Origin of the sequence: Tardiphaga sp. 285_C5_N1_2, from assembly GCF_052076065.1 — a bacterium.
Classification (GTDB): Bacteria; Pseudomonadota; Alphaproteobacteria; order Rhizobiales; family Xanthobacteraceae; genus Tardiphaga; species Tardiphaga robiniae.
Window position 1 is genome coordinate 2494038 of sequence record NZ_CP197241.1, and the last position, 56773, is coordinate 2550810.

Here is a 56773-nt window from a genome sequence, read left to right on the forward strand (position 1 = left end):
ACCGCCGGTGGTCAAACGACTGCTCTATTCAATGGTGGGCAGAGTTATATCTGGGCCAACGGGGGGACAGGTGTCGTCAAGTTCGGGCCAAGCATATCGGCGAGCGATGTCATCCTTCAATCCGAAGGTTCGGATCTCGTAATTCTCGTCAGGGGGACGGACGACCGCCTCCAGATCTATGGCGGCCTAACAGCCAATGACTGGGGAACGTCGAGTGCGATTCAACAACTCCAGTTCAGCGACGGAAGCACGATGGATATCGGGCAGCCTGCGGCAGGCGTTGGATCGCCGATCACGTTCACCTGGGTTGGCACCAGCACTTCGGTTTATAACGGCAGCATCTATGGGGACGACGTCTTCGAGATGGTCCCAGGGTCAGGCTGGGGCTTCGACACGGGCGGCAAGACCACTGTTCTGTATGGCGGGGGACAGAGCTATATCTGGGCGAATGGCGGCACCGGCATCATCAAGTTCGGTCCAGGAATATCGGCCGACGATGTAATACTTCAATCGGCCGGGTCAGATCTCATGATCCTCATAAGAGGCACCGAAGACCGAATTCAGATCTATGGCGGCCTGGCGCTCAATGAATGGGGAACGTCGAGCGCGATCCAGCAATTCCAGTTCAGCGATGGCAGCACGATCGATATCGGGCAGCCTGCGGCAGGCGTTGGATCGTCCATTACGTTCACGTGGTTGGAGCCGGGCAGCGGAAGCATTTACGGGAATAATGTTTTTGAGCTGCCTCCCGGGACGAACCTCACATTTAACAATGAGAACGATGGCCAAAACACAGTTGTATTCGGCGGAGGTCAAAACAATATCGATCCAAACGGAGCCACAGGTATCATTCAGTTTGGAGCCGGAATATCTGCCGGTGATATCATCCTTCAATCTGAAGGTTCGGATCTTATAATTCTCGTGCGGGGGACCGAAGACAGCATCCGTATAAGCGGTGATCTGACGGTTAACGAATGGGGAACGTCGAGCGCGATCCAGCAGCTCAAGTTCAGCGATGGCAGCACGATGAATATCGGGCAGCCCGCGCCAGGGCTCGGATCACCCATCACCTTTACTTGGGTTGGAACCAGCACTTCAGTTTATGACGGCAGCATCTATGGGGACGACGTCTTCGAGATGGTCTCAGGGTCAGGCTGGGGCTTCGACACTGTCGGCCAGACCACTGTTCTATACAGCGGGGGGCAGAGCTATATCTGGGCAAATGGCGGCACCGGCGTCATCAAGTTCGCGCCAGGAATATCGGCCGACGATATAATACTTCAAACGGCCGGTTCGAATCTCATAATCCTTGTAAGAGATACTGACGACCAAATTCTGGTCTACGAGGGCTTAACGGCCCATGAAGGGGGAACGTCAAGCGCGATCCAGCAACTCCAGTTCAGCGATGGCAGCACGATGGATATCGGGGAGTTCGAGCCAGGCGTTGCATCGCTAACCGTAACAGAAAATAGTGCTCATACTGAGGTTGCTGGCGTGACGTTGGATGGAACTGCGGAGTCTGAAACGCTGACAGGCGCTTTCGAAGAAGATGCATTCAACGGACTCGGCGGCAACGACACCCTTCGCGGTTTGGGCGGCGGGGACACTTACAAGTTTGGGGTGGGTTCAGGTAACGACTTGATCCTTGAGGCGGGTACCGATTCCGGGATCGATGTGGTGCATCTCTCTGCGCTCGCAGTTTCGGACGTTACATTTGGCCGATCGGGCAGCGATCTCTTCATCAAGATTAATTCGTCAAACGAAGAACTCATGGTCGAGGGCCAATTCGATGGCCATCCGCGGATCGAGCAGGTGCATTTTGCCGATGGAACGGTTTGGGAGGGCAGTCAGATCACTGATGCGGCGGCCTGGATCCACGGGACCACTAGCAACGATACGATTTCGGGTACGGGCTGGAATGACACCATTTCCGGCGGTGCGGGTAACGATGCATTGTCGGGCGGCGCTGGTGACGATCTATTCGTGTTTAGGGCTGGCTTTGGTCAGGACAGCATCTCCGATTTCAGCGTGGGGCACGACAAGCTCGAATTCGGGGACGGATTGTTCGCCGATGCGGAGGCCGCATTCGCTGCGGCAAGTGCCCAAGGGAGTGACACGATTATTACGATAGATGCGTCAACGACCGTTCTGCTGCAAAACGTCGCTTTGGCGAACCTGCACGTGGACGATTTCCGGGTCGCATAACTAACGCTGGTGGGAAGTAGTGAGTAAAGCAGAAGCGGGTAATCCGCCGACTCGTATCAGCGACGCAGTGAAGGGAGCGGCGGCGGCTTGCCGCCGGGCCTTTCTCGCCATCGGGGTCTTCACGGGCGCGATAAACCTTCTGATGTTGACCGGCTCATTCTTCATGTTGCAGGTCTATGATCGGGTGATTCCAAGCCGCAGCATTCCTACGTTGCTTGGGTTGATCGTGCTTGTGACGATGCTGTATGGTTTTCAAGGGATTTTGGATTTCATCCGCCAGAGGTTGTTGATCCGCACGGCTCGCGGAATCGACGAGCGGCTGAGTTCATACGCCTACCAAGCGATTGTTGAGCTTCCCTTGGGACCGAGCGGCGGCAAGGACGGCCTTCAGCCCGTCCGCGACCTGGATCAGGTTAGGAGCTTTCTGTCGAGTTTGGGACCGACGGCTCTTTTCGATCTGCCGTGGATGCCCCTCTATCTGGGCCTCTGCTTTGTCTTCCATTTCTGGATCGGCATAACGGCTCTCGTCGGGGCGATCCTTCTGGTCGTGCTCACCATCTGCACGGAGGTACTCACGCGGGATCCCGTCAAATCATCGTCCGGATTCGGCTCCGTCCGGATGGCAATGGCGGAGGGAAGTCGGCGCAATGCGGAGGTCCTTCGCTCCATGGGCATGACGAAGAGGATGTCTGCCCGTTGGTCCACCTCCAACGACCGTTATCTGGATGCTCAGCAAAAGGCCTCCGATGTCGGCGGCGGTCTGGGTGCGACTTCGCGAGTGCTGCGAATGCTGCTCCAGTCGATGGTGCTGGCCGTGGGTGCCTATCTCGTCATCAATCAGCAGGCGTCAGGTGGGGTCATCATCGCCAGTTCGATCCTGACGTCGAGGGCCTTGGCGCCGGTCGAGCTTGCCATCGCGCACTGGAAGAATTTTGCGGCCGCGAGGCAGAGCTGGCGCCGCCTGACGGGAGTGATCGACAAGCTTGGAGCGATGGGAGCGCCGATGGCGCTGCCTGCACCGCATACGTCCCTGTCTGTCGAGGGAATTAGCGTGGCGCCACCGGGCGTCCAGCGGCTGGTGGTGCAGAACGCGACCTTTAAGCTAGAGGCAGGTCAGGGGCTTGGCATCATCGGGCCGAGCGCGTCAGGCAAGTCTAGCCTTGCCCGCTCGATGGTCGGCGTTTGGCAGGCCGCGCGCGGCAAGATCAGAATCGACGGGGCCGCCTTAGAGCAGTGGGAGCTTGAGGCTTTGGGGGCCCATATCGGCTATGTGCCTCAGGACGTCGAGCTGTTCGACGGCACGATCGCAGAGAACATTGCAAGGTTTGCGGCTGAGGCAGATCCAGCCGCCGTTATCGATGCCGCAAATCAAGCGGCGATACACGACATGATCCTGCGCCTTCCGGAAGGCTACGACACGAAGATCGGGGAAGGCGGGTCCGCTCTCTCTGCGGGCCAGCGGCAGCGCGTGGCTTTGGCCCGGGCGCTCTACGGTTCGCCGTTCCTGGTTGTGTTAGACGAACCCAATTCGAACCTCGATGCGGAAGGTGACCAAGCGCTTACAAAGGCAATCGCTGGGGTTCGAAAGCGGGGAGGTATCGTCATTGTCGTCGCACATCGCCCGGCTGCGCTCGCGGCAGTCGATCTCGTCCTGATGATGTCGAATGGGCAGGTGCAAAACTTCGGGCCGAAGGATGAAGTCCTGAAACAGGTCCTGGAACCCGCGCGACCGGCTTTACGGGCTGGGCCAGCGGTTGTGGACGCAGGGCGACGCGCATGACCCAGGCTAACGTGAAGCGAAGCGATTGGACACCTGCCGATCGATCGGTCCGCGCCCATGGGATTTGGGGCGGGGCGGTGCTCCTCCTGCTCGTGGTCGGCGTCGGGGGCTGGGCTGCGTTCACAGAGCTTTCCGGCGCCGTGGTGACCTCAGGAGTGCTTGTCGTCGAGTCCGAGGTCAAGAAGGTCCAGCACCCGACTGGCGGCGTCATCGGGGAGATCCGGGTGAAGGACGGCGACCGGGTGCGTGAGGGAGACGTTGTGATCCGGCTCGATGAGACGGTAACGCGCGCCAACCTGGCCATCGTGATCAAGAGCCTCAACGAAATGGTGGTCCGCCAGGCCAGACTGGAGGCAGAGCGCGACGGGGCAGAAAGCGTTGTCTTTCCCCCAGAGCTTGTCGCTCAGCAGGACCAGTATGAGCTCGCGGGTGTGATCGCTGGAGAGCGACGGCTGTTTGAACTGCGCAAGTCGGCGCGTGCGGGACAGACTGCTCAGTTGCGTGAGCGGATCCTACAGTTGCAGGAGGAGATATCTGGTCTTTCCGGGCAGTCAGCTTCCAAGCGTCGCGAGATCGAGTTCGTCAACCGCGAGCTCGTTGGCCTCCGGGATCTCTGGGACAAGAAGCTGGTGCCGATTAACCGGGTCATGATGCTCGAGCGAGAGGCCGTGCGACTAGATGGCGACAGCAACCAGTACGTTGCAAGCGCGGCCCAGGCGAAGGGCAAGAAGGCAGAAACAGAGCTGCAGATCATCCAGATCGATCAAGATCTACGCAGTGAGGTTGCCAAGGAGTTGCGAGAGATTCAGGGAAAGTCAGCGGAGCTCGTCGAACGAAAGGTCGCGGCGGAAGACCAGTTGAAACGCATCGATCTCCGGTCGCCACAGAACGGAAACGTACATCAACTCACAGTGCATACGGTCGGCGGCGTTATCGGACCCAGCGAGCCGCTCATGTTGATTGTTCCCGAGAATGACGCCCTCACCGTGGAAATCCGGATCGCCCCTCAGGACATCGACCAGATCCGCCTAGGGCAGTCGGTGAACCTTAGGTTTTCAGCGTTCAATCAACGAACAACACCGGAAATCGTGGGCTCACTCAGCCGGATTTCCGCCGATATTTCTCAAGATCAAAAGACGGGCGTAAGTTATTATCTTGCCAGGGTATCCCTTTCGTCGGCCGAGCTATCGAAGCTCGCCGGCCTCAAACTGCTGCCAGGCATGCCGGTCGAGGCTTTCGTCCGTACCGAAGATCGAACAGTTCTGTCCTATCTGGTGAAGCCGTTGCACGACCAGATCGCAAAAGCGTTTCGGGAGAGGTAGGGTCGTTCCTCACGAAAGATTTCGGAACAGCGGTCGCCGATGATCACCAACAGCATGACGTTTCAGCCCTTCACCCGACAGATAGGAAATTACACTCGCGTCGGCATCGGGGAAAGACGAAGGTGATGGAGGAAGTCTTCCTGGGTGTGGTCCAGCAGGTTATGCAGCAGGAGACTATGTCGTCTCTCCTGACCATGCCCGCCGCGCGAGTCCTACTACGGCGGCGCGAAGGAATATATCGATTGTCCGGCAAGCGGAGCCTAACCTTCTGCATCTGGACGCATGAAACAGCGGACGCGCTGACTTCATGCGACCAGAAGCCCATCCGCGCGTAAGCGGTCGATACAGGCGCGCTCGATGGGCTTCTCCGAGATGGTTTTGGGAATCTCGTCGAGGATCTGGATAATCTCGGGAACATCTGCCTTCTGTAAAGCCGTCGCGCAATAGGCCTTTAGCGCGGCTTCGTTGAATTCAGGCCCGCGGGGGACCACCGCGGCGACCAGGGTTTTCTCTCCCGCAACGTTTTGCTTCGTGGTGACGCCATAGACGAAGACATCGGAGACCAGGCCGGATTTGATGAGCGCGGCCTCGACGACGGCCGTGTTGACGAAATCCCCGTTGCGCCGGATGCCGCCGCCGACGCGGTAGTGGAAGAAGAACCAGCCGTCCACATCCTCGTGCACGACGTCGCCGGTCCGGAACCAGCCATCTATGGTCTTGGCTTCGCTCGCTGCCCGGTCCTTGAAATAGCTGATGGTGATAGGCTCGCCGTCCAGACGCCGGAAGCGAAGCTCGCCCGGCTGAAGCGCTGCGCATCGCTGGCCTTCGCTGTCGAAGACGGCCGCTTTCAGACCCGGCGGCGGCTTTCCGAGGCTGCCGCGAGGGCCGGCATCCGCCGGATTGGTGAGCGCTCCGCCGCCTTCGGTTGAACCATAGATCTCGCAGATCTTGATCCCGTAGCGGCGTTCATATTCCGGCCAGAGATCGGCCGGCATGCCGGCGCTGATGATCAGGCGCACCGGATTATCCGCATCATCTGCTCGCTCGGGAATGCTGTAGATTTCGGGGATCATGCCGCCGAGCAGACTGAATATCGTGCAGCCGTGGGTGCGGCAGATGTTCCAGAGATGCGACTTGCTGAATTTGCGGCTGATGACGAGAGGGAGGCCGGTCGTCAGTCCGATACGCAGCGTTCCCTGTGCGTTGATATGCGTCAGGGACAGCCCGGTATAGAGCACGTCGCTCGCCTGGAGGTCGATGCCGTGCATTCCGCGCGCGCGGCTCATATAGGCACCGTGCGAGACCGCCACGGCTTTGGGGTTGCCCGTGGTTCCCGATGTGAACATCAGCATCATGATGTCGGCGGCCGTGACCTCGATGGGCGACGGCGAACCGACGTCGAGCAAGGCGGCGTCGTAGGTCAGGCTCACCGGCGCGATTGACGACGGCATTTCACCCTGATCCGTGACCACCACGGCCCAGGACAGACGGGTCTGGCCAAGCCTGGCGATGGCGTGGGCGCATTCGGACGTGCAGATCACCCCGCGGCACTCGGCGTGGGACAGCATGTAGTCGAGCTTCTCACCCATGGTCCGGGGATCGATCGGAACGAAGATCGCGCCGATCATGGCGGCCGCGATCATCGCTTCGACGAATTCTGGATGGTTCGCCATCATGAGGGCGAAGGTATCGCCCTTGCCGAGACCCAGTGCAGTGAGCCTCGCGGCAAGCGAGGCGCCGCTCTGTTGAAGCTCGGCATAGGATCTGCGTTGTGCGAGGAGCTCGCCGTTAGCACCGATATCTACAAAGGTCAGCGCGTGCTTGCCTGGATCGACCGCAATCTGCTCGGCAATGAGATCGGCAATCGATGCTTGGTCGTTCGAGCTTCCCACAGACCTTACCCCTCAAAGCCGTAATACTTGCGAACTATCGCTTCGCGCACTCTGCCGGGCTCGAAGATCTCGATCACGACGCCGTCAGGCGCGCCGACCATGAAATAACCGCCCTCGCCACCGAGGCGCCGAATCGGGTTCGGGACATGTAGGCCGGCAGCGACCATGCGGTCATAGAGATCGTCGATGCCGACGACCTGCATGCCGAGGTGATGGACTGCGTTCTTGCCGTCGCCGCGGGGCTTCTGATCGTAGAGATGCAGGGCGCCGATGCCAACCTTGATGAAAACGTTGCGCGCGCCGGCGACATCGCCGTCCCACATCACCTCGGCATCGAACCAATTCTTGTAGTAGTCCATGGTCGCGTCGATGTCGGATGCGAACAGATGGACATGCTGCAGATGATAGCGCTGCTTGGTGCCATAGGGATATTGCCAGTCGTTTTCAGAGGTCGTCATGGAGGCTCCTGATGTGCCGTTGATGGGAAGTTTCAATTCTTGACGAGAGAACAGCTGCTCTCGGAAAGCGGGATCGTCACATCCTGCGCCGGGATCTTGCGGACGATGTTGTAGAGGTCCCATTCACCCTTGGAGTCCTTGGGTGCCTTGACCTCGGCCAGATACATGTCGCGAAGCACGCGACCATCCGCGCGGATCGTTGCGCCCTGCGTGAAGGCACTCTCGATCGGCGTGGCGCGCATCTTGGCCATCACCTTGGTCGGATCGTCGCTGCCGATGGCTTCCACCGCCTGCAGATAGTGGCGTACGGACTCGTAGACACCGATCTGCATGAAGGTCGGGCGCTTGCCCTTGCGGCGTGCGGCGAACTTGTCCGACCAGGCCCGGGTAGCGTCGTTGAGGTCCCAATAGTATGGCGTGGTGAGGAACGTTCCCTGAGTGACATTGAGCCCCAGCGAGTGAACGTCGGTTAGAAGGAGCATCATGGCTGCCATCCGCTGGCCACCGGCCGTGAGGCCGAACTCTCCGGCCTGCTTGATGGTCGCGACTGTGTCGCCGGCGGCGTTGGCGAGACCGACGATGTTTGCCTTGGAAGCCTGCGCCTGCAGCAGAAAAGATGCAAAATCCGACGTCGCTTGCGGATGAGCGGATGATCCCAGCACCTTGCCGCCCTGGGCCTGGATTACCGCACTTGCATCCTTCTGAAGCTGGTGACCGAATGCATAGTCAGCGGTCACGAAGTACCAGCTTTTTCCACCGCTCTCAACGACGGCTTTTGCCGTCCCACGTGCGAGTGCATAGGTGTCATATGTCCAGGCGACGCTGTTTGGAGAGCAGAACTGATTGGTGAGTGCGGTCGTGCCCGGCGACGAGAACAGGACCATGCGTCCCTGACCCCGGGCAATTTCCTGAACGGCAATCGCAGCCGCTGAATTAGGAATATCAGCGATGACGTCCACGCCATCCTGCTCGTACCATTTGCGTGCGATGCTGGCGGAAAGGTCCGGCCTGAGCTGATGATCGGCGAATATGACTTGCACGGGCTTGCCGCCGATGCGGTCGCCGAATTCTTCTGCAGCCAGTTGCGCGGCGAGAACGGAGCCCGCGCCTGTCGCGTCCGAGACGATGCCCGACATGTCCGTGAGCACGCCGACCTTGACGGCATCGCCTGAAAATTGTGCGTGCGCCTGAGCTCCCATGAGGCACGCGAGTACGACGGAAATGGTAAAGTTCTTGAAATTCATCAGACGCTTCTCCCCAATCAATTTGTTTGGGAGCGTCTGTGTCAGAGCCGGTTCGGGCTGACAAACGAGGTTTTAGCCGTGTGCCTTGAGTGAAACTCAAGCTGTATACTGTCCCACCGACGGTTGCCGCTCCCCCAAGCTCTGCTGATCGACTGCTGCGCCCAGCCAGTCAGCGAATGCAGCGACCGCAGGATCGTCCGAAATGCGCTGCTCATATTCGAGAACGAAATGTCGCCTCGTCGGGCGAACAATCGAATGGGCGCGGACGAGATTGCCGCGCGCGAGGTCGGTGGCGAGAAGGCCGTCGATCGCGATCGTCACACCAAGGCCTGCCTCCGCGGCCTCGATGGCGAGGCTCAGGGTCTCGAAGCTGCTTCCGCCTTGCACGGGGATGCTCGTCAGCTTTGCATGGTCCAGCCAGCGTCGCCAGTCGTCGGGGCGAGGCCTAACATGGAGGAGGGGGGTGCTGGAGAAATCCAGCTCGCCCTGGCTCAGGAGTTCTGGTCTGCACACGGGCACGGTGGAAATCGGCACCAACGATCGGGTGACCATTCCTGCGCGGGGGTGTGAATCCGAGACCGAGATCACTGCATCGTAGCGGCTCGTCAGCAAATCGACCGGATTGGCGCTGGTGTGCAGATCGACTTCCAGGTCCGGATGAGCTGCCTTGAGGCTAGGCCAGATGGGAAGCAGGTATCGCGAGACGAAGAAGCCATAGACGCCGATCGTCAAACGCCGGAACCGTCTCAGTCGCAGTCCTTCGGTCGCTTCGGCAAGGCAGTCCAGGGCTTCTGTGGCTGAAGCGGCAAAAGCCTTCCCGGCAGAGGTCAGTGTGAGGCCGCGGGAGCCGCGCAGGAATAGCGACGTGCCGATGCGCGTTTCGAGGGCGCGGACATGTCTGCTGATCGCACCGACAGTGACGTTCAGCTCTTCGGCCGCGCGTGTGAAGGACTGGTATCGGGCTGCTGCCTCAAACGCCCGGACAGCATGGAGTGGGGGGAGTCGCCGAGAAACCATGAATCAAATCCAGAGCAGTAATGATTGATGGCTGACTGCGACGGCAAGTCAGCCGGAGGTGGTTGCATTCTTGAGCAGCAGTTCGAGTTCGATGAACACGTCGTCGAGCGGTTTCGCGTTGCGTGCCGCGCGGCACATAGCAACTGTTCCTTCGACCGATGCGATGACCAGCGTCGCGAGTCGCCGGGCCTTCGCCGGTGAGACACCCTCCGCTCTCAATGCGACAGAAAGTATCCGTTGCCAGTCTGCGAGAACACCGTGAGCGAGGTCGAGCAGATGTCGCTCGGCGATGTCATTTCGCGCGGAATTCGTTTCCTTCTCTTCGTTCACGAGCGGCTCGACAGCAACCGCGAGGATCGGGCAGCCCGCGGTGAAATCCGATTTCTCCAGCGTCTGGCGCCATAGATCGACGAAGGCCCGCAACCCACCGACCGCGCCGTTCTTAGCGACCAGATGTTGTAACGGTCCGGAAACCTGCGCTCCGGCAAATTCAATGGCCTCTTCGAGGAGCTGTTGTTTGCCGTCCGGGAAGTAATAGCCGATCGAGCCACGGGGTGTTCCCGTGTGGCGCACGACTTCACGCATAGTGGTCGCGTTAATGCCTCTGCGGCTCATCAGGTCGGCGGCACCTGCAACCATTCTGACGCGTGTGTTGGTTGTCATCGGTCTCCCTCAATCACGGTCGTGGACATAGCATATGACACTTGACATAACCAGCGCGGCCGGGATTATGACACGTGACATAAAATAGATCGGACGGAGGAAGACTGGGCATGACTTTCATTCAGGTGATGACGCCCCGCGGGCGCCTAAGTGTCGAACAGCGGCGGAAGTTGGCCACGACGCTGACCGACGCGGTATTGATACCCGAGGTAGGTCGTCCGGCTCCGGAGGCCCGCCGCGGATATCAGGTCCATTTCGTCGAACGCGAACTGGACATGATCGCCCATGGCGGGGAGTTGCTGTGCGACAAGCCGAGCGATGTAATGTTGCTCGACGTGGCCGTGATGGACTGCTGCTGGACGCGGGAAGATCGCTCCTCTGTCATCCGCAACCTCTTTGCAGCGCTGGCCGATGCTTGCGAGATGGACGCGCCGTCGCCCACCTGGTGGGTCAATTTCCGCGTCATTGAAGAAGGATGCTGGGGCTCGCGAGGCGGGGTCCTGTCATTCCTCAATATTCTCGACCAAGGCGCCAGCGTTTTCCCGCCCGAACGTGCAGCGGCCATTCGCACCGCACTTGCCGTCAAATACGACCGCTAGAGGGAGCAGAGTTCATGAGCACCGAGGGTCAAATCCGTACCGAGGTTGATGGTCGCGTTTTCAAGATCACGATCGACAATCCGTCCAAGAAGAACTCCTTCACACCGCAGATGATGGAGCAGCTCTCCGATGCCCTGACGGAGCTTCACAACAACGAAGCCTATTGGGTCGGCGTAATCTGCGCAGAGGGCAATGATTTTACGGCAGGGCTCGATATGCCGAAATTCTTTGGCTCGAACGCCGAGAAGCGCAATGTGAAAGAGGGGAATGTCGATGTCTTCGGCCTCAGCAAGCGCTGTCGGAAACCAATCGTTACGGCTACGCAGGGCATCGTCTACACGATCGGCATCGAGCTGATGCTGTCGGGCGATATCGTGGTGGCGGCCGACGACAGCCGGTTCTGCCAGATGGAGGCCAAGCGTGGTATCGCGCCGCTGGGCGGTGCGCATTTTCGCTTCCTGTCGCGTGCCGGCTGGGGCAATGCGATGTATCATCTGATGCTCTGCGACGAATTCGGCGCCGACCGTGCCCGTGAGATCGGCCTCGTCCAGGAGGTCGTGCCGGCGGGTCAACAGATCGACCGGGCCATGGCGCTCGCCGCCATCATCGCCTGCAATGCGCCGATCGGCATTCAGGTCACCAAGGAAGCCGCGCTGAAATATACCGAACAGGGCGAGGCCGCGGCCATCGCCTATATCCCCGCCATCCGGGACCGGGTGCTGAAGAGTGCTGACGCCCGTGAAGGTATCCAGTCCTTCATAGAACGGCGGCCTGCTGTATTTGAGGGGCGGTAATACGCCTCTCAAAAACGTGAAAGGCCACGAATGGGGGTGGCTGCGTGCGATCGAGCGTTGAATTTAACTCAAGGTGGGCGGCGATAAAATCGTTTGCGATTGAGTTCATGGCAAGTGATCCCTTATCCATGCCAACGACAAACGCCGCTTCAAATCACAAGCAATACGAGCAGCTTGCCGTATTGCTTGCCGACGCCCGCCGCGATGTCCGCCAGATTGGTCCTCTTCCGGAAGACCTGGTTCCGGACACCATCGCGGCTGCTTACACGGTCAACGAAGACGTAGCGCGACGCCTTGGCTGGGAGCCCCTTGGCTGGAAAATTGCGGGCACCACAGCCGATGTCCAGACGAAGATGAAAATCGATCATCCGATTTATGGGCGCACCTACCGGCGGTTCGCATGCTCTTCGCCTGCGCGACTCAGGCATTCGGAGCTTCTCGACCCGATCGTAGAATGCGAATTCTTCGTGACCCTGGCCAAGGATCTGTCCGCCCGCGACGCGCCGTGGACGATGCCCGAGGTGGTGGACGCAATAGCAAACGTTCACGCGGGCATAGAGGTGGCCGAGTGTCGCTACCCAATGAAGGCGCTCCCAGCATTGCCAGCCATCCTGGCGGATGGCAGCGCCTCCGGACGTTACGTAGCCGGGACGCCCATCAAGAACTGGTGTGAAGGATTGGGAAACATCGCCGTGACTCTCGAAATCGACGGTGTCGTCAAGCGGCGCGGGCTTGGATCCGACGTCATGGGCGATCCGCTCGCGCCCATGCTTTGGCTGCTTGAGGAACGTCGGCGTCGCGGCGATGGCCTCAAGGCTGGCGAGACCATCAGCACCGGCTCGATGACTGGCATGCTTCTCGTGCGCGCCGGGCAGCATGCCCGAGCCCGGTTCGGCGACGAAGCCGAAGTCGAGATCACCTTTGATGCCTGATGTCTGTTCGAAAGCTGCGAAGAATATGAACACTATCGCGTCGGATCATCGATCCGGAAGCGCTCCGGCAATCGTTTTCGTCCACGGCAATTCCAGCTCACGCGCGCTCTGGAAGCCGCTTATGGACCAAATGGGCGATCACGAGCTGTTGGCGATCGATCTTCGCGGACATGGGGATAGCGAATGGGTCCGCCCACCGAATTATTCCACTGCGGGGTACGCCTACGATATCGCGCATGCCGTTCAGCAGTTGGCCGCGCGGGATTTCATCCTCGTTGGCCATTCTAACGGTGCACTCGCGTCCGCCTACTTCGCCGCGAGACTCGAGCCGAAGCCCAAGGCATGCGTCTATATCGACATCGCGCCACGCGTTCCGGAACATCAGGTCGCATATTTCAGGGAGCGGGCTAGTAGCGTTGACCGTGTCTGGACCTCGCTCGACAAACTGACGTCTGCCATGAGCGCTGCCGATCCGTCGATCCCGAAGGAGGTGCTATCCGCGTACCTGTCGGCATTCTCTGAGCCGGTCGAGGGAGGCATTCGCCAGAAGCTCGACCCGATGACCTACGGCGCCTGGGAGCCCGAGGACGTCTGGAATGATCTCGCGACCCTGACTATGCCGCTGCATATCGTTCGTGGCGGTAACAGTCGCGTGCTGTCTGCTGAGGTTGCGAGCGCGATGTGCTCACGTATCCCAACTGCACGCTATTACGAAGTTGAGGGGGCCGGGCACTTCATGATGCTCGCCAAGCCAGAAAGCCTCGAGACGATCATTAGAAACCTCATCGTTGAAGCCGGGTTCAGCTCCGGTTAGCGGCGGAGAAATCGACCTGAGCGTTGCTCCCGTCTCCTTATTCGTTGTCGCCAATTCGTTTTCAGGCAAATTGATGTCGCCGCTGTTTACGATGTGCGTTGCGCTCGTGTTGAACACGATCGGGTTCGCAAACTACGCTGCCGTTCTCCCGCAGGTGCGCGATGGCGTGGGGATCTCCGAAGGCCAAGCCGGAATTGCGGGCGGATTGTTCTTCCTGACATATGCACTGGGATCGCCCGTGTTCGCCGCACTTACCGACACGCACAATCCGCGTCGGCTTTACTTCATCGGAGCCGTCTTAGGTGTGGCAGGCGGCCTGCTATTTCCGCTAATTGACGGAAGTTTTACGTCGCTTCTCGCCAGTCGGGGTCTCACGGGCCTGGCTATGGCCGGAACCTACATGCCAGGACTGCGGCTATTGATCGAAACACTGCCGCGGGAGCGACAACAGGGCGCGGCAGGCGTCTATGTCTCGTGCCTTACCCTTGGATTGTCCGCGTCATTCGGTTTGTCCGGAGCTTTGGACGTCGTATCTGGGTGGCCGGCGGCGTTTACCGGCGCTGCGTCGTGTGCGGCGCTTTCGCTCTTCCTAGTGTATGTCAGGATGCCGTCGCCATCGGTGACGCGGGCGACGGAAGGCGTACTCAGCCGATTTTCGGCTGTCCTTCGCCGCAACGGTGTCACAGCGATGCTGGTGGCGGTTGCTGGCAACAGCTGGGAAGGCATGGCGTTCCGGACATGGTGGATAGCGCTGCTGGTTTATACGAGCATGCTTCCCGGAAACGGTGCTTTCAAAGGCATCAATTTCGCGATCGCGACGGCTTTTGTCGGACTTCTCGCCATGCCGTTGAGCGCCTTCGTCGCAAGGCGCTCCGAATCCCAAGCGCGCTATGCAATCATTTCGTGCGCGGCCGCTTCGTCCGCCATCGTGAGCATCATCCTTGCAGCGGTTGTCGGCGCGAACTTCATAGTCGTCTTCCTGATCACCGTCGTTTATGTCTGCACGATCTTCGCCGATGCTGGCGCACTGACGGCTGGTCTGCTTGTGCGGGTACCACTAGCCGAACGCGGAGCTGCTTTAGCGCTCCAATCCATCGCTTCCAATAGCGGTGCGTGTATCGCGGTCGCATTCTGCGGCTTCGTTCTCCAATCGAGCGGCGGTGCATCTTCAGCGTTCGCATGGCAAGTGACGATCCTGACGGTCGGTGCCGGGTCGGCCGTGACGGCCGTAGTTATGCTCTACCTGCATCGGAAATTGTCCGATCAAGAGCCGCAAGGGAAGGAGGTCTCCTGAACAATGAATCCGCTCGCATACCGGGCCTCCGTATGCGTGTCCCTGAAGGGATATCTCCCTCCACTTGCTCTGCAAGCCACAGGTTTGCAGCGCTTCTTTTTTATGGATCCTGCCGCCCATCCCACGTTGACCGGGTCTGTCGACCAGCCATGACCTTGGATTGATCCCTGGCCGACTTGATGGCGTTTTGCAGGGATTGCCCGGCCGAACCCTTGGGATTCCAGACGCACCAAGTTTCCGACCGCATCTTCGCATCGCTCAAGGGCACGAAGACGACGTTCGAGATGTTCGACTTTGTCAGGGTGGATGGAACAAGAGACACGCCTATCCTGTGAGCGACAAACGAGACGACGCTCATCCAATGGCGGACTTCGTGACGTATCTTCGGAGCGAAGCCGACGGCGAGGCAGGCGGCAACAATGGATTGATGGTAGTCCGGCGAGATATCCCGCGCAAAGAAAATGAACTCGTCGCGCTCGAGCTTGGCAAGTGATATCCGTTTGGCAGACGCCAGGCGATGTCCGCTCGGGAGACAGGCAACGAAAGGCTCCGAATGATACCGGAACCCTTCCAGACCTTCCGGAATGCCGCGCCCGAATGTAAATCCAAGGTCGATCTCGTCGCGCCCGAATGCGGCAACCTGCTCGATGGAGTTCAGTTCTCGTAGGTGAATATCCGTCGTCGGCGATGCCGTCTTGAACGCGCCGATGACGTCAGGAAGTCCGCGATAGAGCATTGATCCGACGAAGCCGACGCGAAGACGCCCGCCTTTGCCCTCTGACACGGCTTTCACCAGGGAACGCGCTTCGTCGGCGCGGCGGAGCAGGAAGATGGCTTCCTGCTTCAGGGTTTCGCCGGCAGGCGTCAGGGACACATTCCGGCTGTCGCGCTCAAAGAGCTTGGCGCCGATCTCTGCCTCCAGCTGCTTGATCGCGAGACTGAGTGGAGGCTGGGACAACGAGAGTCGTTTTGCGGCGCGCCCGAAGTGTTTTTCCTCGGCGAGCACAGCGAAATAGCGCAATTTGCGAAGGTCCATCGTCATTTCAATCCATACAGGGACGGTATCGATCGTCGATCAACTTGTATTGGACGATATGAGTACGTTCGGGCAATTTTCGCAATGGTCCGACACCACCAGACGACAACGTTTGGGCCGGAGACGCTCTCGCGAAACCGGTTTGGAAATCAATGATCGGGCATCCGGGGAGGCAGGAATGACTAGAAAGATCATCGTCGCATTGGCTGTCGTCGCGGGCATCGCGGCATGGCCAGCGCTTGCTCAGTATCCGGACCGTCCGGTCAAGCTGATCGTACCGTTCGCCGCAGGCGGCCCGACCGATGCGCTGGCCCGCAACCTCGCTGAGGGACTGCGCATCCATCTGTCGAAGCAAGTGGTCATCGAGAACAAGGCCGGAGCTGGGGCAAATATCGGCGCCGAATTCGTGGCGAACTCGCCAGCCGACGGCTACACGCTGTTGTTCGGGACGTCAGGTCCCTTGGCAATCAACGTCAGTCTTTTCGGCAAGATCAACTATGACCCGGCCAAGAGCTTCGATCCGGTCATCATGATCGGCAAGATTCCGAACGTCCTAGCGGTGAATCCGGAAGTCCCTGTCAAGAGTCTGACCGAGCTGATCGCCTATGCAAAGTCGGGGAAGAAGCTGAGCTATGGCAGTTCCGGTGTCGGTGCATCGACCCATCTCGCTGGCGAACTGCTGAACTCGCGCGCCGGGATTGACCTTCTTCACGTGCCATATCGCGGTGCAGCACCTGCTATGAACGACGTGATCGGTGGCCAAATCCCGCTCATCATCACGGATGCGTTCGTAGCTTCGTCCCAGATCAAGGCGGGCACGATCCGGCCTATAGGCGTGACCACGATGGAGCGGACCGCGCTGCTTCCGGACGTCCCGACGTTCGATGAGCAGGGGCTGAAGGGCTTTGACTCCAGCGTCTTCTTTGGCGTCGTCGTGCCCAAGGGGACGCCGCCGGAGATCGTCGCCACACTCAACCGAGCATTCGTCGCGGCCCTCAATGAGCCAGCGGTGAAGTCGGCGATCGACACGCAGGGCATGATCCTCGCACCCTCCACGAAGACCGAATATCTCGCGGAATTCATGGCCGCAGAAATCCCGCGTTCGCGCGAGCTAATCGAAAAGCTCGGCATTCCCAAACAGTGAAGATTATCACCTGGAGGTGAAGCATGAACTATCAGGATAGAACAATCTCGTCCGAGGCGAGCAATCGTCAGCTTGCGAGCCGCACCGCCACGGCGGAGCGCTCGAAAAAGCTCGCCAACAGTACCGAAGGCGGCAACTTCTTCGCCGAGGATCGCAATATTGCGACGGTGCTTCCCCAGTATATGGATGCCGCGCTGTTGACGCACTTGAAGCCACATCTAACCGAACTTGGAGCTCTGTGTGGTGGCCGCCTTGCCGAGCTGTCCGATGTCGCTGAGCGCAATAAGCCGAAATTGGCATCGCGGGATCGATACGGCCGCGACGACGAGACGGTCGAGTATCACCCGGCCTATAAGGAAATGGAGAACATCGCCTACGGGCAGTTCGGCATTCACGCGATGGCGTATCGGCCGGGCGTGCTCGGTTGGCCGACCGCGATGCCCCCGCTCGCGAAATATGTCTTTCAATACCTATTCTCTCAGGCGGAGTTCGGTCTCCTTTGCCCGGTGAACATGGCCGGAAGCTCCTCCGAGCTTCTGCGTCGTTACGGTTCGCAAGAACTCAAGGATCAGTATCTTCCGGCAATGCTGTCGCAGGACATGTCGGAACTGATGCGCAGCGCGCAGTTCATCACCGAGAAGGCGGGCGGTTCCGATGTGGGAGCGGCGGAACTCAAGGCTGTGCCCGAAGGCGATCACTGGCGTCTGTATGGCGAGAAGTGGTTTTGCTCGAATGTCAGCGCTGACGTAGTCGTGCTTCTGGCGCGTCCGGAAGGCGCCCAGGCTGGCGGGAAGGGGTTGGGTCTGTATTTCATGCCCAAGAGCCTGCCGGACGGATCGCGCAATTCCTATAAGATTGCGCGCATCAAGGACAAACTGGGCAGCAATTCGATGGCGAGCGGAGAGGTCGTCCTCGACGGTGCGGTCGCCTATCTGCTCGGCGACCAGACCCGTGGCCTCAAGCACATGCTCGAGATGGTCAATTCGAGCCGGGTATCGCATCTGGCACGCGCCGCAGGAATGATGCGACGCTGCCTGAACGAAGCGTTGGTCGCGGCGCGTACCCGTGATGCTTTCGGCAAGACCGTTATCGACCACCCGCTGATGCGCCGTCAGTTGATGAAGCTGATGGTGCCGACAGAACAAGCGCTTTCGGCTCTGATGTATGCGGGAATGGTATCGCATGCGGAGGGCGACCCGAAGGCCGAAAAGCTGCTGCGCATCATGACGCCGCTCGCGAAGTATCGCGCTTGCCGCGACAACATTACGGTCGCGACCGGGGCAATGGAGGCGCGTGGCGGAAATGGTTACATCGAAGATTGGCCGAACGCCCGCCTCGTCAGGGATGCGCATCTTGGCGTCCTCTGGGATGGCACCAGCAATATCAATGCGCTCGATGCTTTGCAGCGTTCCCTCAAGAAGGAACGTGCTCATGTCGATCTCCGGAAGGATCTCGACGAACGTCTGAAGGCTGCCTCAGGTATTCCTGGACAGTTCCGGACGCGGATGGAGAAGGCCTTGGACTCGGCCTTCAGCTTCGCCGAGGAAGTCGCGTCTTCGCCGGAAAACGAGCGCTTTTGCCGCGTTGCAGCCGGATTGCTCTATCATGCGACCACTATGGTTCTGCTCGCGGCTGAGGGAGCCCGAGCAGGAGGCGAGGGTGGCGATGCTCGGCGGCTGGTTCTGGCGCGCTTCGCCCTTGAGCACCGCCTCCTTCGCAATCCTTTGACCAGCATCGAGAGCCAGCGCTGGGAAGAGGATGCGATTGACGCACTGCTGCGGGACGAACCGGTTTCGATGGACGCCGCCGCCACGCTCATGTCGCTGTGACTTTGCAAGACGAGTCAATCGGGGAGCGTTGGTGAATGCGCCAACGCTCCTTCGCGTGACAGACGGGCCTTAGGACGACCTGTTGCGCGAGGCTCTCAAAAGATGCTGAACTCGCTGTCAGATGTGCGCCAGGTGAGTGAGAGAGCATGATCGACCCGGAGTCAAAAGCGGCGATTCGTCGCCTCGCGGCTGGCCTGTCAAACGCCATCAAAATCGATGACCTTCCGACCGAGTTTCTGAGTTTCGGACTTCCGGAAGGTCCTCAGGGTCTCGATAGCTACGAAGCGATTGCGGTCGCCGAAGAATCGATCGTGAGTACCTCCGGGCTTATCGGACTCGGCTCTGCTTTCGCCGCCCGGCAAATGGTCGGTCGTTTTTTCATCGATGGATTTGCAGACGAAGATCAGAAGAATCGTTGGCTGCCAGCCATCGCGCGTGGGGAAATTTGGCCAGCCATAGCGATCTCCGAGCCGAACGTAGGCGCTCATCCGAAACACCTAACTACGACGGCTACGTTGGATGGAAACGACTACGTATTGGATGGCCACAAAAGCTTCGTGACTAACGGCATCCGTGCAGACCTCATCCTCGCCCTCGCAATCTGCGAGGAGGTTGATGGCCGCAAATCTTACGGTTTGTTCGCAGTCCCGCGCGAAACTCTCGGCATGAATCTGCGTCCAATGACGGGTCTGGAAGCGCTCGCTCCCTCAAGCCATGCGGATCTGACTTTCGAGCACTGCAGGGTACCAGCTGACTGTCGGATTGGTGGTCCGGCAGATGCCTATGCGCGAATGGCCTTGCCTTTCCGGGACGTGGAGGACGCGGTAGCTATCAGCGGGCTTTGTGGGTTGACAGAGTGGCTCGTCCGACGCGTTGGGTCCGGGAGAGAGCCAAACGAAGAGACCTTGCTTGAGGTCGGGAGGCATGCAGGTCTCGTAGATGTGATGCGCGCTGCTGCGATTGCAGCCACGCACCAGCTTGATGCGAACCGCGTTTCCGCGGCTTTCGGCATTGGAGCGCGAGCGCTTGCGTTCGACATCGTTGCAGAACTGCGCGGTAGGCTGTCGGAAGAGGCGATAGAGGCAGATGATCGATTGCGCCAGGGTTTGAAAGCGTTCGATCTGGTGATGAGCGTCGCCAGGAAACCCCGCGAGGCGCGTCGCGCAGCACTGGGCGCGTCTTTCCTCAAAAAGAGTGATTAATCACCATGACCGGATTATTTGATCCCGCACAGCACAGGCGCTTCGAGAACCGATGGTTTGATGACTTCAAGCTCGGTGAGCGCTTCGTCCTGCCGAGCCGCACGATGACGGATGCGCTCTTCTTGGCGTTTCAAAGTGCCAGCGGAGACAACCATCCGGTCCACTACGACATCGAATATTGCCGTCGGCGGGGAATGCCTCACATGCTGGCGCACGGCTATCAGGTGCTGATCCAAACGGCTGCAGGCGCGGGTAATTTCCCGTTCATGGTCGAGGACAGCCTCATTGGCTTCCTCGACCAGTCGTCACGGTTCCTTCTCCCGGTTTACACCGGTGACACCCTTTATCCAGCCCTTGAAATCGCGGAGCTTCTGCCCAACCGGACGACTGGCGTGATCGGCATCAAATCGACCGTCCACAATCAATCGTCCAAGCTTGTGATGGAAGGGACGCAGCGTTACCTCGTGAGGTGCAAGCCTACGACTTAGACGTGAGCTCGCTGCGCCCCCTTTCCGGAAATCAATCGTTCCAGCTCGGCGCCCGCTTTTCAACGAAAGCGCGAAGACCTTCCTGTGCCGCGTCGGTGACGGCGACATTGACGAAATCCTCGACGGCATTGGCAATACTGCGTCGATAGTCGAGGTCGATCTGGCGCATGAATGCCGCTCGGCCCATGCGAACGACCGTCTCGGATTTGGCAGCAAAGGTTGTCGCCATCTTCGCCGCAGCGGCATCAAGCTCGGTGTCAGGTACGACTCGCGTGACGATGCCGAGATCGCAGGCCTCACGCGCATCCATGACCCGGCCGGTGAACAGGAGTTCGAAGGCACGATGTCGGCCGATGATGCGTGGTAGATGGGCGAAATGGATCGCTGGCAGAACGCCGACGTCGATTTCTGGATAGCCGAAGGTCGCGCTCTCTGCGGCCAGGATCACGTCGCAAGATACCGCCATGGTCATACCGCCGCCGCGCGCGGCGCCGTTAACTGTCGAGATCGAAGGTTTGCCGAGGTTATACTGCGCGTCATAGAGGTTGATGTAGAGCTCTTGCAGAAACTTGCGGATCTCTTCGCCCGGCTTCCCGAGAAGGATGTCGAGATCGAGGCCCGCCGAGAAGCGGCGAGCTATCGCGCTCGACAAAATGACCGCCCGTGCCGCGTCGTCATCGGCCGCACGCTTGAAGGCGGCGACGACGGCGCGGATCAGGTCGAGGCTGAGCGCATTGACTGGGGGACGATCCAACGTGATATGCGCGACTTTGTCGATCACCTCATAGCGGACGATATGCTGAGTCATTGAAATCTATCCTTCAGTCTTCAGCTGCTTGCGGCGATGTCGCTTACAGCGGTTTCAAGCCTATGTCGTGCGCCACTCGGGTCCAGCGCTCGCTTTCGCGGACCACGAAATCCTTCAATTGATCCTTCGGGATCATCAGACGTTCGGCTCCGCGCTGCGTCAAAGCGTCGGCGAAAGCCTGTTGCGATACGGTCTGCTCGAAGGCGGCCTGGAGACGTTCGACGGTTGCAGCAGGCGTTGCCGTCGGCACCTGCACGGAGAACCAGAAATTGAGGTCGAAGCCCGAGAAGCCGACTTCCTTCATGGTTGGGATATCTGACAACTGCGGCACCCGGTCCGGCGAGGTGACAGCCAATCCCCGGACAGTGCCGGATTTGATCTGTTCAGCGCTTGTCGTGATGCTGTCGAACAGGATATCGACGCGCCCACCAACCACTTCCGTCAGCGCCGGAGCGCTCCCGCGGAACGGAATCGGCAGTGCTTCGATGCCTGTGAGCTTCTGGAAGAGCGCGCCGAGAATATGCGGCGAGGAGCCGGAGCCGAAGGTGGCGTAGGTGAGGCCGCCTTTCTTTTTCTTGGCGTACTCGACGAGCTCGGCAACGGATTTCACATCTGTATATTGTGGGTTGACGATTAGAACGTTGGGCAACGACGCCGTTGTCGCAATGGTCTGGAAATCCTTGAGCGGGTTGTAGTTGTTCGACGGATAGAGGATCGGATTGACGCCGAGCATGGCGACCGTGCTGTGGAGCATGGTGTAGCCGTCGGCCGGACCCTGGGCGACGGCCATTGCGCCAATATTTCCAGCGGCGCCAGCGCGGTTCTCAATCACGACGGTCTGTCGAAGATTGGTAGCCAGCGGGTCATTCAGCAGGCGGATGATGAAATCGGTAGGACCGCCCGGAGCGAACGGCACAACGACCTTCAGAGGTGATGCAGGGAAGGTGTTGGCGCCGGCGAAACGCGGCGCGAGCGCAGCGGCCGTGCCGCCAGCCAGAAACGTGCGACGATTGATTTTCATGGGTCCTCCAGGATGTGTTGTGTGTTGTGAAGGGGCAGAACCCCGCCGGGTGCGAACGGGCTTCCGGATCAGCTCTTGGTGATGGGAAGAGGGGCTTCCAGCACGGTGCGCTCAGTGACCATGCGGTCGATCTCGACGTCGCTCAGTCCTGCCTCGCGACAGATCTCGCGGGTATCGGCACCGAGCGTCTTCGGCGTCGAGCGCAGACTTCCGGGCGTTCGGGACATCTTGATTGGAATGCCCAGTGCTTTGTATTCACCCTGCTCAAGGATCATCTTGCGATGATGGGTGTGGGGCGCGGCGAGGACACTCGGCACGTCCTTAATGGCGCTTGCCGGAATTCCGCTGCGCAGGAGTTGCGACGCGAGTTCTTCTCCGTCGAATTCCCGGAGAACGACCTGCAGGAGTCCGTGGAGTGCTTCCCGATTTTGGACCCGCAGCGCATTGGTGGCGAAACGCGGATCGGCGCTCAGTTCGGAGCAACCGAGCATTTTGCAGGCCGCGACGAACTGGCCGTTGTTGCCAGCGCCAAGAAACATCGGGCCGGTCTTCGTGGCGAACTCTTCATAAGGGGCTATGCTGGGGTGCTGATTGCCGCTGCGGACCGGTGCCGCGCCCGTCTGCAGATAGCCGGCCGCATGCGGATGCAGATAGGCGAGCGCGCAGTCGTACAGGCAAACATCGAGCTTCTGACCGAGCCCGGAACGCTCGCGCTCCAAGGCCGCCATCAGGATAGCCGCCAACGCGTTCATGCCCGTGCCGATATCGACGATGGACATGCCCACGCGCAGGGGGCCGGAATCCGGGCTGCCGTTCACGCTCATGTTTCCGGCGATGGCCTGGACGACGGAGTCGTAGCCCGGCAGTCCGCCGAGCGGCCCGTCTTCGCCGAAGCCGGTAATCTGGCAGTAGATCAAACGCGGAAACTTGCTGGCGAGGATGTCCTCGTAGCCCAGCCCCCAGCGCTCGAGCGTTCCGGCCTTGAAGTTGTGGATGAGGACATCGGCGCCTTCGAGCAAGCGAAGAAGCAGGTCACGTCCTTCCTGTTTGGAGAAATCGACCGCCGCGTGACGTTTGTTGCGATTGATGCCGCTGTAATAGGCGCTGCCATTAGGTCCGAACGGTCCCCATGTCCGGGTCTCATCGCCGACGGGCGGTTCGACTTTGACGATCTCCGCTCCGTGGTCACCAAGAATCTGGGTGCAAAACGGGCCCGCGAGCACGCGAGAAAGGTCAATCACCTTAAAGCCCTTGAGTGCGCCACCGGATTGTTGTTTCATTATGCGGTCCAAATGTTTCATATAATGAAACTAGATGCACGCATGAGCGAGCCGGGTCAAGGCCCAGCGTGTCGCAGGAATCTCCTGTATGAAGACGCGGGTTTCGATAGAGGCGATGTGATGGCTGGACGGCGTTTGACGACCTCTGAGGCGACCAAGAAGGGCAGTGACCCGGCCAACCCGAGTGGAGCATTGCTGCGCGGCCTCGACGTGTTGCAGGCCTTCGGCCCCGAGAAGGACGCGCTGGGCAACGCTGAAATCGCTGCTGCGACCGGTTTGCCAAAGCCGACCGTGTCACGTCTGACTCGGGCGCTGGTCGATGCGGGCTACCTGAACTACGACGCAGAGCGCGGGAAATACCGCCTGCGGCCACGCGTGCTCACCCTCGGCTTCTCGCTCCTAAACAACATGAAGATCCTGCCGATCGCCCACGAGCATCTGCAGCGATTGGCATGGGCAAGTGGCTGCACAGTCTCGCTGGCCTGGCCGGATGCGCCCAACATGATCTACCTCGACCGGTGCGCGGGCGATCAGATGCCGTATTTCTTCAGTGTGGGTTCGGCGGTCGATATGGCCCGAACGGCGACGGGGCAGGCTTATATCGCGGCACTCGACCCGGCATCGCGTCGGTCGCTGATTAGCGGGCTCAAGTCCCATTCGCCAACCGACTGGACCAATGTCGCAAAAGCCATCGATCAAGCTGTCCATTCAGTGGCGGAGCGGGGGTTTTGTCTCGTGGACAACGCTTGGCGTCGCAATATTCGTGGCATTGCGGCTCCGCTTATTTCCGCCGACGGGCGCACCATCATGACGGTTAATTGCGTTACGACCACCTTCGCGATGTCGAGCGAAGAACTGGTCGAGAAGTGGGCTCCCGGTCTCCTGAAGGTTACGCAAGGCTTGGCGACGCATCTGTAATCGAGCTGACCGTGCTCAATGCGCGTTGCTGAAAAGCAGATGATCGATGAGCGCTCGAGCGAAGTTCGACATCTTGGAAAGGTCGTGCGAGACGATCTTGAGCTTCCGATCTGCCCATTCATCTGAAATGGCAACGATCGAGCAGCTTCCGCTTGGGAGAGTGTTCTCCACGACCCGGTTCGGAACGAGGGCTATCCCGACGTTCTCCTTAGCCAATTGAAGCACCGTTGCAAAATTGTGCGCGTGAATTCTGACGTTCAGCGGCTTCCCGATTCGAGCGGCAGCTTGGGTGAGAAAGTGGAAATTGCTGCTTGATCGCTGCATGCACACGAAATCGTGGTCGAGCGCTTCCTCCAGGTGCAACGTGCCTCGCGAGGCCAGAGGATGCGTCTTGGACATCGCGAGCACCAGACGATCCTGCGCGTACGGAAAAACCTGGAGAGATCCGGATTCGATCTCGCTCGCAACGATACCCAAATCGGCCGTTCCGTCGCTGACGGACATGACGATGTCGTCGCTGTTGTGCTCCTCAAGGTCGATATTGCACTGTCGGTTTTCAACAAGGAATGTCGATAGGTGACCGGGCAGGAAACCGTTGAGCGAACTGCTGTTCGCATGGAGGCGGATGTTGCCGCGCATGCCGGTCGCGAAACCGCTGAGCTCCGAATGCATCCGCTCCAAGTCGGTGAAAATCGTCACCACGTGCCTGTGCAAACTCTCGCCCGCGCGCGTCAGCACCATACCCTTCGGCGTTCGCGTAAAGAGTGGCGTGCCGACTAATCGCTCGAGATTCTTCAGACGGTAACTGGCCGAACCCGGCGAGAGAAAGATTTGGCTCGCCCCTGCGGATAGGCTGGATGTTTCCGCTATTGCCCGGAAGAGTTTCAGATCGACCAGATCATATCGCATTCAATCGACAGTCTTTCGCCACGGCCTCGAATGAAGCGCCGTAAGTATTACACACCATGTTTCGGGTTTCCCAGTCGAACGCATGCCGCGTTGCAGTGTGGGCGGCCGGGAACATTCAATTGGTTTCGAAACGCGAGTCGGCGAGACCTTAATCCGTCCGTTTCAGCCAGCGGTTCGGAAATGCCAAACGCGGTGTTTGGCCCTTTGCGATGGAGGGGAAGCGACACTCATTCTACCAAAGATCCCAGACCTGACACCCACACACAAGATCAGGCGACCGAAGGGAGCTTTGCTATGGCCGTATCGCGGCGACAATTCAATTCTTTGTTGTATTATGCTGCTGCGGCATCCGGATTTGGAGGTTTGGTGCCGACCGCCCGCGCGGCCGATCCATATCCGGTTCGGCCGGTGAACGTGGTGATCTCATTCGCTGCTGGTGGCATGACGGATACCGTCGGGCGGCTGGTCGCCAACGAACTGACGAAGGACCTCAAGCAAACCTTCGTCGTCGAGAACCGGCCGGGAGCGGCGGGGCAACTCGGAACTGAATATGTCGCGCGAAAACCAGCCGACGGTTACAACCTTCTTGTGAGCGCTACAGGCCATGTGATCGGACCGGCCGTTCAGAAGGTTGCTTATGATCCGGTGTCGGATTTCGTCCCGATTGCCATCCTTGCCCGCGCGCCAAATCTGCTCCTTGTTCACAAATCCGTTCCGGCCACGAACTTGCAGGAGTTCCTGGTGTGGGCGAAAGCACAGAAGGACGTGCCCTACGGTACCGCGGGGGCAGGCGGCTCGACGCATCTTGCGGGCGAACTGTTCAGAACGCTCTCAGGCGTGCCGATGGTGCATGTGCCCTATAAGGGCGCGGCTCCGGCGGTGAACGATCTGATCGCGGGGCACATCAAAGTCGCTATCCAGGATTCCATGAGCGCCACCGCCGCAATCGCCGGGGGGGAGGTACGGCCGCTTGCTTCGGCCACCAAAGAGCACAGTGCTCAGTTTCCCAATCTGCCGACCTTAGATGAGTCGGGCTTTCCCGGCTTCGATCTTTACACCTGGCTCGGATTCTACGCGCCGAAGGGAACGCCGAGCGAGATCGTTGCCGTCCTTAACAAGGAGGCTAACGAGGCGATACATACGCCGGCCACGGTCGAACTACTTCGCAGCCTGAACTGCGAGCCGGGGCCGGTGCTCGACCCGGCCGGGGCCGCGAAGTTTGTCGCCCAAGAAGTCGAAAAATGGCGGGACGTCGTGAAGACGAGCGGCGTCAAGGTTGAGTAACGCAATGTCAGCGAATTCGACGACAACACCGAACGAGGCGGCGCTTCCTGCAGGCGCTGCCGACGAGACCTATCATCGCTTTCTCGCGCAAGGCACATTCCGCATACAACGATGTGACGATTGCCAGAAAGCGGTCTTCTATCCGCGCGCGACCTGCCCCCATTGCGGCTCACAGTCGTTCGCATGGTTCGATCCGAGCGGGCAGGGAACCGTCTATTCGACGACCACCGTTCGCAGCCGCAGCAGCACGCATAATGTTTGCCTGGTCGATCTCGACGAAGGGCCGCGCCTGATGAGCGCGGTGATCGGCATCGACAGCGACACCGTGCAAATCGGTCTGCGCGTCAAGGCGCGGGTGATGCCCGCGACCTCGGAGACCTCTCCGCTCCTTGTTTTCGAAAGAGCCGATCAGTGACTGCTTCTTCGCGACGTGGCGGCATCGCCATTCTCGGTGTCGGCCAAACCGGATGCGGTCACGCAGGCGGCCGTTCTGCGCAGGAAATCATTGCCGAGGCATCGGCGACTGCGATACGCGAGAGCGGTCTGAAAAAGTCGCAGATCGACGGTATCATGACTGCCAGCCTGACTTCACCCTGGTGGGTGATGCGGATGGCGGAGTATCTCGGCATACGCCCGAGATTCTCCGATAACTTGATGCATGGCGGATCATCGTTCATCGCCCAGTTGCACATCGCGCGTCTCGCGCTGAAAGCGCGCGAATGCGACGCCATCCTGATCTGTTACGGTGATACGCCGCGTAGCGTGCCGAGCAGCAGTCAGATCAACGCCATGCGCGCCGCGCTCGATCCACAGCTTTATGAGCATCCCTATAAGCCGTTCAATCCCGTGACGAGCTATGCGCTCGCAGCGGCCCGGCATATGCATCAATACGGCACGACCCGGGAGCAACTCGCCGAAGTCGCGGTGGCGGCCCGTAAATGGGCGCAGCTCAATCCCGAGGCCTTCTCCAAAGGCCCGCTCACGATCAGCGATGTTCTGGCGTCGCCAATGATCTCCGATCCGCTCACGGTGCGCGACTGCTGCCTCGTCACCGACGGTGCAGGAGCCTGTGTGGTGATGAGAACCGAGGACGCCGAAGCGATCCATCCGAAGCCGATCCACGTCCTGGGATCCGGCGTCGCCCATTGGCACCGGCAGATCTCATCGATGGAAGATCTCACGGTCACCCCGGCGGTCCAGAGCGGAGCCGCGGCCTTCGCGCAGGCGGGGTTGAAGCCGTCGGATATAGATGTCGCTCAACTCTACGACGCCTTCACCATCAACCCGATCCTATTCCTTGAAGACCTTGGCTTCTGCCGGAAGGGCGAGGGCGGAGCGTTCGTATCGGATGGCCGAATTGCGCCGGGTGGGGTCTTGCCGGTGAACACCAATGGCGGCGGTCTCTCCTTCACCCATCCCGGTATGTACAGCATCTTCCTGATCATCGAGGCGGTTCGGCAATTGCGCGGCGAGGCAGGCGCTCGTCAGGTCAAGGCCGACACCGCGCTCGTTCATGGCAATGGCGGCGTCCTGTCCGGACAGGCGACTGCCATTCTCGCCAACGGTCGATAGACCAGCACGGTTTCTAGAGTTGAGGAATAACTATGAGCGAAAACCGCAGCGGAACTCCCTTGTCGGAAACTGTCACTTACTTGGTAACCGGCGGCATCGCTGTGCTCACCATTGCGAATCCGCCGGTGAACGGCCTCAGTCTTAGTGTCCGTGAAGGCCTGGCTGCTGGGCTGGACAAAGCGAGTGCGGATCAGGATGTGGCAGGCGTGGTGATCCACGGCGACGGAAAGATGTTCTGCGGCGGCGCCGATATCCGTCAATTCAATACGCCTGCGGCTTCGGCCAGTCCGCTGACGCGCAACGTTCTAGTCAGGATCGAGCGATTTCGGAAGCCCGTCATTGCGGCGATCCACGGCTTCGCTCTGGGCGGCGGATTGGAATTTGCGCTCGGTTGCCACTACCGAGTGCTGCAAGTATCCGCAAAGATTGGTTTGCCAGAGATCAAGCTCGGTCTCATTCCCGGCGGCGGCGGCACCCAGCGCCTGCCTCGGCTCGCAGGCCTTGAGGCGGCCATCGACATCATCCTCAGCGGGAAGCACATCGGCGCAGCGCACGCCCTTCAGCTAGGCATCGTGGATTTCGTTGCCGACGAGGACGTCCTGCAAACGGCTCTCACGCTTGCGCGCGAGATGGTGCAGCAGTCGCCGCTGCCGCTTGTTGCGACCAGTCATGCGCCCGTGGATGCTCAGGGTGTGATCGAGCGTGAGAAGGCGCGGATCGCCGCCAACAAGCGCGTCGGTGAGGCCGAGCGCGCCGCCATCGCGTGCATCGCAGCGGCGACGGCGCTGCCGTTCGAAGAGGGCTTGTCGTTCGAACGATCGAAATTCCTCGAACTCGTTGAAGGAACCGAGTCCAAGGGCATGCGACATCTGTTCTTCGCCGAACGCGAAGCCATGAAGGTACCCAACGTCTCAGGGATTGCCACGCCGCGAACCGTTGCCTCCGTCGGCATTGTCGGCGCGGGTACGATGGGCGCGGGGATAGCGATGGCTTTCGCGAATGCTGGCATCTCGGTCGCGCTGGTCGATCAGGGCGACGCAAGACTCGAGCGGGGCATGGAAGCGATTCGAAAGAACTACGAGATCACCGCGTCGAAGGGCAAGCTCAGCGGCGATGACGTCAAGGCCAGGATATCGCGGATCACGCCGACGACGGATCTTGGCCTGCTCGCTAGATGCGACTTGGTGATCGAGGCAATCTTCGAGGACTTGGATGCAAAGCTTGAGATGTTCCGACAACTTGACGCCATCTGCAAACCGGAAGCCGTCCTTGCGACGAATACTTCGAGGCTGGACGTCAATGTCATCGCCTCATCAACCCGTCGTCCGGAAGCTGTAATCGGTCTGCATTTCTTCAGCCCGGCGAATGTGATGCGCCTCTTGGAAATCGTCCGTGCCGAAAAGACCGCTCCTTGGGCCATCGAGACCAGCTTGACCGTGGCTTCTAAGATCGGAAAGACGCCCGTGGTTGTCGGCGTGTGCGAGGGGTTCGTTGGCAATCGCATGCTGACTGCCTATTGGCGCGAAGCAGGGTTCCTGCTTGAGGAGGGCGCGAGCCCGAGTCAAATCGATCAGGCCCTGCAGAACTTCGGCATGGCCATGGGACCGCTGGCGATGGCCGATCTCGCAGGCATGGACATCAATTGGGCCACACGCAAACGCCTCGCTCCGACGCGGCCGAAACACCTGCGATATTCGAAGGTCGCCGATCGCATCTGTGAGGCGGGGCGGTTCGGACAGAAAACCGGCGCCGGTTACTATCGCTACGCGAACGGTAGCCGCACCCCGATACCCGATCCGATCGTGGACAAAATCATCGGGGATTGCGCACAGGAGGCTGGGATCGAACGCCGCGCGATATCCGATCAGGAAATCGTCGATCGCGCGATCTTCGCACTGGTCAATGAAGGAGCCTACATCCTCGAAGACGGTATCGCTCAACGCGCCTCCGACATCGATTTGGTCTACGTCAACGGCTACGGCTTTCCCGCTTTGCGTGGCGGCCCGATGTTCTACGCCGATAGCGTCGGTCCCGCGAAAGTCCTCGAGCAGATCGAACAATGGCAGGCGGCGCAGGGCGAACACTGGAAGCCATCGAAACTGTTTGGCGCCATGGTCGTGCGCGGAGGCAGGTTCAACGGATGAGGGGCGTGCCGCCGACTTTGGATCATTGGAACGTGCGCTTCGGTTATTTGAACTGTCCGGCGTCGTGACCGCAGTCCATAACCCGAACTCGCCCCACCTTCACGATGGATGCAAATCATGACGATCGCCAACGCGCTGGACGGCGTTAAAGTCCTCGACCTCTCGCGCATTCTTGCGGGACCATGGAGCGCTCAGAACCTCGCCGATCTCGGTGCTGATGTCATCAAGGTCGAGAGCACGGCTGGCGGCGACGACACACGCGGTTGGGGACCGCCGTATCTCGAAGCGGGCGACGATCGGCTGTCGGCCTACTTCCTGTGCTGCAACCGCGGCAAACGATCGGTGGCAATCGACTTCGCTCGTTCAGAAGGCGCCGATCTCGTCCGGAAACTGGTGGTGCAGTCCGATATTCTGATCGAGAACTTCAAGAGCGGCTCGCTTGCGCGTTACGGCCTCGACTTCGAGACGTTGAAGGCATTGAACCCTCGTTTGATCCACATCTCGATCACCGGGTTTGGCTCTGACGGACCGCTCGCCGGGCGTCCCGGATATGACTACGTGTTTCAGGGCATGACGGGTTTGATGAGCTATACGGGGATTCCCGATGGCGAGGCGGGCGCTGGTCCGCTCCGCACCGGTGTTGCGGTCGTCGATCTCATGACCGGCATGTATGCGACGATGGCGGCGCTCGCGGCGCTTCGACAACGGGAGCAGACTGGCAAGGGGCAGCGAATCGAAGTGACGCTGCTGGATGCGGGGATAGCGCTCAACGGTAACCAGGCCCTCAACTATCTGGTGTCCGGCAAGACCCCACAGCGTTCTGGGAACGCGCATCCCAACTGTGCGCCGTATGAGGTGTTCGCCTGCCGCGAAGGTTACATCATCCTGGCCATCGGTAATGACGGCCAGTTCGCTCGCTTCTGCACCGTTGTTGATCGGCCGGAGTTGACCGCGGCCGACAAATTCCGAACCAATCGAGGTCGCATCGTGAACCTCCCGGAATTGCGCGCGATCGTGTCCGGCATCCTCGCGCAGCGTAGCGCCGCGGAATGGGGGAGTGTGCTCGAAGCGGCTGGCGTCCCCTGGGGACCCATTCTCACCGTCGAGAAGGCTTTCGATCATCCGCAGGTGAAGCATCGCCAGAACCTGCGCACGTTCCCGGACTCCACCTTCGGCTCGATTCCGACGGTGCGCAATCCCGTGATTGGCCCCGATGAAGAGATTCAGTGCATGCCGCCGCCTCGGCTGGGTCAGCATACCAATGAGATCTTGCGGGAAATCGGCCTTCCAGAACGCGACATCGCCAGATTGAACGAGGACCGGACGGTTGCCTGAGCGGGCGGCCGTCGAGACATCATCGATGCAAAAAGGATACAGGACAGTGACGAACTATTATGCCGTGTCTGAATTCCAGCCCGGCGTGGCACAGATCACCATCACGAATTCCGGGAAAGCGAACGTCCTGAGCTCCGAAATAATCGAAGCTCTGATCGCAGAGATCAAGTCCCTCGGCGAGCGGGACGATCTCCGTGCGCTGGTATTGGCCTCGAGCGGCGATCGCACCTTCATCGGCGGTGCAGACATCAACGAGATGGCAGGCCTCAACCGCGTCACCGGCGAGGCATTCATCACGCGTTTGCGGGACCTGTGCACGACTCTGCGAAACTTACGGCTTCCCGTGGTGGCGCGCATTCAGGGCTGGTGCTTGGGTGGCGGCCTCGAGGTCGCCATGGCTTGCGATATGCGAGTAGCGACCACCCAGGCGAAGTTCTCCATGCCCGAGGTCAAAGTGGGTATTCCATCGGTCATTCATGCCGCTCTCATGCCGCGCTTGATCGGATCGGCGCGCGCGCGTTGGCTCATTCTGACAGGAGCCACGATAGACGCCGCCAGGGCTTGGGATTGGGGCCTCGTAGATGTCGTCACGAGTCCGGATAGTCTTGATGCAGCGATCACGAAGGAGTTGGCACCCGTCCTCGAATGCGGGCCGGCTGTCATAGCGCAGCAGAAGGAACTGATGAACAGTTGGGACGAGCTGCCGCTGTCGGCAGCCGTTGACCAGAGCATCAAAGCGTTCGGGAAGGCGTTCGATACCGGTGAGCCGCAGAAGTACATGCAACATTTCATCGACCGAAAGCGCTCGCGTTAAACGCGGTCGCCGGATCCAATCTAGTACATCATAGAAAGACCAAGGGAAAAATGCTGGAGAATCTATCACGAGCGCTGGCTGTGCTTGCGTTATCAATCGTTCCGGTGGCCGCTCAATCGGACTTGTATCCGTCGCGTCCTGTACAGATTATCGTGCCCTATGCGGCCGGTGGGACGACCGACATCCTCGCGCGCATCGCAGGACAGAAACTCACCGAATTGCTTGGAAAATCATTCCTGATCGTCAACAAGCCAGGCGCGGGCGGATCGCTCGGGTCGGAATTCGCCGCTAAGCAACCAGCCGACGGCTATACCTTGGTGATGGCCGTCGAAAGCTCGCATGCCGTCAACCCGAACGTTTATGAACAACGCCGGTATGATCCCGTCAAAGACTTCGCTCCGATCACCAATATAGCGGACGTGCCGAACGTGCTCGTTGTGAACAAGGACTTCGTGGCAAAAACGCTCCCGGAACTGATCGCTGAACTTCAGAAAAATCCAGCCCAGCATACGTTCGGCTCGTCTGGCGCCGGCGGTCTTAGCCATCTGAACGGCGTGCTGTTCCAGTACCTGACAAAAACGAAGATGGAGCACATTCCATTCCGCGGATTGGGACCGGCGCTGACTGAACTCGTCGCCGGACGCATCACGGTTGTTCTCGACAATATCCCATCATCGACATCCTTCATCGAAGGAGGACAGCTTCGTCCCCTCGCTGTGGCAGCAAAGCAGCGTTTGAAGATGCTGCCCGACGTTCCCACTTATGCCGAGCTTGGTATTCGGGCGATGAATAACCCTTCTTGGTTCGGCATTGCCGCCCCTGCGGGGACACCGGCACCGGTCATCGCAAAATTGAACGAAACCCTGCAAACCGCGTTACGGGATCCGAAGGTAATTGAGTCGATCGAGAAGCTCGGCGCGATCCCGGCGCCGTCGTCTCCGGTTGAATTTGGCAATCTGATCGCGCAACAGAACGAAGCTTGGAGGAAAATTGTCTCGGACATCGGATTCCAGAAATTGTGAGTGCAAGCGTCGAGCGCCAAAATACGATCGCGGTCTGGCGATGATCGGCCTCCTCGAACGCGAGCGCGCGCGTCGGGAGGAGGGCCGAGCAGTGATTTCTGAGCAAGTTCTCGTCTATCCTCGATCGACGCGGAGGAAGTGACCTCTCAGCCAAGCGGCCAGATAAATTCGCAACTCCGCACCTTCCATAACTCTCACTGCGACGGTGCGATGAATTCTTGCGTAATCGTTCGTCCGCTCTCTAACCAGTTGTTCAAGAGGATAGCCCGTTGATTTCTGACGGTAGGGACAAGCGGATGGCGTCTGCAAGACATGGCGCAAGAATTCGACCACGACGTTGATGTGCGAAATCCGATCCGCAGTAGAGCCTCCGATCATTCGGCTGATTTATCTGAGAAAGTATCTAGAACATTCTTCAGCGTCGTGATCGATCTTTGCACGCACCATCCCGGATGCTGGTCAGCAACCTAGGGACGAAGTCCAGATGATCGGCTGATCGCTGTGGTTTGGACATGGATACCCGGGACGATAGCGGGCCGATGCCGGGGCCGTGCTGGTGCTTTGGATTTTTATTCCGCGGCGATGTCGGGGCCTGACGGGCCCGTTCGTCCTGGATGTATCGGCGGGGAAGGTGCCCGCCAGAATACAACCGAATAGACCGAATGAAACCGAGCCACAGGGAGACATCCATGCCCAGCACGATCCGTCTGCATCGCGTCATTGCCGCCAAGCCCGAAAAGCTCTATCGCGCGTTCCTCGAACGCGACGCGGTTGCGAGCTGGCTCCCACCCTACGGGTTCACATGCACCGTCCATGAGCTGGATCCGAAGGTCGGTGGCCATCACAGGATGTCATTCCGGAACTTCACCACGGGCGGCAGTCACTCCTTTGGCGGGACCTATCTGGAACTCGTTCTCGGCGAGCGCCTCGTCTACACCGACCGCTTCGATGATCCCAACCTGCCGGGCGAGATGAAGGTCACGGTGACGTTGAAGGCCGTGTCTGTCGGCACGGAGGTGAACATCGAGCAGCAGGGCGTGCCCGACGTGATCCCGGCCGAGGCCTGCTATCTCGGCTGGCAGGAATCCCTGCGCAAGCTCACGAAACTCGTCGAGCCCGAGATCAACCAGTAGCGCCGTCGCTTCCGGAGCGGCTTGGGGAAATTCAATCAACAGCAGGAAGGAGCGCCAGCCATGGCACTCGCCCGTGTCCAACATGTCTCCGTCTCGCTCGACGGTTTCGCCACCGGCGAAGGCCAGAGCCTAGACGCGCCGTTCGGCCATGCCGGCGAGCGGCTGCACCAATGGATGTTCGCGACCCGATGGGGTCGCCCGCTGATGAAATCGACTAGAGAGGAAAGCAGATCAGCGCGTCCATGGACGTCACCGATCGCATAAACAGTTGATGTCATTCTTTCAGCTCGCCGTTTAGGGCAAAAGGGAAGGCGCACTGTGCTGGTCTTCTCAATTTGACGAGGCGTTAAAAATCATACGTAGCCGAAAAATTTGCTGCTGAGACATATTGCATTTGACTGATCGACGCATAAGCGGACGATCCCGTGTCGGCACGACGCCATGGAAAAGCGGCGACTGCGATGAGGACTCGCGAGTCGATTTCCGGTCACTTCAAAAGGAGCGGGGAGCAAAATTCCGGAATGCGCTGTTCAAGGAAGAGTATCGAGGGCCCCTTCGACCGCCGAGTCTCTCAATCGAAACTTCTGAATCTTTCCGGACGCGGTGAGTGGAAACCCAGAGCAAGCGAACCATCGGCTCGGGGCCTTATGCGGCGCAATCTTGTCCTTGCAGTACGAGATTAGCTCGTCCGCGCGAACAGTCGCGCCGGGCGCGAGCCGCACCGCGGCGGCAACAATTTCCCCCCAGCGGTCGTCGGGAGCCCCGAACACGGAGACGTCCGCGACAGCGGGATGCTGCATCAAACAGGCCTCGACCTCGGCGGGGTAGATATTTTCGCCGCCCCGAATGATCATGTCCTTGAGGCGTCCGGTGATACGGAGATAACCCGCAGCGTCCAGCTTTCCGAGGTCTCCGGTCTTCAACCAACCATCTGTTTTGATGGTCTGGCGCGTATGTTCGGGAGCGTCGAAGTATCCGATCATCGTCTGATAGCCGCGAACCTGGATTTCACCCTCGACGCCTGTCGGGAGGACAGCGTTATCGTTTACGTCCGCAATCCGCACTTCCACGTTCCATAGGGGCCGCCCGACCGAGTGGATACGCTCCTCATCGGCGTCGTTTACGCTGGTCATCGCGACGATCGGGCTGAGCTCTGTTTGACCGAAGACAGTTAGCAGGGGGAGACCCAATGCGTCCTTCACGCGGCGGTGCAGTTCGGGCGGGACTTGTGCGCCTCCCGAAAGAGCCACATGAAGAGATGACAGGTCACGAGCGGAAGCGCCTTGGGCGTCGATCAGTGCCAACAACATAGTCGGCACCCCGAACACCGTGTCGGCCCTATACTGGGCAACAGCGTCCAGCACCGTGCCGGGCTCGAACATCAGCGGCAGAACGAGGGTTGATCGGGAGTTGAGACAGCCCAGGACGCTCATGATCGACCCAGCCGTGTGGAATAGCGGCATGGGGCTGAGGAGGATGCTGTGGTCGAGTCCTGCCCGAGCCGCCACATAGCTGGCGTTCGTGACCAGACCTCGGTGATGAAGCAATGCGCCGTTGGGCCGTCCGGTCGTTCCGGATGTGTATTGTATCTGGGCCGGATGCTCGGGATCGATGTTGGGAAGCTCGCCGACTGTGGCCTCTCGAACGCGCGACAACCAGCCGTTCAATGAAATCGCCTTGATGCCGGGCTTAACCAACCCCTTCGCAACGCCACCCATGTCGACGCCGCGGAACTCTTCGAGATAGAAGAGGGCGGCGGATTTCGACTGCTCGAGGACGAATTCGAGTTCGGCTGCCTTCAGTGCCGGGTTGGCAGTCACCAGGACGATCCCGGAAAGCGCTGCACCGTATTGGAGCACAACCCATTCCGGAACGTTCGGCGCCCAGATGCAAATGCGGTCGCCGGTGTTGAATTCGGTCAGAAGCCACTGCGCGCACTTCTTGGCATCTTCGAATAGCTGGGCGTAGGTCCATTTTCGGTTCGTATCGGTATCGCCCACTGGTGATGTCATGGACGCGGGGACGACCTCGATGATCGCTTCCCGATGACCGTCTTCCCATGCGACTTCGGCTAACGCTTCACCGATCGATCTATTCAGAATTGGCCTTGAGGTGTCCGCGGGCCAATAGGATTCGCTCAATCTCGGTTCGGTCATCATTCCCTCCCTTGTGTTAATCGTTACGCCTTTTTGGCGTTTTGCTTCTTGAGGCCACGCTCAAGCATCGGGCGTATGGCCTCTGTCCATGAAGTGATGAGCTGGTCGCGACGACGCGGAGAAATCTGTACGTTTTCCGAAATCGCCAGACCGCGGATGAAGCTCTGAGTGAGAGCGACGACGTCGGCATATTCGTCGGACATCGCCAAATCACCGAAGAGTTGGACGTGAACGCGCTCGATCTCCCGTCGTGCCGCGCGTTCCGCCGCGACGAGGGTGGCGCGCAATCCGCGATCTGTCCGCGCTACGGCCCACAGCTCGAGTTCAGCAAGGTAGGCGGGTTGCCGTGCGGCATACGCGAGGGCGGCCACGGCTGGCGCCAACCTGTCATCGTTATCTGGCAGAGCGTCCCGGAAGCTCCTGACCGCCTGTTCGTTTCTCTCGACGAGGGCCGAAACACTGGCGGCAAGCAATGTTTCCCGATTGGGGAAATGGTGGAGCAGCGCGCCGCGGCTGACATCCGCCCGGCGTTGAACGGCAAGCGTCGATGTACCGGCCACTCCCAGATCAATTAGGCATTCGACTGCGGCCTGCAGGAGGCGATCGCGAATTCCAAGCGCGGCCTCTGGGTTTTTGACGGTCCGTTTTGCACTCATTTGTTTCCTCAACAGTCAGGGTTGACTGTAGCAGCGCGACCAATACAGTCAACGCTGACTGTATATAAGATCAGGGAGGCTCAAATGCCGGAATTTTCGACGCTCAAGATTACCGCGGACCCAAAATCACCAAGGATTGCAAGACTCTTGTTGAATCGTCCGGAGCGATTCAACGCCATCAACGACGATATGCCGCGGGAGATTCGCGCGGCCATCGAATGGGCGCAGGCGAACGACGACATCCACGTCATCGTGATCGAGGGGGCCGGGAAGGGGTTTTGCGGCGGGTACGATCTCGTTGCTTACGCGGAGAGCGATATTGAACATCCGTGTCAGCAGGAGAGCCAACCGTGGGATCCGCTGGTCGATTACGGCGCCATGAAGAAAAACACCGAGGACTTCATGAGCCTTTGGCGGTGTTCAAAGCCGACCATCGCCAAGATCCACGGCGCGGCCGTTGCGGGAGGCAGCGATATCGCCCTGTGTTGCGACATGATCGTCATGGCTGACGATGCCCGTATCGGATACATGCCTACGCGCGTTTGGGGCTGCCCGACGACAGCAATGTGGACGTTCAAGCTCGGCGCGACACGCGCCAAGCAGATGATGTTCACCGGAGATGTCATCAACGGAAAGAAGGCGGCCGAATGGGGCCTCGTTAATATTTCCGTTCCCGTGGAAGAACTGGAGGCCGAGACGTTCAGGCTTGCGGAACGCGTTGCGGGGGTGCCGAAGAGCCATCTCGCCATGCACAAGCTCGTCGTCAATCAGGTCATGCTCAACATGGGTTTGGAGCAGACCCAGATGCTCGCGACGATCATGGACGGCGTGTCTCGGCATAATCCTGAGGGGATGTGGTTTCGCCGCTACGCGCAGGAGCACGGTTTCAAGGCCGCAATCGAATGGCGCGATGGCGGAAAGCCCATTCCGGAAGGCGACGACGCTCGGGCGAAGATCCGGGAAATGGAAGTTCGCAAGGCGGGGGCTGGCTAGATGGAGGGTGCGCAGACTCAGAAGGCCACGCGCCGGGTCGGCGACCTGTTCAATCTCAAGGGCAGGGTCGCATTGATTACGGGAGGATCGCGAGGGCTTGGGCTCCAAATCGCAGAGGCGTTGGGTGAGCTCGGTGCTGGCGTGGTTCTATCGGCCCGCAAAGTTGAGGAACTCGCTTCGGCGCAATCCTATCTTGCACACCGGGACGTGCGTGCGGACTGGATCGCGGCAGATGTCGGCAAGGAACGTGACATCGAGCAACTCGTCGAAGGCGTGATCGCCAAGCATGGAACGATCGACATCCTGATCAACAACGCAGGCGTCAGTTGGGGGGCTCCGGCCGAGGAGCATACACTCGAGGCCTGGGATCGCGTTTTCAATGTAAACATGCGGGGCGTCTTCTTTCTCACGCAGTTGGTGGCAAAGCGATCAATGTTGCCGCGCAGTTCGGGGCGCATCGTCAATGTGGCCTCGATCGCAGGCCTTGGCGGAAACCCGCCCGGTGCCTTGCAGACGATCGCTTATAACTCGAGCAAGGGGGCGATCATCAACTTCACCCGTGCGCTTGCGGCGGAATGGGGAAACCGCGGCATCACGGTCAATGCTATCGCTCCAGGTTTCTTCCCGTCGAAGATGTCCGCGGGTGTCCTCGCAAAGATCGAAGAGCGGATCATCGCAGAGACACCGCTCGGCCGCCTCGGCGACGACGAGGATCTCAAGGGGGCGGTCGCTCTCTTCTCGTCCGACGCCGGCAAACACATCACGGGACAGATATTGGCCGTGGATGGCGGCGCGACCGCTGTCTAGACCGGAAAGCAGATGAGATGCCCAAGTTCTTCGGAAAAACTGTTGTGGTCACGGGTGCTGGTTCGGGCATCGGTAGGGAACTGGCGCTCGCGGCGGCTGGTCGGGGGATGTCCATTGCCCTATCGGACATCCAACCTGGCCCTCTCGGCGAGACGGAATCTATGGTGAAGGAGATGGGAGCGGCAACCGTTGCGGTTTGCGCCGATGTTTCCAGATCCGCAGATGTCGATTGGCTTGCCAAGAATGCTTGGTCCGAGTTGGGACCAATCAGCGTGGTGTTCAACAATGCTGGCGTCGGCGGCAGGGGCGGTCTTCTTTGGGAGGCATCACCCGAGGATTGGGAATGGACGTTCGGCGCCAATCTCCGCGGCGTGGTGAACGGCATCAGAAGCTTCGTTCCCCGGATGCTGTCCGAGGCGCGATCGAGCGACGGCTACCGAGGCATCGTCGTCAATACCGCCTCGATGGCTGGGCTCGTGAATGCGCCGCTCATGGGAGCATACAACGCCTCCAAGCACGCGGTCGTATCGGTCTCCGAGACGCTCAGTCACGACCTCTCGCTCGTGACCGATCGAGTGACGTGTTCGGTTCTTTGTCCGGCATTCGTACCAACCGGGATCGCAAGATCTGAGGGCACACGTCCCATCGCGACGGAAGAGTCCGGCCTCAGCAAAGCCCAAGCTCTTGCCCAGACTCTCAGCGACAAAGCGGTCGCCAGCGGCAAGGTGACGGCTACGCAGGTCGCGGAGCTCACGTTCCACGCGATTGGCCGTGGAGACTTCTATATCTTTCCGCACCCCGGTGCGGTCGGTAGCGTTCGCACGAGAAACGATCTCATGCTCGAAGGGAAGGGGCCTTCCAATCCCTATGCTGCCAAGGCTGGTCTCATCGATAGTTTGAAAGGCGCGCTCGCTTCGTAGCGAGCCGCGCCTTTCAACGCGCGGCTATCGGACGCTCCATTCCCAGGCGGCGTCGCCTTGGTCCTTGCGGGACGTCAGGTCAAAGCGCATGAACCGGTCGTGTGCCAGGGCGGCACCCTTCCAAAGTTCATTCCAGGCGGTAAACACCGCCGGTGAAAGGACATCTCGTTCCCTCATCAGCTTCCAAGTCGTCTGCCGAACGATTGCTCCGCCTGCCGTAGTCTCGAGAACGGCGTCATCGCCCTGACCCTGAGACAACCGAGCGAACGCCGCGGCGAAACCTTTCGGACCCGGTTCGATGCCGCCGAGCATCGTGGCAACGTCATCGTAGGTGTGCATGCCAACGAGGCGGGCGGCAGCTGCGGCGAGGTGGCCGCCTTCATCCGGTCCTAGTACGGCAACCGCTTCCGGAACGATCGAGGTGATGTATTCCATCGCGTAATTGCGCAGGACCTTCTGCAGCCTATGCTCAGGCCAGTTTGTCTCAGGAAGGCGGGGAGCATCTTCCGAACGAAAGGGCGGGCATGTTTCGCCCGGCGAGAACTGGAGGCGTTCGTCCTCGCGCAGATCGTGATCCCATTCCTTGTAATAGCCCTCAAGTCCCGGTTGCCCGTCAACGGTCTGGCCGGTGCAGACGAAGCCTAATCGTGGGTTGCCGAGGACGACGCCGTTGTTGGCGTGCCAGCCCCGAAGCATTGCTCGTGAGACTTCCGACGGGATGCCGCAGATAGCCGTTCCGGACCAGATCCATCGTGGCGGGGGATAGCGAACCCAGGCCTTCTTATCGCTTTCGTAAACATACTCGACTTTCACGCCACCGACGTGGTTCGAGAGATAATGATACTGCGCGCAAGCAACCGCGTTCGGAAGGTTCGAAAGGCCGAGCTTCTGAAGACCGGGAAGAAAGCGCGCCAACTGTTGGCGCCTGAAAGTGCGGAACACGATCTCGGCGGCTTTTGTCGCACCGGCACGCGACACGACCATGAGGACAAGGCCTGTCAGATACGAATGATAGATGTGTTCGATGGCGGCGAATGCTGCGCCATCTGGGGCGTCTGCCGAAATTATCTTTGCGGGTCCGCTCATCGATCTCTCCTAGCACATAATCGTGAAACCCGAACCACACGCTGGGCTTCCGGAAGCGTTGACACGAGACATACTACTCGGTATGTCGAGACGCAACATACTTGTCAGTATGTCATGACGAAGAACCCCGCATTCCGTGCTCGCGCATCGTTAAGCCCGGGCAGGGATGCCAGCAAGAAGTTCTCGGGAGTGAAACATGAAGGCAACGATTGGCGCAGTGTCCACGGCGCTATGTATCTTGGCGACGCCGGCGATGGCCCAATTCTCAGATAACGCCGTGAAAATCGGCATCCTGACCGACATAGGCGGCATCTATGCCGACATGGGTGGAAAAGGCTCGATCGTTGCGGCCCAATTGGCGGCCGAGGACTTCGGTAACAAGATCGGTGGAATACCGATCGAGATCATCTCCGGTGACCATCAAAACAAGCCGGATTCAGCCTCGAACATCGCGCGTCAGATGTACGACACCCAAGGGGTCGATGCGATCGCGGACGGCGGGTCCTCCGCCGCGGCGCTCGCCATCGAGAATGTGTCGCGTGATCGGAGAAAGATCTTCTTGGCTTCAGGTGCCGCGACCGCGGAAATCACCAATAAAGCCTGTTCGCCTTACACGACGCACTGGGCGTATGACACGTACGCCCTGGCGGCCGCCCCTCCAAAGGGAGTGATCAAGACGGGTGGCGATACCTGGTTCTTCATCACGGCAGATTACGCCTTCGGACAGTCCATGGAAACGGAGGCGACCAAACGAGTTGCGGCCGAGGGTGGGAAGGTTCTGGGCAAGGTGCGGGCGCCCCTGGATACGCCCGACTTCTCGTCGTTCCTGCTCCAAGCGCAGAGTTCCGGTGCAAAGGTGCTGGCGCTCGCGACCGCGGGCGGAGATACAAGCAACGCCATCAAGCAGGCAAATGAATTCAAGATTCTCGGAGACAAGATCAGGGCGGTAACCTTTCTGACCTTCATCAACGACGTCCACGCGATCGGTTTGGAGAACGGTCAAGGGCTGACCTCATCGACGACATACTATCACGACCTCGATGATGGCAGCCGTGCGTTTGCCAAGCGATTCTGGGACAAGATGGGTAGGCCGCCATCACTTGTTCAGGCGGGCATCTTCAGCTCGATCACGCATTATCTGAAATCCATCCAAGCGCTGAATTCGGATGACGGTACCAAGTCTGCCGCTCAAATGCTTGCCACGCCAGTCAACGATGTCATCACGCACGACGTCAAAATTCGGGCCGACGGCCGTGTACTCCGGGACCTGTACATTACCGAAGTCAAGAAGCCTTCTGAGTCGAAAGCTCCCTGGGATTATTGGAAAGTCATTTCCACCATACCCGGCGATAAGGCTTGGCGACCGGTGGAGGAAAGCGAATGCCCACTCTTGAAGGTGAAATGAAGCCGGGTGCGAGAACAGAGAAGCTCCTGACGGAAACGAAGGGGCCGATCATGATCATCACGATCAATCGGCCTCACGTACGAAACGCTCTCGATAACGAAACGGCCGATGCGTTGGCGTCCGCGTTCCGGGAGTTCGATGCAAACGACGACGTCAAGGCCGCAGTGCTTACGGGCGCGGGCGGCCACTTTTGCGCCGGGGCGGACTTGAAGGCTCTGGCTTCCGGAACAGACTATCGACCGTGGGCCGGCGATCCAGCCGGACCGTGCCACGGCACTTTATCCAAACCGTTGATCGCGGCCGTCGCGGGCTATGCCTGCGCCGGCGGTCTGGGAATTGCGCTGCGCTGCGATCTTCGCGTGGCCGAGGAGAGTGCGACATTCGCCGTCCTGTCGCGGCGTTGGGGCGTCCCCATGACCGATGGGACAACCGTCCGGCTCCCACGGCTTATCGGTTCCGGCCGGGCGTTGGACATGTTGCTGACCGCGCGGAAAGTCACAGGCGCGGAGGCGGTACAGATGGGTCTGGCAGACCGCCTCGTTCCGAAAGGACGAGCATTGCAAGCCGCCATCGAACTGGCGCTCGAGATCGCAGAGTTTCCCCAGATTGCGATGCGGTCGGACCGGATGTCGGCCATCCTGCAATGGGATCTGCCGGAGGCCGAGGCGATCGCACAGGAAACGAGACTGGCAGCGGAAGCACGGGGCAGGGAGGCGCAAGGCGGCGCGTCCCGGTTCGCATCGGGAGCCGGACGCCACGGCATGAAAGCGAAGGACTGAGGTATGCGTGCAGTAGTCGGTCACACGTTCGGCGGGATCCAAGGGCTGGCGCTCGAAACGGTGCGCGCACCGGAACTCGCCGCAGGCACCATCCGTATCGCCGTGCGCGCCGCAGGCGTAAGTTTCGCAAACCTCCTTGTTGCGCAAGGAAAACATCAGAACCGTCCCTCGCTTCCTTTCACGCCAGGTACGGAGATCGCGGGTGAGGTCTTGGAGATTGCTCCCGGGACATTGAGTTCATTGAAGGTGGGCGACCGGGTCTGCGCCGGATTACCGTCAGGAGGCTTCGCAGAAGAGGCAGTCGTCGATGCCCAGAACGTATTCCGCATTCCGGCTGCCATGCCGTTCGAGCAGGCGACGCACTTTCCGACGATCTACGCAACCACGTACGCTGCTCTGACCTGGAAAGGGACGTTGGCAAAGGGCGAAACGTTGCTGGTGCATGGCGCGGCGGGTGCCAGCGGGCTTGCTGCCGTCGAAATAGGTGCGGCACTTGGCGCGCGTGTGATCGCCACTGCAGGTGGTCCCGAGAAAGGGGCCGTCGCCCGGGAGCGTGGCGCCGCGCATTGCATCGATTACCGGTCGCAGGACGTCCGCGAGGCAGTGCTCGAGATCACGGACGGTTGCGGCGCCGACGTCGTCTTTGACCCGGTCGGCGGCGACATGTTCGATGCGTCGCTGCGTTGCGTTGCCCCCCTGGGACGCCTGCTGATCATCGGCTTCGCGTCCGGGCGCATTCCGCAGATTCCCGCGAACATCTTGCTGGTGAAGAACCTCTCCGCGATCGGCCTATACTGGGGCTTCTACATGGCGTGGGGGAAATCGCAGGCCGATGCCGCGACCCGCGCACGAGTCCGGAATCTGTTCGACGACCTCTTCAAGCTCTTCGAAGACGGGCATCTGCGCCCGGTCGTCGATGCCGCTTTGCCGCTCTCGCAATTCGCAGAGGCACTGCGGCGTGTCGAGAACCGGAAGGTCATTGGCAAGGTCGTCCTGCGGCCGGGAGAATAGCCATGCAAGAGATCGACAAGTCCGGCCCCACTCATGAAGCTCCGTTCCGCGGGCTGAAGGTTCTCGACCTGGGGCAGGGTGTGGCCTCGCCGTACTGCGGAATGCTCCTTGCAATCTACGGAGCCGATGTCATCAAGGTCGAGCCTCCTGAGGGCGACTGGTCTCGTCGCCTCGGGACGACGTACGGAAACCATTCGACCCTTTCAGCAGTCTACAACAGAGGCAAGCGGAGCCTTGCGATCGATCTCAAGAGTGAAGACGGACTGGCGATCGCAAGGAAGCTGGCCGACGAGTGCGATGTTTTCATCGAGGGGTTTCGTCCCGGCGTCGCGGCACGATTGGGGCTCGGCTATGAGGCACTCGCGCGGACAAATCCAAAGCTCGTCTATCTTTCCGTAAGCGGGTTCGGGCAGATCGGACCCTATACAGACCGTCCATGCACCGACTCCGTCGCGCAGGCGTTCTCCGGTCTCGTCTCCCTCAACGCGGGCGAAGATGGCAATCCGCACCGCGTCGGCACCACTATCTCGGATATCTGCACGGGGGTTTACTCCTTCCAGGCCGTCTCTACTGCGCTCTTCGCGCGTTCCCATGTCGGCGTCGGACGTTGGATCGACGTCAATCTGGCTCAATCGACCGCCGCGATACTCGGACACAAGCTCGCCGAGCATTTTCTTGAAGGCGGCGCACCTCGCGCGCTGAACACGCCTGCCGGGTGCTATCGGACTACCGACGGTTGGATCGTGATCACGCTCGTCACGGAAGTTCATTACAAGCGTCTATGCGAGGCCATCGGAAGGGCTGACCTCGGCGAGGATCCGCGGTTCGCGGACTTCGGAAAGCGGGCAGACGTTGCCGATGCGCTGATCCCTCAGGTCAGAGATGCCATCTCGGGTAAATCGACGGATCACTGGGTCTCGACGTTCAAGCAAGCAGACATCCTTGCCGAGCGCATCATGACGCCACTCGACTGGCTCAATGATCGACACGTCATCGAAACACGGTCGTCGGTGACGCAGTCCGTTTCCGGGATGGGGAAGGTACCGTCTCCCCGCACGCCCGGCTTCTCAAGCTTCGCCGAAGATACAATGTCTCCGGCACCCGACGTCGGTCAGGACAGTCGTTCGATCCTGACGGACGCTGGCTATTCCAGGCGCGACATCGATCAACTCGTCGAACGGCGGGTCGTGCATACGGCGATGGCAACGTCCTAGTCCGCCGTTCATCAATCTCGAACCCAGAAAGAAGAAAATGTCATGGTTCTCTGGAATCCAACTCTCCCGGACGTCTCGAAGGATTGGCAGGCGGTCGCAGCAACTATCGCCGACAAGCATTTCGCGCCGCTCGTGGAAGAACTGGACCGCGACCAACGATATCCATGGGAGAACGTCAAACTCCTGGTCGAGAATGGCCTCACGGGCCTCTTCATCCCGCAGGAATTCGGTGGCGGTGGGGAGTCGCTGGTGACCACTGCTGCCGTGGTCGAAGCAGTCGGTCAGCGTTGCTCCTCCACGGCAGCAATCCTCTGCACGTATCAACTTGGCGCGTTCCCGGTCCTGCTGGCTGGTCGCGAGGACCAGAAGCGTTTTTATCTGGAGCACATGACCAAGGGCGTCAGCACCAGCTTCGCGCTTTCCGAAAGGTCAACGGGATCGGACGCCGCAGCAATCGAAGCGACGGCAGTACGTGAAGGAAAGGGATGGCGGCTTCGCGGCGAGAAATACTGGATCGGAAACGGAGGCGCATCCCGTTTCTATGTCGTCTTCGCAAAGACCGAAGTGGATGGGAAGCAGGGCATCTCGGCCTTCATGGTCGATAAGGAGGAGCCTGGCGTCGTCATTGACGAACTTTCGGATAAGATGGGTATCCGCGGAACGCAGACCTCGAACCTCAGGCTTGACGTCGTCGTTCCGGATGAGGCGATGGTCGGCCCGCCGAACAAGGCGCTCAAATTAGCCTTGCAGACTCTGAACGTTGGGCGCGTGCTTGTAGCCGCGCAATCCACTGGCCTCGCTATTGCGGCATTCCAAGACGCTTCCGGACGCGCGGTCGCTCGCAAAACATTCGGGGCTCCAATCATCCAGCACCAAGGTATCGGCAACAAGCTTGCTGACGTGGCGACCGAGCTCTCCGCCGCGCGGATGATGCTGTTCGAAACCGCAAGGACCTTCGACGATGGCGGGAATATCTCGACCCTTGGCGCCATGACCAAACTGTTCTGCTCGGAGGTCGCGCACAAGGCCGCTGACGTTGCCGTGCAGGTCTGGGGCGGCATGGGATATTGCAAGCCCAACCTTTCGGAGCGGCTCTACCGGGATCAGCGCATCCTCGAGATTTACGAAGGTTCGTCAGAGATCCAGCGTTTGGTTCTCGCAAGAGCAATTCAGAGCGCCGCATAGCGCGCAAACTGATCGGGAGTTTACAATGGCAGGCCCTCTAAAAGGTGTTCGGGTTCTCGACCTCACAACGATGCTGTCCGGGCCTTGCGCTGCGCAAACCCTGGCCGAGATGGGAGCCGATGTCACGAAGGTCGAGACGCCGGAAGGCGACAACCTTCGAAACATCGGCGTCTCGCGGAGCGGCCAAGGAATGGGCCCGATGCATCTCCATGCCAACCGCGGAAAGCGGAGCATCGCACTGGACCTGAAATCCGAAGACGGCCGCAGCGCCTTCTTGGCCTTGATCAAGCAATCAGACGTCCTGATCTGCAATGTCCGTACAAAGGCGATGCAAAGGCTCGGGCTGAGTTATGAGGACGTGCGTTCGGTCAACCCGTCCTTGATCTACGTGAGCATCGTCGGCTACGGGAGCGGCGGTCCGTATTCGGATCGTCCAGCCTATGACGACCTCATCCAGGCTGCCGTCGGCATCCCTTCACTCGGTGCGTCGTTGGAGGGTGGCGCGCGATACGCCCCCATTGCAGTCGCTGACCGGGTGACGGGCATGAATGCTGCCAACGCTGCACTTGGCGCTCTTTTTCACCGTCTCAGGACAGGTGAGGGCCAATATGTCGAGGTGGCTATGTTCGAGACGATGGCCTTCATGGTGCTGTCGGATCACATGGCTGGCCGCACCTATGAACCACCGCTCGGACCGACCGTTTTCGAGAGGTACGCATCTGTCAGAAGACCGTTTCCGACTTCGGACGGCGTCGTTTGCCTCATGCTCGTGAATGACAAGCAATGGAAGACCTTCTTCAGCTTGGTTGGCCTCGAAAGTCTTCTCGATGACGAGCGTTTCTCGACTGTGGCAAGCCGAACCAGAAATACCAATGCAATTTACGAGATCGTTGCGAAGACTGTTGCGACACGTCCGACCGATTGGTGGTTACAGGAACTGGAGAGAGCCGATATTCCCGCCGTTCCGCTGGCCACCATCGACAGTCTGATCGACGATCCGCACCTGAAGGCCGTCGGTTTCTTTGACGAGATCGAACATCCCACCGAAGGGCCGATCCGGGCGATGAAATCGACCGGACGCTGGACGGTTTCCCCGCCCGATCCGGAACGACCGGCCCCTCGATTGGGAGAGCATACCGAACCGATCCTGAGAGAAGCGGGGTGGTCGAAGCCGGAAAACCCCGCTATCGGCGATGTTGCGTGAGGTATTTGCTGATGCGTCCGGCAATGCCGTAGCTTATCATGGGCATCCAGCAGGACGGCGAGGAATCGAAGTGCGGACCAAGGCGAAATTGAAGACAGCGGAGCTCGATGATCGCGAGTTTCCGGAACAGAGCGACGAGCTCGATTCCCGTACCGAAATTCTTCGGACGGCAGCGGAGGTCTTCACCGAATATGGCTATGCCGCAACGTCCATCGACCTGATCGCCGAGCGGTTGGGTTCGACCAAAGGTCGCGTCTATCATCATTTCGACAGCAAGCCAGACCTCTTCTTCGAGATTCAAATCGTCGCGATGAAGACCCTGATCGGTGAGATCGCACCGATCGCAGAAGGGAAAGGCGCTCCTAAGGAAAAGCTGTCCAGGATGGCGTTGAAGCACGCCCAGATGCTCATCGCCGACTATGCGATCCAAAAGGTGGCGGTGCAGGGGTTGGAGCGTCGTTTGCTGGGCGACGCGGCAACCAAGCACGTGAAAACGCTCCGGAGCATCGTTCTGAAACGCAAGCAGTACGAAAAACTCTTTGCCGAGATCATCGCTGAGGGGATCAAGACAGGTCACTTCGCCGATATGCCAGTTGGCCTCGCGGCAAAGGCTCTTTTCGGCACGATCAACTGGATCACAATTTGGTACTCGCCGCGCAAGGGACAGCCGCAGAAGGAGTTGGATGCGATCGCACAGACCTTGGCTGATGTCGCGGTCAGAGGACTATCCCCGAAATAGCCAACGACGCCTTCGCAATCGATCCTTTCAGCCGCGACAATGACGCCCAAAAAATACTCTCAAGTATGTTGCGACATACTAAGTAGTATGTTCTTATGCGCCGCAATGACGCCCGGATAGGGCGCGTTTGTGGTGCGACCCGTTTGAAGGTCGCCCTTTCCAAGGGAGGATCTTATGAGAAATCGGCTCTGGTCGGCGACCGTCGCGCTGTTGACGGCCATGATGGTGCAGGCCTCCGCACAGGAGGCGAACTATCCCTCACGAGCGATCACGGTCGTCCTGCCGTTCGGTCCGGGTAGCGGTACCGATACGACGACGCGTATCATAACCAAGTATTTGTCCGAGAGCCTTGGCCAGCAATTCATCATCGACGCAAAGCCTGGCGCGAACGGAAGCATTGCGGCGACGACCGTTGCGCGGGCGAAGCCCGATGGTTACACGTTTTTCGCAACGACAAACACGACGCACTCGGCCAATCCGTTCCTGCTGAAGACATTGGCCTATGATCCCCAGAAGGACTTCAAGGCTATCGCTCGCACCGGCGACCTTCCGTTCATGCTCGTCGTGGATGCCAAGATACCCGTGAAATCGGTCAAGGAGTTGATTGCCTATGGCAAGGCCAATCAGGGCAAGCTGACCTTCGCCAGCGGAAGTTCATCGTCGCATGTATCGGGCGCGACCTTCGCTCGCCAAGCGGGGCTCGACATGCAGCACGTTCCTTACAAGAGCAATCCGCCCGCGCTCACCGACGTGATCGGTGGGCGCGTCACCATGATGTTCGTGGACATTCTCACGGGCATGCCGATGGTGAGCAACGGCGACCTGAGGGCATTGGCAGTTACCACCAAGGCACGTTCGGCTCTTGCACCCGATCTCCCGTCCATGGACGAAGCAGGCGTGCCCGGCTTCGACATTACGTCGTGGCAGGGCTGGTTCGCACCGGCTGGGACCCCAAAGGAGATCGTAGTCAAGCTGAATACGGAACTGCGGAAGGTCATAGATCGTCCGGAAGTGAAGGCGGAACTGGCCGCTCGCGGGATGGATGCTTTCTCGAGCTCTCCCGAGGAGATGGACCAGTTCGTCAAGGATCAGATGACGCTATGGGGGCGGCTGGTCAGCGAGGCTGGCATCGAACGCCAGTAAGCGAGACCGAAGAATAACCACCCGAGGGCGTTGATCTAGCGGGTTCTCCTGTGTCGGACTTAATCCTACACCACTACGACTTTTCCAACTATCCGGAGAAGGTGCGCGTCGCACTCGGCTTTAAAGGGCTATCGTGGATGAGTGTCATCGTCCCCGGTCCTTCCAAAACCTGCACTCGTCGCTTTGGCCGGTGGATATCGACGAGCTTCGGTTCTGCAGATCGGAGCGGATATCTACTGCGACACGAGCTTGATCATCCGAGAGATTTGACCGCCGTTTCCCGGATCCTCCGCTCTATTCTAACCAAACGCTTGGTGTCGCCAACGCGATCGCAGCTAGGGCTGAGACGACATTCTTTGGAACGGTCATGCTTCTGGCTTGGGGAACTAACCACGACTTGATGCCGCCCAAGCTGTCGGAAGACCGCGCGGCCATGCGCGGGCTCCCAACCCCTAGTACGCGAGGAATCGAGATGGCGGCAGCACGAATTGCGGGGGACGGTCGACCTTGGATGTGCGGCGATCAATTCACCATGGCGGATCTGGCCGTCTATCAAACGCTATGGTTCCTGACCGATCGAAGCGACCGGCTGTCGGGCATTTCGGATGGGTTCATGACCATCGCTGCGTGGAAGGAATTCATTGTATTCCACGAGGATGAACAGTTTCGACCTAAGGGCGACTGTGGCTGTCCGAGACTTATAACCAATGCCATGTAAAAATTGCGGTTTGATATTTCAACGGCGGAGACCGCGTCCTACCTGCAGCGGCATTTTCTGAGTAGGAAGCGGGCAATCGATCTCAGTCGCCAATTCCTTCGATGATGAACGAACGATAATCCGCGCCCAGAAAGCGATGCCGAACAGCGGCTTGATATTCGGCGCTGTCGTAGAAGGTGCGGGCGGCCTTCATGGTCGGGAATTTGACCATCACCACGCCTTCCGGTGAGGCGCCCTCAAGAATGTCCTGAGGGCCATAGGCTGCGAGAACCGTTGCGTCCGTGACCCCTAGCAGGGGAGTGACCATTTCCGCGTAGGTCTGCAGTTCGCCCGCGTTGCGGGTGCGTTCGCGAATGAAGATGGCGTAGGCGCTCATTCTGAAATCCTTTTAGGAGGTCGATGAAAGCTCAGTGCTCGATGATAACCTTGCCGAACACCTGGCGTTTGCCGAGATGCTCGATCGCCGCCCGCGCCTCTGCGAAGGTAAATTTGCTGTCGATGACGGGTTTCAGACCGGTTCGCGCGACGAAGCGCGTGAGTTCCTCAAGATCGCGGCGGCTGCCGGTCGTGATCGTCTGGAATCGAGCATGACTGAGGAACATCGCCATATAATCGACGCTGCCAGCAAAGCCGCCGAGCACGCCGACCAGCGATATCTGTCCACTGGGAGCGATCGCCTTGATCGACTGCGCCAGCGAGGCGGCGCCGCCCGTCTCCACAACACGGTCAAGCCCCCGATCGGTCATTGCGCGTGCAGTGGAGCCCCATTCCGGATCGGCGCGATAGTCGATGACCTCGTCAGCGCCCAGCGCTCGCAGGCGATCGGCCTTTTCCACGCTTGAAGTGGTGGCGATGACACGCGCACCCAACGCTTTGGCCAATTGCACCGCGAAGATTGAAACGCCGCCCGTACCTTGCGTCAACACGATGTCGCCCGCCCGGACGCCGGCAAGAGCCGACCAGGCGGTGACGCCCGCGCAGGTCAGGGTAGCGGCCTCTGCGAATGACAAACCATCGGGCGCGGCGACCAGGGCTTCCGCGTCGACGACCTTGTACTCGGTCAGCCAGCCATCCCGTTGGACCGAGTATTGCTCGCCAGCAGTCTCGAAGGCGCCACCGAACCATGTCGGGAAGAAGCTGCTGACAACGCGGTCGCCGATTGCAAAGCGGGTTACATCCGATCCTACCGCCTCGATTTCACCAGCCGCATCTGACAGCGGAACGACGTCCGCCTTGGCGGGAGCCGGGAACATCCCGGTGAGTAGCGCGAGGTCGCGAAAGTTGAGGGCCGTGGCGCGGACCCTGACCCGAACCTGTCCAGGTCCGGGAACGGGAAGATCCTCGTCAGTGATCTTCAGGTCGTCGAGCGATCCAATCTTTTTAGCTCTGTAGCTGTGCATGTCTTTCTCCAATCTAGGAGATCACCTTAGGCTGCCAAGATCGGATGATTAATAGTCCAGCGTCCTTGATTCCTGACCGATCGTCCGATAATGAGTTCGGATGGATCCTTTCGATGATGTTGTGAGCGCCATGAGCGTGGCGAGTTCGCTTTACGTTCGGTTCCGCATGTCCGCGCCCTGGGGCGTGGCATTCGACACCGGCTATCAGGCCCGGCTGGTGATGATTGCGGAAGGCGCAGGCTGGCTCCTGTCAGAGGCTACGGCTCCTCTGGCAGTCGCCAGGGGCGATTGTCTCATCATCAAGGAGGGTGTGCGTTTCGCGATGGCGGATCGGCCTGATAGCCCCATCGTGGATTGCGCCGAGCTATTTTCGGCCCTGCCTGGCTTCTCGGAAGCCACGGGTTTCACCACCATCCCGGACCGCACTGTCAACCATGGCGGCGGTGGCCCTCTGATGGAAATGGTGTCCGCGCGTCTTTCGTTCGACCCGATCGCGGCTGAGCCCCTGCTGGCCTTGTTGCCCGACTTGCTCCATGTCAGCTTGGCGCATGATGACCTCGATTTGCTTGAGACCACCCTGCGGCTCATTGGCTTGGAGAGCCGGGCGGAGGGGCTCGGCGCGGACTTGGTCGTCGAGCGACTGACGGATGTGCTCTTCATCCAAACAATCCGCGCATGGGTTGCGGCGGACGGGACGCAGGCCAGCGGGTGGCTTGCGGCGCTGAGGCACAGACCATTGGCCAAGGTCATTCGCACCGTTCATGCCGACATCGCACACGACTGGACGGTCGAGGAGATGGCGCGTGTCGCGGGCGTATCGCGCTCGACCTTCGCCCAAAGCTTCCGTTCGGTTCTCGGCGAGACGCCGCTGAACTATGTGACGCGGTGGCGGATGTATCGCGCCAAGACCCTTATGCGGAAGGGCGCGGGCTTGGCGGAAGTTGCTGTCAGGGTCGGCTATGACTCCGACACCGCACTAAGCCGCGCCTTCCGGCGGGTTGAGGGAATAGCGCCGGGCGAATGGCGGCGAACCTTGCTGCCGAGGGCGACCAAGGTTGTGCGGTTGGAGATAGCCAACGAACGGTTGGCTGCTGAGGGTATGTTTCAAGGCCCCAGCGACCTCTCGGACGAGATTGATCTCATGGAAGATGCTACACGCCTGACTGAAGCCGCATGGCAACCAGAGCCAAATCCGTGACTGCACCGCTTCGTATACTTTTAGATGTCGATGTCTGGGTGGCAAACTTATTGGCATCGGGCCAAAGGCTGGCATGACACCACAATCCAGAAGATGGTCTCCACGCTAAGCGGTCGTCGATGGGATTAGCGCGAAGCGCAGCTTGGTCGTCTCCCATGGGAGATGTTGGAGAGACACCCCGCGTCAGCACCGTGAGCTTTACCAGTTCCTCAGCGATGTCGACGATGCGATCGCAATACGGAGACGGCTTCATTCTGCCGTCGTCGTCGAACTGCTCGTAGGCTTTGGCGACCGACGACTGATTGGGAATGGTGACTATTCGCATTAGGCGCTGCGGGAGTACGCCGTGAGGTCTGCCCCAAGGTTGTTCTGATTTCGATTTCTGAAAGGCATATCTATAGTCCCATCGGACGCAATTCACGGATCAGCTCGGACAGCAGTCGCAGACCGGTCGGTATTTGCCGCCGACTGGGGTGGTACATGTAAAATCCGGGGCCAGGCGTAGCCCAATCTTCTAGCACCAGCTTCAGTTCTCCACTGGCAAGTTGCGGCATGATGAGCGGCTCGGCGACAAACAGAAGGCCGACGCCGCCGCGTACGAAGGCCATCGCGGCTCCCGACTCATCGATGGTGATGGAGCCAGGGACATCTATCTCAATGTGTTCAGGGCCCTTGTCGAACTCCCAGTGATAGATGCGGTCGTTGCCAAGCCGAAGGCGAAGGCACCGGTGATTTCGCAGATCGTCTGGATGGGTTGGTACGCTGAAGCGTTCGAGGTAGGCGGGAGAGGCCGCGACAACCCAACGAAAATCGGCCGATAGCCGTGAAGCGATCATGTCCTGAGGAACAGTACCGCCGTAACGGATTCCAGCGTCAAAACCTTCCTCGACTACGTCCACCATCCGGTTGCTGACGACCAGATCAATATCGACGTCCGGGTAACGATCAACGAAGGTCGGCATGACTGGCCCCAACAATAGCGGCACTGCATCTTGCATGACGTTCAGTCGAATCCGCCCTGAAGGCGTGTCCCTGAAATTATTCAAGGCCTCGACCGCGTGACCAATGGCGTCGAAGGGCTGACTGATGGCGTCCCGTAGCTGCTCACCAGCCGTCGTGAGCGTGACGCTACGGTTCGTGCGGTTCAAAAGTCGAACGCCGAGACGGGCTTCCAATCCCTTTAGAGAATGGCTCAGCGCAGATGCACTGACGCCAAGTTCGGTACCGGCACGGCGAAAGCTGCGATGCTTCGCAATCGCCAAGAAATACGTGAAATCGGCTAGGTCGGATCGATCAACTGGCATATTCGCAAAACGTAACCCGGAACCCTATCATCAACTAGCACCTGAAAGCGGTATGTAATCATGAGGTTTCCTCATGAATAGTGGAACTATGGAGGTCACCTCGTCGCAGACCGTCGACGTCATATTGATTTTTCCGAGTATAATTGACATTTTGGTATGAGGATAATTCATCAATGGCGCGCGAGAACATCAACGATTTGGCGGCGTTTATCGCTGTGGCCCGCGAGCGCAGTTTTACCAAGGCCGCCGCCAAGATGGGCGTCTCGCAGTCGGCGTTGAGTCATACCATCCGCTTGCTGGAGGAAAGGCTTGGGGTTCGACTGCTCACACGCACGACCCGAGCCGTGTCGCCGACCGCAGCGGGCGAGCGACTGCTCGATGGCATCGGTCCGCACTTCGACGAGATCGAAATTCAGGTCGATGCGTTGAACGAACTACGAGACAAGCCGGCCGGGACAATCCGGATCGCGGCGGCTGACTATGCCATCAAGCACGTCCTCTGGCCAAAACTGCGGAAATTCCTGCCTCAGTATCCTGACATCAAGGTTGAGCTCGTCCTCGACAACGGTCTCAGCGACATCGTAACCGAGCGCTTCGATGCAGGAGTGCGCATGGGCGAACATCTCGCCAAGGACATGATCTCAGCGCGTATCGGACCTGACTTTTGTCTCGCGGTCGTCGGCGCGCCGTCTTACTTCGTCGGTCGTCAGACGCCGCTTCATCCGAAGGAGCTGGTTGGCCATACGTGCATCAACTTCCGGCTGCCGAGTTCCGGCGCCCTGTACGCGTGGGAATTCGAGAATGACGGCCGAGAGATAAAGGTTCGCGTCGATGGCCAACTCGCCTTCAATAACACTTTCGACGCCCTCGAAGCGACCTTGGACGGTTTTGGATTGGCGTACATTCCGGAAGAGATCATCCTGCCCTACGTCGAGGAGGGAAGGCTCGTTCGCGTTTTGCAGAAATGGTCGCCGCCGTGGGACGGCTACTATCTCTATTATCCGAGCCGACGGCAGTCGTCGCCAGCCTTCGTTGCCCTCGTCGAGGCGCTGCGTCACCGCGAGTAGGAGATCAGGACATCGCCGGCAGCGCCCGAAGGTGCTTGTCCAGCGTGATGGGGTAATCCCGGACACGGACGCCAGTGGCGTTGTAGACGGCATTCGCCACGGCTGCTCCCACACCGCACAGGCCAAGTTCTCCGATACCCTTGGCTTTCATCGGTGAGACCTTGTCGTCGGCTTCATCGAGGAAGACGACGTCCTGATGCGGAATGTCGGCATGGACCGGCACTTCGTAGCCAGCGAGATCGTGGTTCACGAAGAAACCGCGCCGCTTGTCCACCGCGAGTTCTTCCATCAGCGCACCGCCTACACCCATCGTCATAGCGCCGATGACCTGGCTGCGCGCCGTTCGCGGGTTGATGATGCGGCCCGCGGCGCAGACGGCGAGCATCCGACGAACGCGGATCTCGCCGGTGAATCCATCGACGGCTGCTTCAACGAAGTGCGCGCTGAACGTTGACTGCTGATAGGTTTTGCTCAAATCACCCCATTCGATTTTGTCCTCCGCGACCAGATCGCCTTGGCGAGCGGCGTCGGCTAGGGGGACCGATCGGTTGCCGCTACGGACCTCGCCATCGGCAAAGGTGGTGTCGGCAGAGTTGAAGCCGAGGCGCTGCGCGATAGCGTCCCGCAGCATCACGCAGGCAGCATAAACGCCGGATGTCGCGCTGTTTGCGCCGAATTGACCACCCGAACCGGCAGAGACTGGGAAGGCGGAGTCACCGAGCAGCACGACAACCCTGTCGATCCCGACACCCATCATCTCGGCCGCTGTCTGCGCGATGATCGTGTAGCTGCCGGTGCCGATGTCAGTCATGTCGGTCTCGACGACGACGATGCC

General features: G+C 59.7%; 54 protein-coding genes and 1 pseudogene (2 of these 55 only partly in view). 37 read left to right on the forward strand and 18 right to left on the reverse strand.

Annotated features, from left to right (window positions below):
• The 3 genes in view from AB7951_RS11920 to AB7951_RS11930 are tightly spaced (at most 19 nt apart) and all read left to right on the forward strand, a layout consistent with a single transcriptional unit that may run on beyond the window.
• Positions 1–2205 carry the 3' end of a calcium-binding protein gene (locus tag AB7951_RS11920; protein WP_441255790.1) on the forward strand. Its footprint begins 14151 nt before the window's first position, so 2205 of the gene's 16356 nt are visible here — the last part of the coding sequence; the start codon falls outside the window, past its left edge; its stop codon occupies positions 2203–2205.
• Between the two features lie 19 nt (positions 2206–2224).
• On the forward strand, positions 2225–3985 hold the full coding sequence (locus tag AB7951_RS11925) for a type I secretion system permease/ATPase (protein ID WP_441255791.1): 1761 nt from the start codon (positions 2225–2227) through the stop codon (positions 3983–3985).
• Positions 3982–5307 carry an HlyD family type I secretion periplasmic adaptor subunit gene (locus AB7951_RS11930; protein ID WP_439066546.1) on the forward strand — a complete coding sequence of 442 codons (1326 nt, stop codon included), beginning with the start codon at positions 3982–3984 and terminating at the stop codon, positions 5305–5307. Before AB7951_RS11925 ends, AB7951_RS11930 begins: the two co-directional genes overlap by 4 nt.
• Positions 5308–5612: 305 nt before the next feature.
• On the opposite strand, the gene AB7951_RS11935 is transcribed toward AB7951_RS11930, so the two are convergent.
• From AB7951_RS11935 to AB7951_RS11955, 5 genes are all read right to left on the reverse strand, one after another.
• Positions 5613–7199, reverse strand: coding sequence for an AMP-binding protein (locus tag AB7951_RS11935; RefSeq protein ID WP_439066545.1), 1587 nt, complete (start codon positions 7197–7199; stop codon positions 5613–5615).
• A 5-nt stretch (positions 7200–7204) separates the two neighbouring features.
• On the reverse strand, positions 7205–7657 hold the full coding sequence (locus AB7951_RS11940; protein WP_439066544.1) for a VOC family protein: 453 nt from the start codon (positions 7655–7657) through the stop codon (positions 7205–7207).
• Positions 7658–7689: 32 nt separating this feature from the next.
• The gene (locus tag AB7951_RS11945; protein WP_439066543.1) at positions 7690–8901 is read right to left on the reverse strand and encodes an ABC transporter substrate-binding protein; all 1212 of its coding nucleotides are present in this window, start codon (positions 8899–8901) and stop codon (positions 7690–7692) included.
• Between the two features lie 96 nt (positions 8902–8997).
• Positions 8998–9918, reverse strand: coding sequence for a LysR substrate-binding domain-containing protein (locus AB7951_RS11950; RefSeq protein ID WP_439066542.1), 921 nt, complete (start codon positions 9916–9918; stop codon positions 8998–9000).
• Between the two features lie 48 nt (positions 9919–9966).
• Positions 9967–10581 carry a TetR/AcrR family transcriptional regulator gene (locus AB7951_RS11955; RefSeq protein ID WP_439066541.1) on the reverse strand — a complete coding sequence of 205 codons (615 nt, stop codon included), beginning with the start codon at positions 10579–10581 and terminating at the stop codon, positions 9967–9969.
• A gap of 110 nt (positions 10582–10691) precedes the next feature.
• Between AB7951_RS11955 and AB7951_RS11960 the strand changes: the two genes are divergently transcribed.
• From AB7951_RS11960 to AB7951_RS11980, 5 genes are all read left to right on the forward strand, one after another.
• Positions 10692–11180 (forward strand): tautomerase family protein, encoded by a 489-nt coding sequence (locus AB7951_RS11960; RefSeq protein ID WP_441255792.1) that lies wholly within the window; start codon positions 10692–10694, stop codon positions 11178–11180.
• Positions 11181–11194: 14 nt separating this feature from the next.
• The gene (locus AB7951_RS11965; protein ID WP_439066539.1) at positions 11195–11974 is read left to right on the forward strand and encodes a crotonase/enoyl-CoA hydratase family protein; all 780 of its coding nucleotides are present in this window, start codon (positions 11195–11197) and stop codon (positions 11972–11974) included.
• Positions 11975–12081: 107 nt separating this feature from the next.
• A complete protein-coding gene (locus AB7951_RS11970) occupies positions 12082–12906 on the forward strand; it encodes a 2-keto-4-pentenoate hydratase (protein WP_439066538.1) in 825 nt (274 codons plus the stop codon).
• Positions 12899–13720, forward strand: a complete 822-nt coding sequence (locus tag AB7951_RS11975) for an alpha/beta fold hydrolase (protein WP_441255793.1) — start codon at positions 12899–12901, stop codon at positions 13718–13720. Before AB7951_RS11970 ends, AB7951_RS11975 begins: the two co-directional genes overlap by 8 nt.
• Positions 13695–15014: an MFS transporter gene (locus tag AB7951_RS11980; protein ID WP_439066536.1), complete on the forward strand. Its 1320-nt coding sequence runs from the start codon at positions 13695–13697 to the stop codon at positions 15012–15014. Before AB7951_RS11975 ends, AB7951_RS11980 begins: the two co-directional genes overlap by 26 nt.
• A 100-nt stretch (positions 15015–15114) precedes the next feature.
• On the opposite strand, the gene AB7951_RS11985 is transcribed toward AB7951_RS11980, so the two are convergent.
• Positions 15115–16050, reverse strand: coding sequence for a LysR substrate-binding domain-containing protein (locus tag AB7951_RS11985; protein WP_439066535.1), 936 nt, complete (start codon positions 16048–16050; stop codon positions 15115–15117).
• A gap of 178 nt (positions 16051–16228) precedes the next feature.
• Here AB7951_RS11985 and AB7951_RS11990 point away from each other — a divergent pair, with 178 nt between their 5' ends.
• From AB7951_RS11990 to AB7951_RS12005, 4 genes are all read left to right on the forward strand, one after another.
• Positions 16229–17194: a Bug family tripartite tricarboxylate transporter substrate binding protein gene (locus AB7951_RS11990; RefSeq protein WP_439066534.1), complete on the forward strand. Its 966-nt coding sequence runs from the start codon at positions 16229–16231 to the stop codon at positions 17192–17194.
• Positions 17195–17238: 44 nt separating this feature from the next.
• Positions 17239–19023 carry an acyl-CoA dehydrogenase family protein gene (locus tag AB7951_RS11995; RefSeq protein ID WP_439067385.1) on the forward strand — a complete coding sequence of 595 codons (1785 nt, stop codon included), beginning with the start codon at positions 17239–17241 and terminating at the stop codon, positions 19021–19023.
• Between the two features lie 146 nt (positions 19024–19169).
• Positions 19170–20225 (forward strand): acyl-CoA dehydrogenase family protein, encoded by a 1056-nt coding sequence (locus AB7951_RS12000; RefSeq protein ID WP_441255794.1) that lies wholly within the window; start codon positions 19170–19172, stop codon positions 20223–20225.
• A 5-nt stretch (positions 20226–20230) separates the two neighbouring features.
• Positions 20231–20713, forward strand: a complete 483-nt coding sequence (locus tag AB7951_RS12005) for a MaoC family dehydratase (RefSeq protein WP_439066531.1) — start codon at positions 20231–20233, stop codon at positions 20711–20713.
• Between the two features lie 31 nt (positions 20714–20744).
• Here AB7951_RS12005 and AB7951_RS12010 read toward each other — a convergent pair whose 3' ends face one another.
• The 3 genes from AB7951_RS12010 to AB7951_RS12020 form a co-directional block, all read right to left on the reverse strand.
• A complete protein-coding gene (locus AB7951_RS12010) occupies positions 20745–21521 on the reverse strand; it encodes an enoyl-CoA hydratase/isomerase family protein (RefSeq protein ID WP_439066530.1) in 777 nt (258 codons plus the stop codon).
• A 43-nt stretch (positions 21522–21564) separates the two neighbouring features.
• Positions 21565–22542 (reverse strand): Bug family tripartite tricarboxylate transporter substrate binding protein, encoded by a 978-nt coding sequence (locus tag AB7951_RS12015; protein WP_439066529.1) that lies wholly within the window; start codon positions 22540–22542, stop codon positions 21565–21567.
• Positions 22543–22610: 68 nt separating this feature from the next.
• Entirely contained in the window at positions 22611–23822 is a 1212-nt protein-coding gene (locus AB7951_RS12020; protein ID WP_439089713.1) for a CaiB/BaiF CoA transferase family protein, read from the reverse strand.
• A gap of 42 nt (positions 23823–23864) precedes the next feature.
• On the opposite strand from AB7951_RS12020, the gene AB7951_RS12025 reads away from it, so the two are divergent.
• Positions 23865–24740 (forward strand): helix-turn-helix domain-containing protein, encoded by an 876-nt coding sequence (locus AB7951_RS12025; protein ID WP_441255795.1) that lies wholly within the window; start codon positions 23865–23867, stop codon positions 24738–24740.
• Positions 24741–24755: 15 nt separating this feature from the next.
• On the opposite strand, the gene AB7951_RS12030 is transcribed toward AB7951_RS12025, so the two are convergent.
• The gene (locus tag AB7951_RS12030; protein ID WP_439066526.1) at positions 24756–25649 is read right to left on the reverse strand and encodes a LysR family transcriptional regulator; all 894 of its coding nucleotides are present in this window, start codon (positions 25647–25649) and stop codon (positions 24756–24758) included.
• Positions 25650–25943: 294 nt separating this feature from the next.
• Between AB7951_RS12030 and AB7951_RS12035 the strand changes: the two genes are divergently transcribed.
• The 9 genes from AB7951_RS12035 to AB7951_RS12075 all read left to right on the forward strand — a co-directional run bounded on the left by AB7951_RS12035 (position 25944) and on the right by AB7951_RS12075 (position 35217).
• Positions 25944–26933: a Bug family tripartite tricarboxylate transporter substrate binding protein gene (locus tag AB7951_RS12035; protein ID WP_439066525.1), complete on the forward strand. Its 990-nt coding sequence runs from the start codon at positions 25944–25946 to the stop codon at positions 26931–26933.
• Positions 26934–26937: 4 nt separating this feature from the next.
• Positions 26938–27348 (forward strand): Zn-ribbon domain-containing OB-fold protein, encoded by a 411-nt coding sequence (locus tag AB7951_RS12040; RefSeq protein ID WP_439066524.1) that lies wholly within the window; start codon positions 26938–26940, stop codon positions 27346–27348.
• Positions 27345–28505: a thiolase gene (locus tag AB7951_RS12045; protein WP_439066523.1), complete on the forward strand. Its 1161-nt coding sequence runs from the start codon at positions 27345–27347 to the stop codon at positions 28503–28505. Before AB7951_RS12040 ends, AB7951_RS12045 begins: the two co-directional genes overlap by 4 nt.
• Positions 28506–28537: 32 nt before the next feature.
• Positions 28538–30649 carry a 3-hydroxyacyl-CoA dehydrogenase NAD-binding domain-containing protein gene (locus AB7951_RS12050; protein WP_439066522.1) on the forward strand — a complete coding sequence of 704 codons (2112 nt, stop codon included), beginning with the start codon at positions 28538–28540 and terminating at the stop codon, positions 30647–30649.
• A 117-nt stretch (positions 30650–30766) separates the two neighbouring features.
• Positions 30767–31984, forward strand: coding sequence for a CoA transferase (locus tag AB7951_RS12055; RefSeq protein ID WP_441255796.1), 1218 nt, complete (start codon positions 30767–30769; stop codon positions 31982–31984).
• 46 nt (positions 31985–32030) lie between these two features.
• On the forward strand, positions 32031–32798 hold the full coding sequence (locus AB7951_RS12060) for an enoyl-CoA hydratase (RefSeq protein ID WP_439066520.1): 768 nt from the start codon (positions 32031–32033) through the stop codon (positions 32796–32798).
• Positions 32799–32848: 50 nt separating this feature from the next.
• A complete protein-coding gene (locus tag AB7951_RS12065) occupies positions 32849–33820 on the forward strand; it encodes a tripartite tricarboxylate transporter substrate-binding protein (protein ID WP_441255797.1) in 972 nt (323 codons plus the stop codon).
• A gap of 689 nt (positions 33821–34509) precedes the next feature.
• Positions 34510–34953: an SRPBCC family protein gene (locus AB7951_RS12070; protein ID WP_439066518.1), complete on the forward strand. Its 444-nt coding sequence runs from the start codon at positions 34510–34512 to the stop codon at positions 34951–34953.
• Between the two features lie 60 nt (positions 34954–35013).
• Positions 35014–35217 (forward strand): hypothetical protein, encoded by a 204-nt coding sequence (locus AB7951_RS12075; RefSeq protein ID WP_439066517.1) that lies wholly within the window; start codon positions 35014–35016, stop codon positions 35215–35217.
• Positions 35218–35483: 266 nt separating this feature from the next.
• Here the strand turns inward: AB7951_RS12075 and AB7951_RS12080 are convergent, their stop codons facing one another.
• Both AB7951_RS12080 and AB7951_RS12085 read right to left on the reverse strand, forming a co-directional pair.
• Complete coding sequence (locus tag AB7951_RS12080; protein WP_441255798.1) at positions 35484–37109, reverse strand: AMP-binding protein; 1626 nt, start codon at positions 37107–37109, stop codon at positions 35484–35486.
• Positions 37110–37132: 23 nt separating this feature from the next.
• Positions 37133–37765, reverse strand: coding sequence for a TetR/AcrR family transcriptional regulator (locus tag AB7951_RS12085; RefSeq protein WP_439066515.1), 633 nt, complete (start codon positions 37763–37765; stop codon positions 37133–37135).
• 21 nt (positions 37766–37786) lie between these two features.
• Here AB7951_RS12085 and AB7951_RS12090 point away from each other — a divergent pair, with 21 nt between their 5' ends.
• Genes AB7951_RS12090 through AB7951_RS12100 form a run of 3 tightly spaced genes read left to right on the forward strand, consistent with a single transcriptional unit; the run spans position 37787 to position 40485 of the window.
• Entirely contained in the window at positions 37787–38758 is a 972-nt protein-coding gene (locus tag AB7951_RS12090; RefSeq protein WP_441255800.1) for a crotonase/enoyl-CoA hydratase family protein, read from the forward strand.
• Positions 38759–39565, forward strand: coding sequence for an SDR family oxidoreductase (locus AB7951_RS12095; protein WP_441255801.1), 807 nt, complete (start codon positions 38759–38761; stop codon positions 39563–39565). It begins immediately after the preceding gene.
• 17 nt (positions 39566–39582) lie between these two features.
• Positions 39583–40485, forward strand: coding sequence for an SDR family NAD(P)-dependent oxidoreductase (locus AB7951_RS12100; protein WP_441255802.1), 903 nt, complete (start codon positions 39583–39585; stop codon positions 40483–40485).
• Between the two features lie 24 nt (positions 40486–40509).
• Here the strand turns inward: AB7951_RS12100 and AB7951_RS12105 are convergent, their stop codons facing one another.
• On the reverse strand, positions 40510–41571 hold the full coding sequence (locus AB7951_RS12105) for a hypothetical protein (RefSeq protein WP_439066511.1): 1062 nt from the start codon (positions 41569–41571) through the stop codon (positions 40510–40512).
• A 196-nt stretch (positions 41572–41767) separates the two neighbouring features.
• On the opposite strand from AB7951_RS12105, the gene AB7951_RS12110 reads away from it, so the two are divergent.
• The 10 genes from AB7951_RS12110 (at position 41768) to AB7951_RS12155 (ending at position 50969) form a co-directional block, all read left to right on the forward strand.
• Positions 41768–42976, forward strand: a complete 1209-nt coding sequence (locus AB7951_RS12110; RefSeq protein WP_439066510.1) for an ABC transporter substrate-binding protein — start codon at positions 41768–41770, stop codon at positions 42974–42976.
• Positions 42952–43755 carry a crotonase/enoyl-CoA hydratase family protein gene (locus AB7951_RS12115; protein WP_439066509.1) on the forward strand — a complete coding sequence of 268 codons (804 nt, stop codon included), beginning with the start codon at positions 42952–42954 and terminating at the stop codon, positions 43753–43755. Before AB7951_RS12110 ends, AB7951_RS12115 begins: the two co-directional genes overlap by 25 nt.
• A 60-nt stretch (positions 43756–43815) precedes the next feature.
• Positions 43816–44766 carry a zinc-binding dehydrogenase gene (locus AB7951_RS12120; RefSeq protein ID WP_441255803.1) on the forward strand — a complete coding sequence of 317 codons (951 nt, stop codon included), beginning with the start codon at positions 43816–43818 and terminating at the stop codon, positions 44764–44766.
• A gap of 2 nt (positions 44767–44768) precedes the next feature.
• On the forward strand, positions 44769–45980 hold the full coding sequence (locus tag AB7951_RS12125) for a CaiB/BaiF CoA transferase family protein (protein ID WP_439066507.1): 1212 nt from the start codon (positions 44769–44771) through the stop codon (positions 45978–45980).
• 42 nt (positions 45981–46022) lie between these two features.
• The gene (locus AB7951_RS12130; protein WP_439066506.1) at positions 46023–47165 is read left to right on the forward strand and encodes an acyl-CoA dehydrogenase family protein; all 1143 of its coding nucleotides are present in this window, start codon (positions 46023–46025) and stop codon (positions 47163–47165) included.
• Between the two features lie 25 nt (positions 47166–47190).
• Positions 47191–48369, forward strand: coding sequence for a CaiB/BaiF CoA transferase family protein (locus tag AB7951_RS12135; protein WP_439066505.1), 1179 nt, complete (start codon positions 47191–47193; stop codon positions 48367–48369).
• Positions 48359–49108, forward strand: coding sequence for a TetR family transcriptional regulator (locus AB7951_RS12140; protein WP_441255804.1), 750 nt, complete (start codon positions 48359–48361; stop codon positions 49106–49108). The genes AB7951_RS12135 and AB7951_RS12140 overlap by 11 nt, the downstream gene beginning before the upstream one ends.
• Positions 49109–49282: 174 nt before the next feature.
• Positions 49283–50251 (forward strand): Bug family tripartite tricarboxylate transporter substrate binding protein, encoded by a 969-nt coding sequence (locus tag AB7951_RS12145; protein WP_439066503.1) that lies wholly within the window; start codon positions 49283–49285, stop codon positions 50249–50251.
• A 50-nt stretch (positions 50252–50301) separates the two neighbouring features.
• Positions 50302–50652, forward strand: coding sequence for a glutathione S-transferase N-terminal domain-containing protein (locus AB7951_RS12150; RefSeq protein WP_439066502.1), 351 nt, complete (start codon positions 50302–50304; stop codon positions 50650–50652).
• Positions 50619–50969 (forward strand): glutathione S-transferase C-terminal domain-containing protein, encoded by a 351-nt coding sequence (locus AB7951_RS12155; RefSeq protein WP_439066501.1) that lies wholly within the window; start codon positions 50619–50621, stop codon positions 50967–50969. Before AB7951_RS12150 ends, AB7951_RS12155 begins: the two co-directional genes overlap by 34 nt.
• A gap of 82 nt (positions 50970–51051) precedes the next feature.
• On the opposite strand, the gene AB7951_RS12160 is transcribed toward AB7951_RS12155, so the two are convergent.
• Both AB7951_RS12160 and AB7951_RS12165 read right to left on the reverse strand, forming a co-directional pair.
• A complete protein-coding gene (locus AB7951_RS12160; RefSeq protein ID WP_439066500.1) occupies positions 51052–51345 on the reverse strand; it encodes a DUF1330 domain-containing protein in 294 nt (97 codons plus the stop codon).
• A 31-nt stretch (positions 51346–51376) separates the two neighbouring features.
• The gene (locus AB7951_RS12165; protein ID WP_441255805.1) at positions 51377–52369 is read right to left on the reverse strand and encodes a zinc-binding dehydrogenase; all 993 of its coding nucleotides are present in this window, start codon (positions 52367–52369) and stop codon (positions 51377–51379) included.
• 100 nt (positions 52370–52469) lie between these two features.
• On the opposite strand from AB7951_RS12165, the gene AB7951_RS12170 reads away from it, so the two are divergent.
• The gene (locus tag AB7951_RS12170; RefSeq protein WP_441255806.1) at positions 52470–53567 is read left to right on the forward strand and encodes a cupin domain-containing protein; all 1098 of its coding nucleotides are present in this window, start codon (positions 52470–52472) and stop codon (positions 53565–53567) included.
• A gap of 169 nt (positions 53568–53736) precedes the next feature.
• Here AB7951_RS12170 and AB7951_RS12175 read toward each other — a convergent pair.
• A pseudogene (locus tag AB7951_RS12175) lies at positions 53737–53898 on the reverse strand (arsenical resistance protein ArsH); the annotation flags it as partial.
• A gap of 64 nt (positions 53899–53962) precedes the next feature.
• Positions 53963–54871 carry a LysR substrate-binding domain-containing protein gene (locus tag AB7951_RS12180; protein WP_441255807.1) on the reverse strand — a complete coding sequence of 303 codons (909 nt, stop codon included), beginning with the start codon at positions 54869–54871 and terminating at the stop codon, positions 53963–53965.
• A gap of 173 nt (positions 54872–55044) precedes the next feature.
• On the opposite strand from AB7951_RS12180, the gene AB7951_RS12185 reads away from it, so the two are divergent.
• Positions 55045–55938 carry a LysR substrate-binding domain-containing protein gene (locus AB7951_RS12185; RefSeq protein ID WP_441255808.1) on the forward strand — a complete coding sequence of 298 codons (894 nt, stop codon included), beginning with the start codon at positions 55045–55047 and terminating at the stop codon, positions 55936–55938.
• Positions 55939–55942: 4 nt separating this feature from the next.
• Here AB7951_RS12185 and paoC read toward each other — a convergent pair whose 3' ends face one another.
• Positions 55943–56773 carry the end of an aldehyde oxidoreductase molybdenum-binding subunit PaoC gene (gene paoC / locus AB7951_RS12190; protein ID WP_441255809.1) on the reverse strand. 1386 nt of this gene lie beyond the right edge of the window, so the window shows 831 of its 2217 coding nt (coding positions 1387–2217); the start codon falls outside the window, past its right edge; its stop codon occupies positions 55943–55945.

Bases quoted from the DNA above. Each gene is read 5' to 3' on its own strand.
- AB7951_RS12000 (WP_441255794.1), top strand. From the start codon at position 19,170: ATGATCGACCCGGAGTCAAAAGCGGCGATTCGTCGCCTCGCGGCTGGC.
- AB7951_RS12105 (WP_439066511.1), bottom strand. From the start codon at position 41,571: ATGAGCGGACCCGCAAAGATAATTTCGGCAGACGCCCCAGATGGCGCA.
- AB7951_RS12030 (WP_439066526.1), bottom strand. From the start codon at position 25,649: ATGCGATATGATCTGGTCGATCTGAAACTCTTCCGGGCAATAGCGGAA.
- AB7951_RS11940 (WP_439066544.1), bottom strand. From the start codon at position 7,657: ATGACGACCTCTGAAAACGACTGGCAATATCCCTATGGCACCAAGCAG.
- AB7951_RS12070 (WP_439066518.1), top strand. From the start codon at position 34,510: ATGCCCAGCACGATCCGTCTGCATCGCGTCATTGCCGCCAAGCCCGAA.
- AB7951_RS11990 (WP_439066534.1), top strand. From the start codon at position 16,229: ATGACTAGAAAGATCATCGTCGCATTGGCTGTCGTCGCGGGCATCGCG.
- AB7951_RS12020 (WP_439089713.1), bottom strand. From the start codon at position 23,822: ATGAAACAACAATCCGGTGGCGCACTCAAGGGCTTTAAGGTGATTGAC.
- AB7951_RS12100 (WP_441255802.1), top strand. From the start codon at position 39,583: ATGCCCAAGTTCTTCGGAAAAACTGTTGTGGTCACGGGTGCTGGTTCG.
- AB7951_RS12055 (WP_441255796.1), top strand. From the start codon at position 30,767: ATGACGATCGCCAACGCGCTGGACGGCGTTAAAGTCCTCGACCTCTCG.
- AB7951_RS12015 (WP_439066529.1), bottom strand. From the start codon at position 22,542: ATGAAAATCAATCGTCGCACGTTTCTGGCTGGCGGCACGGCCGCTGCG.
- AB7951_RS12115 (WP_439066509.1), top strand. From the start codon at position 42,952: ATGCCCACTCTTGAAGGTGAAATGAAGCCGGGTGCGAGAACAGAGAAG.
- AB7951_RS11960 (WP_441255792.1), top strand. From the start codon at position 10,692: ATGACTTTCATTCAGGTGATGACGCCCCGCGGGCGCCTAAGTGTCGAA.
- AB7951_RS12125 (WP_439066507.1), top strand. From the start codon at position 44,769: ATGCAAGAGATCGACAAGTCCGGCCCCACTCATGAAGCTCCGTTCCGC.
- AB7951_RS12155 (WP_439066501.1), top strand. From the start codon at position 50,619: ATGCTTCTGGCTTGGGGAACTAACCACGACTTGATGCCGCCCAAGCTG.
- AB7951_RS12010 (WP_439066530.1), bottom strand. From the start codon at position 21,521: ATGACTCAGCATATCGTCCGCTATGAGGTGATCGACAAAGTCGCGCAT.
- AB7951_RS12170 (WP_441255806.1), top strand. From the start codon at position 52,470: ATGGATCCTTTCGATGATGTTGTGAGCGCCATGAGCGTGGCGAGTTCG.
- AB7951_RS12160 (WP_439066500.1), bottom strand. From the start codon at position 51,345: ATGAGCGCCTACGCCATCTTCATTCGCGAACGCACCCGCAACGCGGGC.
- AB7951_RS12075 (WP_439066517.1), top strand. From the start codon at position 35,014: ATGGCACTCGCCCGTGTCCAACATGTCTCCGTCTCGCTCGACGGTTTC.
- AB7951_RS11970 (WP_439066538.1), top strand. From the start codon at position 12,082: ATGGCAAGTGATCCCTTATCCATGCCAACGACAAACGCCGCTTCAAAT.
- AB7951_RS11965 (WP_439066539.1), top strand. From the start codon at position 11,195: ATGAGCACCGAGGGTCAAATCCGTACCGAGGTTGATGGTCGCGTTTTC.
- AB7951_RS12110 (WP_439066510.1), top strand. From the start codon at position 41,768: ATGAAGGCAACGATTGGCGCAGTGTCCACGGCGCTATGTATCTTGGCG.
- AB7951_RS12065 (WP_441255797.1), top strand. From the start codon at position 32,849: ATGCTGGAGAATCTATCACGAGCGCTGGCTGTGCTTGCGTTATCAATC.
- AB7951_RS11945 (WP_439066543.1), bottom strand. From the start codon at position 8,901: ATGAATTTCAAGAACTTTACCATTTCCGTCGTACTCGCGTGCCTCATG.
- AB7951_RS12035 (WP_439066525.1), top strand. From the start codon at position 25,944: ATGGCCGTATCGCGGCGACAATTCAATTCTTTGTTGTATTATGCTGCT.
- AB7951_RS12165 (WP_441255805.1), bottom strand. From the start codon at position 52,369: ATGCACAGCTACAGAGCTAAAAAGATTGGATCGCTCGACGACCTGAAG.
- AB7951_RS12080 (WP_441255798.1), bottom strand. From the start codon at position 37,109: ATGACCGAACCGAGATTGAGCGAATCCTATTGGCCCGCGGACACCTCA.
- AB7951_RS12135 (WP_439066505.1), top strand. From the start codon at position 47,191: ATGGCAGGCCCTCTAAAAGGTGTTCGGGTTCTCGACCTCACAACGATG.
- AB7951_RS12085 (WP_439066515.1), bottom strand. From the start codon at position 37,765: ATGAGTGCAAAACGGACCGTCAAAAACCCAGAGGCCGCGCTTGGAATT.
- AB7951_RS12140 (WP_441255804.1), top strand. From the start codon at position 48,359: ATGTTGCGTGAGGTATTTGCTGATGCGTCCGGCAATGCCGTAGCTTAT.
- AB7951_RS11955 (WP_439066541.1), bottom strand. From the start codon at position 10,581: ATGACAACCAACACACGCGTCAGAATGGTTGCAGGTGCCGCCGACCTG.
- AB7951_RS12145 (WP_439066503.1), top strand. From the start codon at position 49,283: ATGAGAAATCGGCTCTGGTCGGCGACCGTCGCGCTGTTGACGGCCATG.
- AB7951_RS11930 (WP_439066546.1), top strand. From the start codon at position 3,982: ATGACCCAGGCTAACGTGAAGCGAAGCGATTGGACACCTGCCGATCGA.
- AB7951_RS12180 (WP_441255807.1), bottom strand. From the start codon at position 54,871: ATGCCAGTTGATCGATCCGACCTAGCCGATTTCACGTATTTCTTGGCG.
- AB7951_RS12040 (WP_439066524.1), top strand. From the start codon at position 26,938: ATGTCAGCGAATTCGACGACAACACCGAACGAGGCGGCGCTTCCTGCA.
- AB7951_RS12185 (WP_441255808.1), top strand. From the start codon at position 55,045: ATGGCGCGCGAGAACATCAACGATTTGGCGGCGTTTATCGCTGTGGCC.
- AB7951_RS12050 (WP_439066522.1), top strand. From the start codon at position 28,538: ATGAGCGAAAACCGCAGCGGAACTCCCTTGTCGGAAACTGTCACTTAC.
- AB7951_RS11975 (WP_441255793.1), top strand. From the start codon at position 12,899: ATGCCTGATGTCTGTTCGAAAGCTGCGAAGAATATGAACACTATCGCG.
- AB7951_RS12130 (WP_439066506.1), top strand. From the start codon at position 46,023: ATGGTTCTCTGGAATCCAACTCTCCCGGACGTCTCGAAGGATTGGCAG.
- AB7951_RS11985 (WP_439066535.1), bottom strand. From the start codon at position 16,050: ATGGACCTTCGCAAATTGCGCTATTTCGCTGTGCTCGCCGAGGAAAAA.
- AB7951_RS12005 (WP_439066531.1), top strand. From the start codon at position 20,231: ATGACCGGATTATTTGATCCCGCACAGCACAGGCGCTTCGAGAACCGA.
- AB7951_RS12025 (WP_441255795.1), top strand. From the start codon at position 23,865: ATGAGCGAGCCGGGTCAAGGCCCAGCGTGTCGCAGGAATCTCCTGTAT.
- AB7951_RS12095 (WP_441255801.1), top strand. From the start codon at position 38,759: ATGGAGGGTGCGCAGACTCAGAAGGCCACGCGCCGGGTCGGCGACCTG.
- AB7951_RS11950 (WP_439066542.1), bottom strand. From the start codon at position 9,918: ATGGTTTCTCGGCGACTCCCCCCACTCCATGCTGTCCGGGCGTTTGAG.